We start from the raw sequence: 57,671 nt of genomic DNA, 5'->3' as shown, positions 1-57,671 counted from the left end.
AAGGATGCGGACTGCTCAACATCTCTTATCCCCACGGCTCTTTCTCTTTTGGATGATCACGAAAAGTGTCGTACACTGTCTGAAAATGTCCGTCCATTGGGCAGAGTAAATGCAGCAGAACAAATAGTAGATATTTTGGAAAAGATATTGCGAGAATGAATATAAAAGAGACTTATACTCCAATTTTCTTCATTGGAATAGGAGGAATTGGGATGAGTGCTATTGCACGATATTTTCTTCTTCACGGATTCAAAGTAGGAGGATACGACAGAACAGAGAGCCATATCACACGTGCTCTTGTCGCAGAAGGTGCGGAAGTTTTTTATGATGACAATTCAGACTTTATACCCGAAGCTTTTCGCTCGGAAGATACCTACGTTATCTACACTCCGGCTGTCCCGACTGATGCTTCCGTGATGTCTTATTACAGAAATAAAGGGATCAAATTATACAAACGTTCTCAGGCTTTGGGAGAGATTACGTCTCGTTCTAAGGCTCTTTGCGTTGCCGGAACACATGGCAAGACCACCACTTCTACCATCTTGGCTTGTCTTATGGCAGAAACAGTGATACCATCTGAACATGTCGGTGTGAATGCTTTCCTTGGAGGAATTTCTCTCAACTATAACAGCAATCTTCTCTTGGACGCAGATGCTTCTTTTACAGTTGCCGAGGCAGATGAGTATGACCGATCGTTTCATACCCTTCATCCTCACTATGCCATCATTACATCTACCAGTCCGGATCACTTGGATATCTATGGCACGGAAGAGGCATATTTGGAGGCCTTCTCGCATTTTACTTCCCTTGTTTCGCCTAAGGGAGGGTTAGTCATGCACAAGCATGCAACCTGTACACCTCGCTTACGCGAAGGTGCTCAGTTCTACACCTATGCTAAGAATGAGCAGGCAGATTTTTATAGTAATAATTTACAGTTTAGATCCGGTGAGCTATACTTTGACTTCCATTTCCCCGGAGGTGTTTACCGGGAGATGCACATTGGTGTTCCTATTGAAATCAATGTGGAAAATGCAACAGCAACCCTCGCGGTAGCTCACTTATGTGGAAAAAGTGAGGCAGAACTCCGTTTGAATCTCTCTTCATTTAAGGGGGTTCATCGCCGATTTGAACGAGTGCTTTCCGGGGGAGAAGGGGGCTTTGTCCTTATTGACGATTATGCACACCATCCCGAAGAGATAGCGGCAAGCATCCGTTCCGTGAGAGTCCTTTATCCCGATAGCAGACTCACGGCAATTTTTCAACCACACCTTTACAGCCGTACGGCAGATTTTTATAAAGAATTTGCCGAAGCTCTTTCTCAAGAAGCACAAGTTGTTCTCCTTCCCATCTATCCGGCAAGAGAAGAGCCTATGCCCGGAATTACATCCGAACTTATTTTGGAGCATATCTCTCCCAATGTTATTGCGACCTCTTGCTCCAAGTCGGAGTTGACAAAGACATTGGATCGTTTTCCGGCAGATGTCTATCTCATGCTTGGAGCGGGAGATATAGAGTTATTGGTACCGGAGGTTAAAGAATATCTCATCCAAAAACAGAAAAAAGCACTATCTTAGACCTCCATGAAGCAGAGACTCAAGCATATTGTTGTCATACTTGGTGTACTTCTTATGTGCGCTGCATTTGTTGCGTCCTATTTGGTTGCATCTCCTCAAAAATATGAGGATGGCAATAAAATAATCCCAAGTAAAACATCTGTGGAAATCTCTCATGAGGCAGAACAAGCATTCGTAACCCCTGCCGATGTGCTTTCTCTTCTGAATTTGAGCATTAAAGATACCGTGCTTCGCAGTGTAGATACCCGAAAACTCGAACAGGAACTCATAGAAAAAAGCCCATATATCAAGTCTGCAACAGCCTATGTTGCACCTCAGTCTCACTCTTTGCAGATCGAGCTGGAAGAGAGACAGCCTTTGATGGCTCTCTACTACGGAGAGAAGGCATCATATATAGATGCCGAAGGTATTATTTTCCCCAATAGAAAGGGAGCTGCTTACGTTCCCGTGGTTACCGGAAATATTTCGGAGAAAACAGCGCAGACCTATCTTCTCGATCTTGCTCACTATCTTGAGGAGCATAAAAAATGGAGAAACTTCTTCGGCTCTATACACGTCGTTTCAGAGAAAGAGATCTATCTCTATCCCAGAGTAGGGGAGTTTGTATTCTGTATCAGTCCTAAGATAGACTTTGACGAACAGCTTGGCAAGGTCGATATCTTCTACGAAAAGATACTTCCGCGTACCGGAGTGAATAAGTACTCCGTTGTCAACCTTTCGTATAGAAATCAGATCGTTTGCACCAAGAGAGGAGAATAAGTTTTATTGCCTTCTATCTCTCAGCACAAATGTCAATTTTTCAGCACTAAACAGCTCTTTATGTGAGATGATATACCCTTTCCTATAAGGTTTTCCATCTAATAGAATTGCTTCAATGTATTTGGATTGAGGCGATTCTTTTTTTGCTTCTATCGTAAGTGAAGCATGAGGATAGTACTCTTGATCCAGCTCTATAACCACCTCATCGAATCTCGGAGCAGTAAGGGCATATATAGGTGTTCCTGCAGAAACAGGATAGAATCCGAGCATTGAGAAAATAGCCCAAGCGGACATTGTTCCCGTATCATCATTGCCGGGAAGACCGCCCGGTGCTGTCGTAAAATACTTATCCAGCAGAGCGGGAATCATCTCCTGTGTCCTATAAGCATACTTAGGGAAATAGCAGTAGAGATAAGCATTATCAATATCCGGCTCGTTAGCCATGTCATAGTATCCTTTTGCGAAGGTCTCATCCAGTTTTTGGGTAAACACCCTTTCTCCACCCATCATCTTTGCCAGATTTTTGATGTCAAATGGAACGTAGAAGTTATAGTTCCATGCCGACCCTTCGTGGTAGCCGGTATTTTCTTGAAAGTCCTTGCCGATTCTTGGATCGAAAGGTGTCATGAAAGAGCCATCTTGCATTCTTGGTCTGAAGCAGTTGTACTCTTTGGAGAAGAGCTTGGTATAGCTTTTTGCTCTTGCGATAAGGGTTTTGTAAGTCTCTTTATCTCCCATGGAAAGAGCAAACTGAGCGGCATTAAAGTCTGAGAGATAATACTCCAAAGACTGTGAGACACAGTTGTCGTGCTTCTTTTGGTTCGGAACATATCCATGTTTGACATACAGCTCTATATTCGGACGCACTTTGTTCTCTTTAGAAACATCCAAGGCGGAGCGTTTTATCGCCTCCAATGCCAGATTTGTATCAAAGTTTCTCAGTCCGCGTTGCCATGTGTCGTTGATTACAATGGCTGCAGGGTCCCCATCCATTGTGAAAGTCTCACGGCTGTATAGCTCCCATTTCGGAAGATAACCATTCTCTTTGTACATATCCAGCATCACATCAATCATCTCCAACTGCTTCTTAGGATCCAAAATACAGTAGAGAGGATGCACTGTTCGGAAAGTATCCCATAGGGAGAATACCGTATATCTCTTCTTTCCTTGTGGTAGTGTAATCTTTTCAAGAGTTTCCATCTTGTTGTAAGACCCGGAAACATCCTGCGCAATATTAGGATGGATTAGCGTATGGTAAAGAGCGGAGTAGAATACTATCTTGTCTTTTTCACTGTCTCCTTTTACTCTTATCTTCGATAGCTCTTTATTCCATTTCTTTTGAGCATCGCTCACGATGGTTTCAAAAGAGAGCCCGGCAGGTTGTTCTGCTTCAAGATTTTTCATTGCTTCCTCTTCGCTTACCATAGATACCCCGGTTCGGACAGTGATTGTGGTAGGCTCTTCTACATCGTAAGAGAAGAACACACCTATATTATCTCCCGACATTTCTTGGGTAAAGCCCTCATAAGGTTTGTACTGCCCTGTATATTTATCCCAAGCCAGGTCTATCGGCAGGAAGCGTTGAAGCTTCCAGAAGCCATGTTTTACAGGAGTTCTCTCTATTCTCATCGCAAAATAGAGACGGAATACAGCATCATGGTGATAGCAGAAAGAGCCGACCAGCTTACTGCCTGTTATGGTCTGTTGATCCTTAAATCTCGCTATGGCTCCACTCTCATTCGTTAGTCCCTCTCCGAGGTTTAGCAAAATATTTGCTTTCCCGACAGGGAAATGAAAGCGCGCCATAGAGGTGCGTTCTGTCGCTGTAACCTCTGCACGGATACTATATTTGGCAAGTGTTACGGCATAATACCCCGGTTGATTCACCTGCTCTTCCATTACCGATCCATACTTTACGGGATCGAATACCAGTTCACCGGTTGTCGGCATCAAAAGAAGAGAGCCTAAGTCCGGGCATCCTACACCGCTAAGATTTACTTGGGCGAAGCCGGTAAGAAAACTATTGTTTGAGCTGAACGGAGTGCTCCACCACATACTATCCTTTTCAAACTTATTGATTCCCTCTCCGCCCATCACATTGAAAGGAGTGATGTTCATAAGCCCGTGCGGATGCTGTGCTCCCGGATTGGTTGTTCCGTAGTTGGATGTTCCTATAAGGGTATTAACCCATTTAATAGGTTCTTGTGCTACGACGCCGGATACAAAAAAGCAGAACAGTAGCAGCTGTACAAAATATCTACGACTCTCTTTCATAACTTTTGGTGTCTCTATTCTAATGAACGCAGGTAAGCAATCTCTTCTGCCCAGATGGTATCATCGGGTGTTTCGAGGATAATAGGGATGTTATCCAGTCTCGAATCTTTCATTACATAGGAGTATAAATCCAATCCCATTACTCCTTTGCCCAAGCTGTGGTGTCTGTCCACACGAGTGCCGAGATCCTTCATAGAGTCATTCAGGTGAATGCCTCGAAGATATTGCAAACCGATAGTCTCCTCAAACTCTTTCCACATAGCCTCGTAGGCTTCCTTGTTCCGGATTTCATACCCCGAAGCCAACAGGTGAGCTGTATCCAGACACACTCCTATCCTCTCTTTATTCTCGACATGTTCTATAATGTATGCCAGATGAGAAAATCTGTATCCCATGTTAGAGCCTTGCCCTGCGGTATTTTCCAGAACAGCTATACAGGAAGAGGTCTCAGCCAGAACATCGTTGATGCTATGAGCAATATTCAGCAGGCATTCCTCTTCTGATATTTTGTTCAGATGGCTTCCGGGGTGGAAGTTAAGCAGGTTCAGACCCAGCTGCTCACACCGTTGCATCTCATCCAGAAACGCATTTTTGCTTTTCAGTCGCATATCTTCTTCCGGACTGCCCATATTGGTGAGGTAGCTGTTGTGAGGCAATATCTTACTCAGATCAAAGCCATACTCACTGCATCTCTCCTTAAACAGGCGGATGCTTTTATCCGTAAGAGGGTTTGCCACCCATTGTCTCTGATTTTTGGTGAACAGGGCAAAAGTGTTTGCTCCTATCTGATGTGCATTCACCGGAGCATTTTCCACTCCTCCGCTGGCACTTACATGTGCTCCTATATATTTCATTGTTTATTGTCTGTGTTTGAGAATAAGTGCGATTGTTACAAGATCCCCTTGAAAAAACAGAAAAGAGAGACAATACTTTACAGCACGATCTCCCTTTCTTGTGAATTTTATATGTCGATCTTCTTCCCTTATTTGGGAAACTGTTATTTCTTTACTTCAGGCTGGACAAAGTCTATAAAGCAAAGTCCGGCAAGGGCAGTACCATATCTCTTTTCTATGGTGATACCTTCTGTGATAAAGTTTAGTTCGCCAAGATAGTATTGGGAGTAAGTCTTTTCGTGCAGGTCATTTATTACACGGATAAGACGAGCTTCAAGCTCTTCTATACGATACCTTCCGCTCACTTCGCACACAAGACCGCCGATCTTTTCGTCAAAGTTTTCATCCTTATACATCCATGCGTACACCACTCCGGCAGAAACAAACTCATCTTGCATACCGTGAGACACGGACATGATGGTTTTCAGCTCCGAGCCGAAAGGAGGAAGGTCTATCTCATCCATTGTTACCAACCTTGCCGTAGCAGGAAGCACGGAAGAGTAAACCATAATGTTAAAGTCTGAAATACCTGCATCGTAAAGCGCCATATGGTATGACCCTGCGTGTAGTTCCAGATCCGATTCTCCACTACCCTTAGTGATGAAGAATGTGTTGGGGATTAAGTTTCCTACAATCTTACTCATCTGTTCTAATCGTGTTATTTCCTTTTCTCTGTTTATCTATCCTAAATACTTTGTGTTCGTGAACATACGCCTGTTCACTCCGCCTTGCAAAGGTACACAATAATATTTATATCTCGAATAGTTGGTTTCGGGAAGAAAGGAAACATCATTCATCCGCTTACCTTTTCACGAAGAAGATCAGATCCGAAACATTTTCATCCTTGGCAGTATCCGGGGCTATAAAAATAGTCGGTTTCGTGATTATCTTTTTGTTTTCCAGCTCCGCAAGCAGATCCCAAAGTATTTCGTGATACAGGATGACGATTGCTTGCGACTTGTCTGCGAATCCAAACTCTTTCCGCAACAGCTCTATATCCAAAGATTGCTCCAGAAAATCCGCAATGCTGTCGGCTATTTTCTTTGACTCAAGATAGAGTGAGTTCTTATCGTTTTCCTCAAGGATTGGTACGGTTATATGCCCGGATTCATTGAATAAATTAAACTTGGAAAATACGGCAATGGTGTTCTCTTCCGTGATTTTCCCATTTTTCTCAAAGTCTTTCAAGAGAAGATCCAGTTGTCGGGTATTTGAGATAAAAGGTCTTATCCTTGAAAAAGCACCCTCACTCCAGTTGATTTTGAGCGAGTAACCCTTGCTTGACAGAGTATTAGTACCGCAGTAAAAATCTCTTTTAGGATAAAGTGTCCAAAACTCACCGCTCCACAAGGGCTCTTTCATGGAGAGTTCTTTTTTTCTGATAGCTCCTCTCTCCTCCAAACACTTCCATACCAGTCCATCAATAACATAAGAGAAAAGGATGCTGTACGAGTTCCGCTCTCTTCCTTCACTCTTCAACAGCTTCACAAAATCGGCAACATCTTTCCCGATTTTACCTGCCAAAGCCTCCGATAGCTCCTTAGAATGGTTGCGCAGTTTGAGGGTTTGCAGGCTGTCCAATATTATTATATTGGTTTGGAATTTGTTTTTGTTGTTTCGGATCAACTTCCAATCTGCAAGCAGTTGCAGCTGACTGTACGTGAACTTAACATTGAGCGAATCCAATGCTTTAATGGTGTGCGGCTCTCTTAAAGCGAGAAGTATTTCCCAATTGTTGTCGAGGCGGACAATGTTATTAGGTGTGCCTTTGGAGGTGATGCAGTAGGCGATGCTTTCGTTATGAGCAAACGAGTTGAATCTGCTATTTTGAGCTTTCATCGTACCAACCGATAATACCAGTAGTATTACACTTATCCAAAAAGATTTCATCATACCTGTCAAATCCGTTATTTCATAATTTGTACTATTAAGGAAAGGTGAGTAACTCCTTTCATCCGGTTTGCTAAGGTACTTAATATTCCTTTCTATTATACTTTTATGCTCAAATTGTTGTATTCGATGTCTATGATTGGGAGCGGGGAGTGCTTATCCGTACAAAATATGTAATATCCGGAACCTTTACGGGAAAAGTTTGTCGGGAGTTGTTATCTTTGCCATCAGAGGTTGGAATATAATATATATCAAGCAGATCTATGTCTCAGTTAATCTCTATACAAGATTTTCCGCCGAATATCCCGGAAAGTAGTTTTACTTCCTCTCTTTACACCATTGTTTTTCTGGAGCAGGGTTCTACATTCATGGTGGATGGTACGGATTACGATGCGGAAGCCAACACGGTGTTATTCCTCTCACCTTACCAGAGTTTGGTATGGTCAAAGCCCCCTGATAGCTATCGACAACTCTCTTTTCATAGCGACTTTTACTGTATCGAGTACCATAAATATGAGGTGGCTTGCAATGGATTGTTGTTCAACAACGCCTATCTGAAACCCTACGTGAGCGTCTCGCCCTCTCTGCTGCACTATCTTTACGAGCTGACAGACCGGATTGCAGAAGAGCAGCACCGGGACAAAGAGGAGCTTCCTTTTACTTCCTCTATCATCAAAACCTATCTCCAGCTTCTGCTTGCCTTGTGCAGCAGACAGAAAGATGCTTTGGAGGGGCAGCTGAACAGTGTTACGGACAGACTGGCACTCCTGTTCGAGCAGCTCTTGGAGAAGCATCATCTGGAGGAGAGGAGAGTGCTTTTTTATGCCCGTGAAGTGGGTATCTCTTCCGAAGTATTGAGTAGAAAGAGCAAGCAGGCATTTGGAAAAACTCCCTCGCAATTGATACAGGACCGGGTTATCATCGCCGCCAAAAGGCTTCTTCACCTTACGGACAAGAGCATAAAAGAGATTGCACTGATGCTGAACTTCCAAGACGAGTTTTACTTCAGCCGTTACTTCAAAAAGGCAACAGGGCTTTCGCCGAAGCACTTCAGGGATGAAGTCGGTATCACCATCATTACTCCTCCTCAACCTCCTCACTGAATACCGGAAAATCTTTTTCGTATGGCTTTTTACCGGATGGGTGTCAAATCTATCCATGTTAATATCATGTTTATCCATTCCCTGCGTTGTTGAAAAGCCGGAACTTTGCAGTGTAAATAGTAAAATGAATAAGTTGATATGAAAAAGTTGATGGAACAGATCTTTCAGACATCCGGGAAAATTATTCTGAACCTGGAGCGCCCATTCTTTAACTTCATGCGTATATCCATCTTTGTGGTTATGGCGTGGATCGGAGGGCTTAAAGCTTGCCAATACGAAGCCGATGGTATCGTGCACTTTGTAAGCAACAGCCCTTTCATGAGTTTCTTCTACACGAAGTCCAATACTTATGTAGAGAATGATAAAGGAGAGATGGTCAAGGAATACACACTGCATAAAAATCCGGAAGGAAAGATGGTGCAGAAGAATATAGACTGGCACAAGGTTAACGGTACCTATCCTTTCTCTTATGGTCTTGGTACGATGATTGTTCTCATAGGGCTTTTTGTCCTCTTGGGTATTTGGTTTCCCAAGGTCGGACTGATAGGAGGATTACTCACCTTTGGTATGTCCATCGTTACGCTTTCTTTCCTTATAACAACTCCGGAGTCTTGGGTTCCTAATCTGGGTGGAGACTTACCGACGCCCCATTATGGCTTTCCATACTTGTCGGGTGTAGGAAGGCTTGTTATCAAGGATATTATCATGAGTGCCGGCGGACTGCTCGTGGCTTGGGATGCAGCTCGCAGAATCGTGAAACGATAACTTTCGATCTCCGGTTTCTATACCGAAACAGGGTGTGTCATACCGGTATGGCACACCCTGCTTTGTATATCATGGAATACCCGGATATACTCTCTTTTTAGATTAAACGTATTCGCAAGATTTTTTGAACAGGTATAAAAGATGCTTTTATCCTGTATCTTTTATGGCATCAAGGCACGATCTGCAGAGATCATGCCTTGATGGGTACTTTTCAAAGCTTGATTTTTGCCATTCAAGTCTTGATGCTTGGTTTTGAATCTGTTTAAGCAGAGTTTTATAGCCGTTAAGATGCTTTTTTATTCCCTTATAGACGAATTATGAAAGCCTTGATGGAGACAGAGCCAAACTACTTGCCCTTTTGTTCGTTTGCAAAAGCTTCTATCCGCCGGCAAGCCAAATCTGCGCTGATAACAGCCATCGGCAGTCCGGCACCCGGTATCGTGGAAGCTCCTACGTAGAACAGATTGAACAACTTTTCATCAAAATTCGCCGGGCGGAATCCACCTATCTGCATCATCTTGTGGGATAGTCCGAGACCGCTACCCTGATAGAGGTTGAACCTCTCCTCCCACTCTTTGGGCGTATAGATGGTACGCGACACCACCATAGAGGGTATATCTTCTCCTATTCTCTTGGAGAAGTCCTCAAGGATGCTGTCCACGATCTCATCTCTATCGCTCCAATCTTTTTTGTATTGCAGGTTGGGTACGGGACATACAAAGAACAGGCTCTCGCATCCTTCAGGGGCACAGCTGTCGTTGTGCTTGGATATGACATTGACGTAGTAGTATGGCTTTTGCAGCGTATCGGGATCTTTGAGGATATTGTGTGCATACTCCTCATAGTTTGTGCCGAGATAGTAGTTGTGCTGATCGAGCCGGGGCAGCTTTCCTTTAATACCGATGTAGAACGTCAGATAGCCCATGGTCCACTCTTTTTGAGCCAACTTTTGCTCGCTGTACGCTTTTCGGTGCAACACTCTTCCTCTGAACAGTGCGGCGTCTGCGTTGCAAAGAAAAATGTCGGACTCATATCTGTTGCCCTCTCTATCTATCACGGCTGTGAGTTTGTCTCCACTGAAAGAGACATCTTTAATCTCTGTGTCGAACCGGAATGTGGCTCCCGACTTTTCCAGCTCCGATACCAGCCCCTGCACGATGTTGTACATCCCTCCTTTTACATTGTAATAGCCATCATGGCAAAACTCTGTGTGGGAGAGAAGGCTGTATATCGCCATGGTGTCGAAAGGCGTGCGACCGAGAAAGAATGCTACCAGCGAGATGATCTGACGTGCCTCTTTTGAAGAGAAATGCTCCGTAACGTGTTGCCAGAATGTCTTGAGAAGAACCGGTATATGGCGTGGATTGACCTGCATCAACGTGGTGATGTAGTCGAACATATTGTCGAAGTTGTTGCGGATGACAATGTCAAATGTGTCTTCAAACAGCGCTCTCGATTTTTTGAGATACCGCCTCATTTTGTTCTCAAAGTCCGGCTCCACTCCCTCGAACTGCTCGGCAAGTCGTTTTATATCCTTGTATAGGTGATAGGTCTTATCATCCCCTCGGAAGTTTACCGAGTAGAGCGGATCGAGTTCTACAAATTCAAAAGGCATCTCAACACCGCACTTGTCCAGAAACTCCTTGAATACATAAGACATACTAAAGAAGCTGGGACCGGTGTCGAAGGTAAAACCATCTTTCCGAATCCGGTTGAGACGTCCTCCCGGCTCGCTATTTTTTTCGATGAAAGATACTTGGAAGCCTCTTTTGGAGAGCAGGAGGCCGCTTGCCAAGCCACCAAGACCTGTGCCTATAATTGTTACTTTTTTATTCATGATATATTGTGCTTTTGTTTGAATTTGGAGTAGAGCTCATCCTTCACCCATTTGAAGTTTGGTTCTGCCATCAATATTTTTTTGTAATACTCGTCTGCGCGTTTGACGTCATCCAGTGCGTCATAGGTTTGGGCTATCTGTATCCAGAGTGCAAGCAGATTCCAGTCTTTGGCTTCTGCATTGCTCTCTTTCTGCGAGAGGTATAGCCGCTCTGCCGTAAGGTAGTGCTTGAGAGCATTGGGCTTGGAACCACCGAAGAGTGCAGGGCGATAGAAGTCTATATTGCCGAGCTGCACGTATCCGAAAGCATTGTCGGGGTCTTGTTTTACAGACTTTTCGGCAGCCGATATACTCTTTTGTCCCAAGAACGGAGCCTTGAACTTGTTCAGTCCTACCTGGTATCCGAGATAGGCGGACTCGTATGCAAGCATCAGAGCAGGGCGTACCTGCCGGCTCTTGAGCCTGTTCATCCTCTCTTCCATCCTCTTCATGTAGGTTTTGGCAAGGCTGTTTTTCTTATTGCCTATACACCATCCGATGTAGCCGTATTCAAAGTTGAGAAGCTCCAGTTCCTGCTCTGTGTTTTTCTCTTTAATGGTGTGCATCCGGTCTATGACACGCTTCCACGACTCCATATTATTATATATGTATGCGTTGTAGATGCTCTCCTTTTCCGATGCGGATAGCGAAAGAGGAAGAGAGAAGAGCAGCAGGAGGAATAGTAGAGTGAAGTGTTTCATCTGTTTTAGCTGTTTATAGAGTACGACCTTTCCATCTGAACTCCCGGCGTTGCTTATTGATCCACGATTTCAGAATGAATGCCCCAAGCATGATCTGCTGAGGAATGATGAGCAGTATATTGTAGAAGGGAGACTGTCCGGCAGTCAGAGAGACCATCACTCGTGTAAGGATGACGATGCCGATATAGTACAGCGCAAAGATAGGTGAGGATGAGAGCAGAAGAGGAACGATGCCGAAGGTGGTTACAGACCAGAACAGCAGAGCAGGGAGATAGGCATTGGCTCCGCCGAAGAAGTAGGTAACGTTCTTGGAAAATCCGTCCAGTGCTCCTTGAAGATCGCTGTACATCTTGCAGTGGATGCTTTTTATTCCGGTAAGACACGCCACTTTGCGCCGTTTTCTCTTGAAATATCGGGCGATCTCAATATCTTCCGCTTTGCTGTGGCGATAGGTATAGTGGGGGAGGAGAGCTTTGTAGGCGTTTCGTCTGAATAGCATGCACTGTCCGTTTGCCGCCGATAGCGATGAAAAGCATGATAGTCTCACAAGCGGCAGAAACAGCAACGTGAGTAGAATGATGTGCATATTGGGAACGGAAACTTTCTCTGCCCATGTCTCCATATCCTGTGTAGGAAAGACGGTGAAGAGGTCTGTCTTTTTCTTCTGACAGTATGCCACGGCTCTGTCTACGAATCCAGGCTCTAAGCGAACATCGGCATCGAGGAAGAGGAAGAAGTCTCCTTCGGCTTCTTTGGCGAGAGAGTGGCAGGCGTGATTCTTTCCAAGCCATCTTTCGGGTAGCGATGAGGAGGAGATCAGACGCAGACGGGCATCGTCCCGGCAGTAATGAGAAACGATCTCGGCAGTGTTGTCTTCGGACTGATCGTCCAGTACGATGATCTCTCGGATGCTTTCATCGTTTACTCTTTTAAGGTCGGAGAGAAGGTGTGAGATGTTGTCGGCTTCGTTGCGAGCAGGTATAAGGATGGAGACTTTCCCTCTCTCTGCCTCTCCGATGCGCGGATGCTTGGGCAGAGTTTCGAGGAAGAGCATGTTGAGGAATGCTATCAGGAATCTCAGCAGAGCGAATCCGAAAACGGCGTATGCGATATACTCGATCATTCTTCCGTGTGGAGCTGTCGGGAGAGACAGTCGGCATAAAATCTGTTATACTCTCTTTCCAAAGTGTCGAGGCTCATCTCTCCGGTAAACTCTTCTATATACATCGTTACCGTAGGCTTAGGATGGGCGAGATAATCTATAAGGTTGGCGGAGAAGATCACCTGTACGCTTTCTCTTTTATCTTTTAGGATGCGTTCGATGCCCTTTTGAAAAGAGAACTCGGATAGGTAAAGGGACTGCAGTTTCCCTTGCGGATAGATCAGCAGCATATTCTCTTTCTCTTCGAGCAACCGTGTGGCGTATTCCAGAGAACGGATTATCTCTCTGCTGCCTTTATTGACGGAGAATGCTCCGGTGCGGTTGAAGAAGCGGTAGCGTAGCAGCTGATCTTCCTGCATCATGAAGTAGAATTTTCGCTTGAACACTTTCCGTTTCAGGTACATTGCCCAAAAGCCGTCCCACCATCCGATATGATTGGCTATGAGCAATACAGGCAACTCTCTGTCCGTGAATGTCCCGATGATCTTGGCAGCATGGAATCTTCTCCGGATGAGATACTCCGTGTAGTACTGAAAGAAGGGATAGACGATGGGATGATGTCGGGCTTCGAGCATATTATGCGATAAGAATGATGAGGAAGAACAGGACTTGGATGGTGAAGAGAAACAGTGCCATTCTGTTGCGGACAGTGATATTCATCACGTATCTCAGGGTATGAAACAGCAGAGCAAGCACTCCCCATACGAGATAGTTCTGAACAGGGATTACATCACCGCCCCACGACCACATGTCCATACGTGGTGCCACTTGCTCCATAACCATATCGTAGCCGACCATGAGTATAGATGGCAGGATGATCCAAGAGAGGATGTTACGTGGCAGGAAGCTTGATATGGCTGCGCTCAGGTAGAGTAGCAGCACCCAGTTGAGACCGATGAGCAGCGGCGTTCCGGCTATCTTCACTCCAAGTTCACTGCCGTAAGAGTAGCTTCCGAACACATCTCCCGTTGCCACTCCCCATACTTCGACGCCGAAGCTGAGTACTGCTACGATGAGGGAGAAGAGCAGCAGCCCGGATCTTTTAGGGGTTTTGTCGTACAGCCCCAGGAATAGTACGGAGAAGAGCAGAACCCAAGGTGTCATCCCGGTATATAGGGTTCGGGTTTCGGGGTTAGCCAATTGGAGCGCACCGAAGATGTAGAAGATGGCGATGAGAGCCATGATTAGCCAATCTGCTTTTTTATGTTTTTGCATCGGTTGTTATGGTTGCTAAAGTGATTGTAAATATCTTGTTTTTTCTGTTTCGCTTATCGTTTTCGGAAATGGTAATTATCATCCTTCAATTTAGTAATTACCATTTTTCAGTTTAGTAATTACCGTTTTTCAGTTTAGTAATTATCGTTTTTTTGATTGGTAATTATCCTCTCTCGAAACAGCCCTCTATCTTGTCCGAATGCTCCATGGCTTTTTGGTAAATGATCCTGAACCAAGGGGTGTAAAGATCGGGATGGTTGCGGATGTCCGAGTCTAATGTTTCGTGGGGCAAGTAGTTCCAATCCATGACCTCGTCAGGATTCGGAACCGGCTCTGTATCGGTTATGTAGGCAAAGACTCGGTCGTATTCGTGTTCGGTGAGCCCGTTGTCGAAAGATGCGGTGTAGGTAAAGTCGAACAGCCGGACAAGTCTCTTCGCTTCCACTTCTATCCCCATCTCTTCCATCATACGCCTGCAAGCGGCATCTTCGTAGCTCTCTTCCAGGAACGGATGCGTACAACAGGCATTGGTCCAAAGCCCTCCGGCGTGATATTTTTCCCGGGCTCTCCGATGCAGAAGCCACTCTTTCCGGTTGTTAAAGACCAGTATGGATACCGCTCTGTGCAGCACTCCCTTGCGGTGTGCTTCCATCTTTTCCATAGTGCCGAGCGTGTTGTCGCCTGCATCCACAAGGACCACCATATCTGCTGTATTGTTTGAAGTCATAGAATGTTTATTCGGTTTTTGATGATTGCAGAGAGTAAAAGCAGCCCTTTCTGATAGTCCGGGACACGGATCCTTGTCTGAAGAAGTTTGTCCGCAGGGGTTTTCTTTATCTTGTTGAGCAGACCTTTGTAATATTTATATGCGGTGAGGACGGCGAGCCGGGCATCTTCCGGGAGCTTCTGTATGCCTTTGTAGGCTTCGGCAAACTCTTGTTCGATCTCTTTTACAAGCTCCATCTTCGTGGCTTCATCGAAACTCTCTATGCGGAGATTTGGGAAATAAGTGCGCCCCAATCCGAAACAGTCGTCTTTCAGATCCCTGAGAAAGTTGACCTTCTGAAATGCCGAACCCAACTTCATGGCCGGTTGCTCCAACTCCTTGAACAGCTTCTCGTCCCCCTTGCAAAAGACTTTCAGACACATCAGACCCACGACATCCGCCGAACCGTAGATGTACTTTGCCGTCTCTTCTGCTGTCTTGTACTCCTTCTTTTCGAGATCTGCACGCATACTCGCCAAGAATGCCTGTATGTGTTCTTCCGGAATACCGAACTGCTTTACCGTCAGCTGAAAAGCATAAAGGATAGGATTCGTGCTGATGCCATACTTGTGTGCCAGATGATAAGACTCTTCGAAGAGATCCAACAACTCCTTTTGGTTGTGCTCGTGAAAGGTGTCCACGATCTCATCGGCTATACGAACAAAACCGTAGATGCTGTGTATGGCAGGACGTATATCTTTGGAGAAAAGACTGGAAGCCGAATAGAATGATGTGCTATACATTTTCGTCAGACCACGACTCATTTCAAACGAGCAGATGCGGTACTTACGATAGTTGGAGGCATTGGTTGTCTTCATAGTGTCGGACGTGTTTATACTACAATTGAAAAGGATACCCGAAGACCATATTAAGCCTCTTCTGCAATTCCTTTTTCTCAAAGATATAAAAAAATCATTCCATGTTCATTATACCTTGACCATATCCTGAAAAAGAGTTTTCAAAAGCAAATCTCAGACTAAAAATGTGTTGCCTACAACAGGGTAGTGTCCGGAGATTTTGGAGACCGATTTCGCACTCTTTACGATCGCCTTTTGAGGGTGATTTTTATATATTCCATACACCGCCTTTGGGCTCTCTCTATTTTGATCGGAGAGGTCATTTTCAGAGCACGACCGAACTGTTAAATTTGCCCCGTTTTATTAACACAAATTGCAATACTTGTTAAGCCAAAACAGTAAACGAGCATATTCTTCCGGCTTAACGTGTTTAATTTTTCAGTAAACACGTTTAGTGATTTCAATGAACACGTTTACCGGATTCGGTTAACGTGTTTAGAATTTTTTGCTTCTGTGCTGATTTTGAGGTGTTTATCTGTTTTCTTCGTAAAAAGGTCGTTTTTGTGGCAATTTCTCTATTAGTATATATTTACAGTCAGGTGTGTTAGATTTTACATTGTTTAACCTGAGAGAGGGCGATGAAGCGCACAGAGAAAAAATTTTTTCGGAATTCGAGAAAATCTATATCCGTTTGATACTCTTGCTGTTCCGATTTTTCTACTCTTTCCTGCCTCGCTTCGGGACTCGTCCGAAAGGCTGATTCGGAGATTTTTTGCGAGACCATTTTTATATAAAAACTCCCTCCGAAAATCTCTTCTTCAAGGACACATTTTAGGTATCACATACCAAAGGTGTCAATAGTTTTCTCTATTTTTGTACTCTTAAAATATCGGAGTCTATGAATACACCCGGAGACAAGAGAAAAACACCCACTTTGAAAGGAAATCCTATTCAGGAGACTTATCATGTGCGAGAGGCAATGGAGCTGTTGCCATACCTTGTACACGTTTCTTCTCGTTCTCGTAGCTCTGCCAAACAGCTGCTTTCGGCCAAGCGTGTGTTGGTGAATAGTGAGTACATTTCGCAGGCAACGCATCTGCTTTCTCCGAGAGATGTGGTGCAGATTTCAAGAGTTTCCCGACCGGAGGAGTTCAATCATCCCAAAATCAAAATCCTTTGGGAAGACTCGGACTACGTGGTCATAGAGAAGCTCTACGGGCAGTATACGGTGGACACCACCGGTAAGTATGGAGATCGCACGGCTATCCGCCTGCTTAGCAACCACTACAAGAAGTACGATCCGGATGCAAAGCTCTTTATGGTGAACAGGCTAGACAGAGAGACTTCCGGCATTGTGGTCTTTGCCAAAGGGTTGCAAGCGAAAGAGCTTATCATCTCATCTTGGAACAAGATTGTGCAGGAACAGATCTTTGTTGCCGCAGTGGGAGGCGTGCCTGCCGAGAATAAGATGCAGATCTCTACACTTGCAAGAAACAAAGAGGATAGCTCCAAGAAACAGAAGAGTAAGAGTGAAACCAGAGAGCGAAACGCATCCGTGGTGGAGCTTTCTCTGCTTCGGACCGATGGCGAAAGCAGTGTCGTCCAGCTGAATGCCTCTCTTGGACGGATCTTCTCTCTGCGTCAGGTCTTGGCAAACAAAGGATTGGTGATCATGGGAGACAAGAGAAACTCTTCTCCGTTCACGCTTAAAGACAGAATAGCGTTGGAGCAGATCTCATTGGTTTTCACGCATCCCAAAACCGGCAAACGGATCTCTTTGAAACGCTCTTTCCCCACGCATCTGTTCGGTTATCTGAAAAACAGACAGTCCGACAACCAAATATAGACCTATAAATACCGTTCTAAATTATCTTTATGAAAAAAGTATTCCTATTCTTTTCCCTTGCCCTGCTCTTGGTAAATACAGCATTGGGGCAGATGATTACTGATGCCGTAAAGTGGGATATCTCTATCTCGGACATTGCAGACGGCAAGGCGCGTATCTCCTTCACTGCAAAGATGAAGAGTGGATGGCACGTGTACGACATGAATCTACCTGAAGGCGGTCCTTCGTCAACAGAATTTCTGTTTGATACACTCGCCGGAATGACCCTCTCAGGAGAGGTAGCACCGGACAGAAAGCCGTTGGATGTTTTTGATAAAAACTTCGAGATGAACCTTCGTTGGTATGCCGATGAGGTTATATTCACGCAAGAGCTTAATGTCGAAGACCCTGAAAACTACAAGGTAAGCGGGGAAGTGTTCTTCATGGCTTGTAATGATGAGAGCTGTTTGCCGCCCGAAAGAGTGGAATTTAACTTTGAAAAAGGTAGTCCGGTAATATCCGGAGCGGAAGGTGAATCTGCCAACATGGAGGCGGCTTCTGCTGAAAAAAGAGAAGATACCGTTATCGGCGACCTGTGGAAGCCGGTTGTGGAGGAGTTGAAATCGTTTGGAGATACCACTCTGTCCAGAACAACGGATACATCTCTTTGGAGAATATTTATATTTGGATTCCTTGGCGGTTTGGTGGCACTCCTTACACCATGTGTCTGGCCTATGATACCGATGACCGTGAGCTTCTTCCTCAAAAGAACCAAAGACCGCAAGAAAGCCATCAAAGACGCTATCACTTATGGCCTTTCCATCATCGTTATCTATCTTCTTCTCGGATTGACCATCACTTCAATCTTTGGAGCAAGCGCGCTTAACGACCTTTCGACAAGTGCCGTATTCAATATTATCTTCTTCTTGCTGTTGGTGGTGTTTGCGGTTTCGTTCTTCGGAATGTTCGAGCTGACACTTCCACAATCCTGGACCAATAAGTTGGATGCAAAGGCGGATGCCACAACAGGTTTGTTGAGTATCTTCTTCATGTCTTTCACGCTTGTGTTGGTCTCTTTCTCTTGTACCGGTCCTATCATCGGGACACTGCTTGTACAGGCTGCCACCATCGGTAATGCCGTAGGACCTGCAGTGGGTATGTTTGGTTTTGCATTGGCGTTGTCCATTCCGTTCGGACTCTTTGCCGTGTTCCCAAATATGCTTCAAAGCATGCCGAAGAGCGGTGGTTGGCTCAACAGCGTAAAGGTTGTTCTCGGTTTCCTTGAACTTGCATTGGCATTGAAGTTCCTTTCCGTCGCAGACCTTGCATACGGTTGGGGCATCCTCGATAGAGAAGTGTTCGTTTCTCTATGGATTATCATCTTCGCCCTTCTTGGTATGTACTTGTTGGGTAAGATCACTCTACCGCACGATTCCGAAGTGAAGCGCATATCCGTTCCTCGCCTTCTCATGGCCACCATATCCTTTGCTTTTGCCATGTATATGGTGCCCGGCTTGTGGGGTGCACCCCTAAAAGCGGTTAGTGCATTCGCGCCTCCGCTCTACACTCAAGACTTTAACCTTTACGAAGCAGAGGTACATGCAGAGTTTGACGACTACGAAACAGGTATGGCCTATGCGGCTAAACACAATAAGCCGGTAATGATAGACTTTTCCGGTTTCGGTTGTGTGAACTGTCGTAAGATGGAAGCAGCCGTTTGGACAGACCCCAAAGTGAAGAGCGTTATAGATAACGACTATGTTCTCATTACACTTATCGTGGATGACAAAACCAATCTGCCTGAACCGATGATCGTTACCGAAAATGGTAAAGAACGTAAACTCAAGAGCATCGGAGAGAAGTGGAGCTATCTGCAACGCGTTAAGTTCGGAACCAACTCACAGCCTTACTACGTCTTGTTGGATGCTCAAGGCAAACCTCTTGCACCATCTTACGCATACGATGAAGACGTTGCGAAGTATTTGGATTTCTTGGAATCCGGTAAGCGAGAGTTCAAAGAACGAAACAAGTAATCTTAATGACATATGACTAAACATACTCCCGAAGAGAAGCAGCAAGCTCTCGGACGGGTGCTGAATATTCTCGACATCCTGCGGGCAAAGTGCCCGTGGGATCGGGAACAAACTTACGAGTCTCTCAGGACAAATACGATAGAGGAGGTATTCGAGCTTTCGGATGCGCTCCTTTCTCGTAATATGGCAGAGCTTAAAAAGGAACTCGGAGACGTCTTACTGCATGTCGCTTTCTATGCGAAGATAGGTGAAGAAGACGGTGAGTTCGATATTGTCGAAGTGTGCGACGCTTTGGTGGATAAGTTGATCTTCAGACATCCTCACATCTTTGGGGATAAGAGCGTGGACAACGCTGCTGAAGTGGAGAGCAATTGGGAGAAACTCAAACAGAAAGAAAAGGGTGGAAACAAGACTGTACTCTCCGGCGTGCCTCGAAGTCTGCCTTCCATGATCAAGGCATACAGAATACAGGACAAGGCTCGCAATGTCGGGTTCGACTGGAGTAACCGTACAGATGTTTTTGCTAAAGTGAAAGAGGAGCTGGCAGAAGTGGAAGAGGCATTCCGTTCATCGGAAGGAAAGCCCTCTGCGGAGCTGGAAGCCGAGGTCGGCGATCTCCTTTTCAGCATCATCAATATGTCTCGTCTGTGGGGACTCAATCCGGACAATGCTCTCGAAGCCACCAACAGAAAGTTTATCCATCGCTTTACGCACATAGAGAAGCAAGCCAAAGCGCATGGCGTGGAGCTTAAAGACCTCTCTTTGGAAGAGATGGATGTCTGGTGGGAAGAGGCAAAGCAGATTCCCGAAACAGAGTCGTAAACACCTCTTTTAACCTCTTTCCGTCATGTCGAATACCCCACTTTTCTCGCTTAAAGATGTTACCTGTGGCTACAGCACCGGTTTTGAAACCGCAGGAGTATCTCTCTCTTTGGAAGAGGGTGCTTTTGCCGGGATAGTGGGAGCCAATGGTTCGGGCAAGACAACGCTTTTCAAAGGAATTTCCGGCACGCTCCCTCTGAAAAGAGGCACGGTGGAGATCAACGGCAGAGACCTCTCTTCCTTTTCCTTGAAGGATAAAGCCAGAGAGATGGCGATAGTAACGCAGTTCAGAGATCCCGTGGATCTCACGGCGCAGGAGTATGTGCTGATGGGGCGACTTCCGTACAGAGACCGCTATCAGTTCTTCGATAAAAAGGAGGATATTGCTTTGGCGGAACACTATATGGAGCTGACCCAAACCACTCATCTCCGTAACAAGAACATGAAAGAGCTTAGCGGAGGAGAACAACAGATGCTTAGCATTGCCTCTGCACTCGCACAGCAGCCCACCGTACTGCTTTTGGACGAACCCACAGCCCATCTCGACATCAGGCATCAGATGGCATTCATGAATCTGTTGCAGGAGTTGAACGAGAGGGAGAAGCTCACCGTCCTTATGATCCTGCACGATCTCTCCATGGCTGCGGAGTATTGCGACTATATCCTGATGATGAAGCGTGGCAGACCTTATGCCCAAGGTCGTCCTCACGATGTGCTTACGTATGAAAATATCGAAGCGGTTTTCGATACCGTTGTAGTGGTCAGCAGCAATCCCGTATCGGGCAAACCTATTATTCTTCCCATATCCGCACGCTATCTCAAAAGTGCGGAGCGATCATAACTGCCAGTACTGAAGATGGAACTCTATATTATCAGACATGGAGAGACCCTCGAAAATGCCCGGAATATATGCCAGGGGCAGCTGGACGGAACGCTCTCACCCAAAGGAATAGAAGAAGCAAAAGCGGTGGGGAAGCGAGTGGCGGAGATACCTTTCTCTGCTATCTATACCAGCGATCTGGGTCGGGCGCACCACACGGCAGAGCTTATCCACTCCTTTCATCGGGGTAAGGCTTCTCTCTATTCGGATAAGAGGTTGCGAGAACGCTACTTCGGGTCGTTTCAGGGACAAGCTTTTCCCAAAGACTTTTCCACCTTCGCCCCACCTCCGGAGACGGAAACACCGGAAGCCATAACGGAAAGACTCTCCGACTTTATCTCCGAAATCAGCCGGCGATACCGGGGAGCGGAGGAGAAAGTCCTGCTTATCTCCCACGGCTTCACCATCAAGGTGCTTTGGTGTCTGCTCAACGGCTCTTCTCTTACCATGTTGGAGAGTACTACGGAGATAGCCAATACATCGTTGGGAATAGTCGAAGTAAAAGACAATGGGTTTATAATAAAAATGTGGAACAATACAGACCATATAAAACAAGAGGAGAGTTGATCTCCTCTTGTCGTTTATGGGGCTCTGCTGTCCTGCTTTTTTTGCCGGACGATGCCTACTTATTGGCTTTCGGATCGTTGTTGTTGTACCACTTGAGATACTCCTCTGTGTAGGTGATGCCCGACTGCAACAGCTCTTTCTTCTTATCCTCTTTGATCGAAAAATCCGTAGCTTTTACGCCCAAAGTGTCTATGTAGATGGTTCTTTGCCAGTCGTCGCAGTGGAGGTGAACATTATCCTGCGCATCTATCAGCGTACCCAGCAGGGCAAGAGTATAATCCCAGAAGTTTTTTATCTCTCTTTTCGGAGGCTCTGCCTGGTCTCTAAACATCGCAACTTTCTCCTTGCCGTCGAGACGGAATCCCAATGTCTGTTTGTTATAAACGTACTCTGAGATCTTCCTGCTCCGCTCTTTCAGATTCTCATTTATCTTTTCGTAGTAGTCCGTTCTGTTCCAATTCGATTGGACATACTTGCGTCTGTCGAAGATTTTTACCGGATAGTTGTCCAGCAGACCACCATCCACATAGAGGTCTCCCCGCATACTCCGCTTGCCGGCAAAGAAGAGAGGGATAGACATGGATATGCGTGCCGCATCCGCTATACAGAATCTCGGGGTGTGTTCATGCGAAAAGATTTCCGAAAAACCTGTGGATAGATTGGCTCCGATAAGATAGATCTCTTTTGTGTTCAACTCTTTAAGCGAGTGTTTCAGATCATCAAAAGTCGCTTCGCTATTGCCCAACTTTTTAGCGATGAGATTGCCAATCCATGAACGGAAAAAGTCTCCTTTGTACCAGCCGAACTCGTTGATCAGTCTGTGGCTATCTTGAATAATGCCCCAAGAATCGTCCATGAAGCTGTTGAAATTAAGGTCCCACAGGATCTTTTTAAGCTCCTTGGGAGTATATCCCACGCCGAGCAGAACCGCCACGATAGCCCCTGCGGAAGTCCCGGCAATGCGTTCGATGTTTTGATAAATGCCTTCTCGCTCCAATACTTCAAGAGCGCCCACGTAAGATATTCCTTTTACGCCTCCTCCTTCAAACACTAAATTCTTAAAAAAGTACTCTTTTGACTTCATAGTTACTTGTTGTTCTAAAATTAGATATTACAGTTCCTCACTTGACGGTTGGTCAGTTTTTCACTTCTTAAATGTACACACTTTTTATGAATACACCACTCTTTTTCTCTCTTACCCTGTCTAAAAGATCCGTTTGATGCGTTTACTTCTTTCTCTTATCGTGTTAAGAAGTATCATTTGAGCTTCGATTGGTGGAAATCAAGGCTTGAGTCCCACATTTCACGGCTTGAAAACCACACTTCAAGCCTTGATCTCTGCAAACCAAGTCCTGCTTTCCAACATTTTAAGGCTTTAGCCATACTTTTATATAGGATCAATTTGTTTTGTGAGCAGGTTCATTCTTTTTAGGAAGAGCTATTCTGTAATTAAGGAGAGGAATTTTCAGGAAAGCATATTCGGATTATCTGCCGGTATTCTACTATTTGTTCCTCATAAATGTAAGTTGGAGAAAAACATTTGTCAAGGTGTTTGTGGCTTTTATTAGGAATTTTTACGTAACTTGGGGCTGCATGGATTGAATAAATTATTACTCGGAATTAAGAGAAAAGAGATTAACTATGAGAATTTTAACCATATCATTTGCACTACTATTCCTTTTTGGAGGAGTTACTGCTCAGAATCGTCGTCTTTCGAGAGCCGTTTGGCCCGATACGTTGGATCTCGCAAAGTTGGAAGTGTTATACGAGTTTTCTCGACCGGAAGCAGCGGATCACTCTGTTATAGAAAAGAGTGAAGATATTCTGATTATCGGGGATAAGGTCTCGGCTTATATGCGTTACGGCTATTACCGTTCCGATTCCGTTTTTATTAAAATGAAGATGGTTGAAGGTCCTCAAGATTTTGTATGGAAGACGACATTCGATTATAACAGGCCATCTCTTAAGACTGCAAAAGTGTATAAATACTACCATAAGAATGAAATGGAAGTAGTGCAGGCTGTAAGTTACAGCCCTTTCTCTTTTGAAGAACCGCTGGGAAAGATCAGCTGGAAGATGCTGGATGGAGAGAAAAACATACTCGGTTACAACTGCAAAAAGGCAGAAGGCACTTTCCGAGGGCGGATCTGGGATGTTTGGTACACAGAAGAGCTGGATGTTGCAGATGGTCCCTGGAAGCTGAACGGGCTGCCGGGATTGATACTGGAAGCTGTGGACCGGACAGGACAACTGGCTTTTCAGGCATTTGGTGTACGGAAGTCCGATGGCGGTATCGTCTACAAGGATAAGTTTTCCAAGCCTGCCAAGACCACTTATCCCAGATTTCAAAAGCAACTCAAAGCATACCACAGCAATCCTGTCGCTTATTATCAGTCTTTACCAAACTCATCTAAAGGTGGCACTTTTGCCAAACAGCCGAAAAAAGATCACGTCTATTTGGAGCTGGAAGATGAGTAAAAGCTCTGAAATATAAGAGTACCAAAATCTTACTTTATGAGATCCCTTTTTCTATTTTCTCTGCTTCTTTTCTCTTGTGGAGCTTTATCTGCGCAGGTCAGAATATCTGGAACGGTTACGGACAATGCGACCGGCAAACCCATTCTTCGGGCTGCGGTAAGGCTTAAAAGGGGCGATGGCACCGGGAAATATAGGACGATAGCCTATACATTCACAAATGAGAAAGGGGAGTATATGCTCTCTCATAAACCGGAATCTGAAGACTATATCTTGGAGTGCGGTTTGTTGGGGTACAACAAAGAGAGCATAAAACCGGACTGGAGGGATAAAAGCTCCATTGAAGTAGACTTCCGGCTTCGCGAAGAGCGTCTTGTGCTGCCGAATGTTACCGTAAAGAGCAACCCGATAAGGCAGAGCGGAGACACCATAACGTACAGCGTCGGACAGATTGCACGCAAAGTGGATCGAACCTTAGAGAGTGTCCTTAAACGTCTGCCCGGTATCAGTGTCGAGCCTTCAGGGGAGATAAAGTACAATGGAAAAGAGATCAGCAAATTCTACATAGAGGATCTGGATCTTCTGGGAGGGCGATATGCTCTTGCAACTAAAAATATCAGACCGGAAGATGTTGCCTCTATTCAAGTGTACGAGAACCACCAACCCATCAGGGTAAAAAAGGATACGGATCCGTCCGACAAGGCTGCTCTCAATATCCGTCTAAAGCAAAAAGCATTCGGTCATTGGTTAGGGATTGCCGAAGCAATAGGAGGATTGAGTGGAAAGAAGGCAGAATACGGAGGCGCTGTTACGGCAATGTCTTTTCATCGGAAGAGTCAAACGCTTTTGGTAGGTAAGGGTAACACTTTCGGGCGAGAGTATGTGGCAGAGCAGACGGACTTCTTAAGCCCCGATGTCGGAAATGTTGCAGCTACTGCCTTTAAGCTACCATACTCAAGACCGCCTGTGGATAAGGAGAGATATGAACGAGGACGCTCCGGTTTTGCATCCGGTAATACGCTCTTCAAAACAGGGACATACACGACCCTAAAGCTGAATGCCCAATACAATGGATCCGATTATGGGTATAAGTCGCAGGAGAAAGTCGAGTATATAAGTAAGAAAGGGAAAGATGCCAACGCTACTCTCACAGAGGATATAGCAGTCTCTTTGCCGGAGCATTCGTCTATGATGGGAGTGGAGTATGATCACAACTCTCCGTCTCTTTACCTCTCATCGGGCACCAAGCTGTTTTGGGGCAGACGAAAAAGCGGGGCAGAAATCAACTCTTCCAAGGGTCTCTATTTCCTCGAAAACAGCAAAGCCAATATCTATAATGTGTACAACACCACGAAGGTAGATAAGAAGTTGGGCGATGGAGTCTTTTCCATCTACTCGACAATCGGCTACAAATCCATGCCCGACTATCTGCTGGAAATCTTTTCAGAGAAAGAAAAGTATGCCGATCAGAAGATAAACGACCGGGATTTGAACTTTAAGATCAGCTCCGGGTGGGCTTGGATCTTCAGGCAGAAGTTTGTTCTGGATCTCTCCGGAGGTATTGCGGCTCACTCTTCTCGTATTCACACCCTCGGAGAATACACCAATGGAGATAAAATGGAGAACGATTTTGAAGGGTTTGAAACAGATGCAAGGCTTACTCCGAAAATATCTTTTAATGGTATCAAGAGCAGATTTTCATTCACTTTGCCTTTCCGGTATCGTTTGAGCAATCCGAAGAACCGGTTGGGCAAATCGCTTCCCATGGCTCCCGATTGGGCTGTGGGAGGGAATATGAATGTGCATCTTACCCCCTCTTCTTCTAATACGTGGAGGATAAATGCCGGCTTAAACAAGTCTCTGACAGGGATAAACAGGTATCTCTCCGCTCCAATAATCCGCACTCACAGGTATCTGCATACTTCGGGAACAGGCTTGGATATGTCCGAATGGCGAGGTAACACTTCGCTGACATGGAATTATAAGAATCCGGGCAACGCCTTTTTCCTCAATGCTTCTGCCGGATACTCCATTGTTTTGAAGAACACACTCTCATCTCTTTCTGTGGATGAGAATATGAATGAAGTAGTATCCGTACACTCCCGAAAAGGCTCTACCGACCAGATGTATACGCTTTCGGGAGATATAGGGAAAACATTCTTTGATGCCGGACTGACCTTAAAATTGAACGGAGGAGTTCTACTTAGCCACAACGATGTACTATTCAACAACGAAGTTTTGAACGTAATGTCCGGACGGGTGAATCTCAGCCCTGAAATCTACTATTTCCCATTAAAAAATCTCTCTTTCCGGTTGGATGCGGATCTCTCTGTTTCCGATATGAAAATCTACCAACAGTCGGAGGGTCGGAGAAGGCGTTTTGATATGGGAGCAGAGTTTTTCGTGGATTATTCTGTAACCGACCCTTTGCAGCTCTATGGCATTGTCAAGTATCTCGCTCTTACCTCTGAGACAGACCAATTAGAGAACAATTTTGATATTTCCATTGGATTAAGGTATAAGAAAGAGTTCTGGGAAATGTGGTTTGAAGGGCGAAATCTGGGAAGAGAAAAAGAGCTTGTCCGGCAGTTTTACTCGGATCTCATGATTCGCTCCATGAGATATTCTCTCAGACCATTTACCTTGGAAGCCGGTGTCCGGTTCAGTTGGTGATCCCGATTACAGCCATTCGTGGATGTGGTAAACACGTTCACAAGTTTCTCCGAATAGCTTTACTTCTTTCTCTCATCGTATTAAGAAGTGCCTTTCAAACTTCGATTTGTGGAAATCAAGGCTTGAATGCCATATTTCAAGCCTTGATGTCTGCAAACCAAGCCCTGCTTCCCAATATTTTAAGGCTTTAGCCATGTTTTTATATAGGATCAATCTGTTTTGTGAACAGGTTAAATAGAAAAATGAGAGCAGAAAAGAGGGGCAGATAGGGGAGAATTTAGAAGATTTTAAGACGCTGTCGTGAGTAGAAAAAAGCGCGTTCTCTGTTGGATTTTTTGTATCTTTACACGATAAACAAAGAGTGGGCTCTCTTCGCTGCTCAATATCAAGGAGCGAGACGGTCTGCAAGAATAAAAACAAACACAAGATACAATCAGTGGAGCATATAGACAAAATCATCAAGGTGAATGTCGAAGAGCAGATGAAGTCTGCTTATATAGACTACGCCATGTCCGTGATCGTGAGCCGAGCTTTACCGGATGTGAGAGACGGCTTTAAGCCCGTACATAGAAGAATACTCTATGGGATGAACGAACTCGGAAATACACCCGATAAACCTTATAAGAAGTGTGCCCGTATCGTGGGAGATGTTATGGGTAAGTATCACCCGCATGGAGACTCTTCCATATATATGGCTTTGGTGAGACTTGCTCAAGACTTTTCGGTGCGTTATCAGCTGGTGGATCCTCATGGCAACTTTGGTTCTGTGGATGGTGATTCGCCTGCAGCGATGAGGTATACGGAAGCACGTCTTCACTCTTTGGCGATGCAGATGCTCGCGGATATCAATAAGGATACGGTAGATTTCCAGAACAACTATGACGATAGCAGCAAAGAGCCTTCTGTTTTGCCTACTCGTTTCCCGAATCTTTTGGTGAATGGAGGTCAGGGTATCGCCGTCGGTATGGCTACCAATATGGCTCCTCACAACCTTACAGAGTCTATCAACGGAGCACTTGCCTATATAGAGAAGCGTGGAGACATAACCATAAAGGAGCTGATGGAGCATATCAAAGCTCCCGATTTTCCGACCGGAGGTGTCATCTACGGCTATGACGGAGTGGTGGAAGCCTATGAGACCGGTCGTGGCAGGATAGTGATACGAGGAAAAGCAGAGATAGAGACGGAAGCACAACATGAACAGATCGTGATAAACGAGCTTCCGTACCTTGTGAATAAAGCCGAGCTTGTACGACACATATCCGAACTCGCAGCTCAGAAAAAGATAGACGGTATATCGGATATAGCAGATGAGACCAGCAATAAGAACGGTACACGCATCGTGATCTCCATAAAGAGGGATGCGAATGCGAATGTTATTCTGAATCAACTGTACAAATATACTCCGCTTCAAAGCTCGTTCAGCATCAACAGCATTGCGCTTGTGAATGGTCGTCCGAAGCTATTGACGTTGAAGGATATTATTGGTGAGTTTGTGAAGCATCGCCATGAGGTGGTGATTCGTAGGACTCGTTTCGACCTTAAACGTGCAGAGGACAGACTGCATATCCTTGAAGGTCGTATCATCGCTACCGATAATATAGACGAAGTGGTGGCTATCATCAAGGCTTCTTCCCGTCAGACAGAGGCGATGGAAAGGCTTATGGCTCGCTTCGGTCTGTCTCAAATACAGGCGCGTAATATTGTCGAGATGCGTTTGGGACAGCTTACCGGAATGGAGTTGGAGAAGCTGCATGAGGAGTATGAGGAGATCAAGAAACAGATCGAGTGGTTCAATAAGATATTGACAGACGATGACACTTGTTACGGAGTGATTTCGGATGAGCTGATTGAAGTGCGTGAGAAGTTTGGGGACAACAGACGCTCCATCATAGACTACTCTTCAGGCACTAACTTCAATCCGGAAGATTTCTATGCGGACGAAGAGATGGTGATCACTTTATCCCATCTCGGATATATCAAGCGTACTCCGCTGGCGGCATTTCGCCAGCAAGGCAGAGGCGGTGTCGGGGCTAAAGGTTCTGAGACAAGGGACGAGGATTTTGTGGAGTATATCTACTCTGCCTCCATGCACGCCACAATGCTTTTCTTTACAGAGAAAGGAAAGTGCTTCTGGCTGCCTGTGTATGAGATTCCGGAAGGTTCTCGACAAGCAAAAGGAAGAGCCGTGCAGAACCTTCTCAATATTGATCCGGATGACAAGATCAGTGCCTGCATAAGAGTAAAGCACCTTACAACGGATGTGGACTTCGTTCGTTCTCACTACATTACTTTTGTGACGAAGAACGGAACGGTGCGTAAGACTTCCCTTGAGGCGTTTTCAAGACCAAGAGCAAACGGTATCATTGCCATTAAGCTCGTGGAAGACGATAAGGTGGTATCCGTACTGCTTTCAAACGGAGATTGTCAGTTCCTTCTTGCAAGCCGTAACGGTAAAGCGGTTCGCTTCCATGAGGAGCACGTAAGACCGTCTCTCGGTCGTAACAGTATCGGGGTGAGAGGTATTCGTTTGGACGATGACGGAGAAGACCATGTGGTTGGAGCTATATGCGTGAAGCATCCTGAGAGCGAGTCTATACTCGTTGTCTCGGAGAACGGATTCGGAAAACGCTCCGTGATAGAAGATTATCGCCAAACCAACAGAGGCACCAAGGGGGTACTCACACTAAAGGTTACACCTAAGACCGGAAAGCTTGTGAGCATGAAGAATGTAACGGATGATAATGATTTGATGATAATCAATAAGTCCGGTATCGTTATTCGGATCTCCGTGGACAGCATTTCAATGCTCAGCCGGAACACTCAAGGCGTCAAGCTGATCAATCTTCAAAGCAATGGCGATGAGATAGCATCCGTTACCGTTGTAGAGGCAGAGAGAGAAGAAGAGTACGAAGAGGCAGACTCCGAAGAGCAGATCGAAACAGAAGAATAAATGTTAAAAAGATAGGGATACAAGATAAATCGCTATATTTGGGCGAAAGAATGTATTCGTTAACCCAGTATCAAAAATTCAATTGATAATGAAAAAGACATTAGTAATAGCCATTTTGAGTGCAGCTTTTGCGATTCCCGCGTTGGGACAAGAGAAGGTGGTAAAGCAAGTGCAACGACTTATTAAGTCGGACAAACCTAATATCAAGGAAGCTCGCCAGCTTATCAAGCCGACACTCGAAAATGAAGAAACAAAGAACAGTGCCTATGCATGGTTTGTTGCCGGAGAGGTAGAGAAAACAGTGGTAGAGAGCGAGAAAGTGAAGATGGCTCTTCAACAACCATACGATGAGCTTGCATTCTATAATGGATTGAGAGATATGTATGCTCTTTATACGAAAGCCGGCGAACTGGATGCGATGCCAAACGAAAAGGGCAAAGTGAAGAAACGCTACGAAAAAGGCATCAAGTCCGCTCTTCAAGACAATCACGGTTTCTATATCAATGCCGGTTCGTACTATCTCAACCAGCAAAAGAACGCAGAGGCATATCCATTCTTCAAGATCTATATGGATATTAAGAGCCTTCCTATGTTCGAGGATACACCTATTGCCAAGCAGGATAGTGTGAGTATGCAGGTGGCTTTTTTCAAGGCTTTTGCTGCACAGAGCGTAGACCCTAAGTTGGCTATCGAAGAGTACGAAGCTATCAAGGGAGAAGATTATAGAAGAAGCGATGTTTACCAACTCTTGGCTGAAGCATACAAAAAAGCTCAAGACAGCGTAGGTTATCAACGTACCATCCTTGAGGGTGCAAAGATATTCCCAAAGGAAAAGTTCTTTACATTCAACTTGATCAACAGCTATATCCAAAGCGGTAAGAACGATGAGGCGATAGAATATTTGACCAAGGCGATCCAAAACGACCCTCAAAATGTTGAGTTGATCAACGTTCTTGGAAAGGTTTATGACCAAGGTAAGCAAGACTCCGACAAGGCATTGGAGTGCTTCCAAAAGGCATTGTCGATAGATCCTAATCACTCCGAAAGTATCATAGATACAGGTAGAGTATATTACAATAGAGCCGTGGCTCTTAAGGCAAAAACAACAGAATCCGGTGTTTCTCCTGCAGATGCAAAGAAGTATGACGCTGAGGCGATAGAGCTATTCAAGAAAGCACTTCCATACTTTGAGAAAGCGGTAGAACTCGAACCGGATAGCACACAATACCTGATGGCTTTGAGAGGTATCTACTACAACTTGGGTAATGACGCTAAGGTTGCAGAAATCTCTAAGAAATTAGGCGAATAATTTGAATAAAATACTGCTATAAAACAGAAAGCAGCTCTGAATGATATTCCTATTGTTTGGAGCTGCTTTTTTATATCTGTGAAGTTGTAATAGATAAGTAGATGAGTTATCTTACCTCCCTGTTTTCTGCCAGATTTATACGAAAGACAGATGGTCGTGGTATCTCTCCCATAGCTGTGTTATCGGCTATGGGTATAGCTTTGGGGTTAGGAGTGATACTGCTGTCCGGGTTTATCATATCCGGCTTCAAGCATGAATTGGAGAGTAAACTCACGGGAGTAACAGGCTCTGTGCAGATACTTAGCTCGCAGAATGCCTACTCTCAAAATACGATACCTTTTCAGGCTTCTCCTGTCGCACTCTCGTCTCTCTCCGTAAAAGCATCGGAGCTGGACGGCTATGCCACAGGTTTTTGTACTCATACGGGTATCATAAAGGCGGACTCATCTTATGTCGGCATCGCATTTACAGGTGTGGACAGCCTTTTTGTTGCGGAGTCGTTTTATCGTTATGCTCATCCGAAAGAGGTAGAGACAGCTCTGCGGAGTGGAGGATATCCTACTCTTTCTCTCTCGTCAAAGACTCTTGCCCAACTGAATAAGCAACCGGGAGATACGGTTCGTGCATTCTTCCATACCGATATGGGCTTTAAGGTTCGGCCGTTTCGCCTTTTAGAAAGTTTCGATACCGGGCTTCCCGACTTTGACAACTCATTCGGACTGACGCAGATAGATGTCATAAGAGGCATTCTTGAATGGGACCGGTACAGCTACGGAGGGCTTAAGATTGTGGCATCTTCCGCTTATACCGGAACGGACGTAGAGGCTCATGTTTACAACACAGTACTGGAACAGATCGCACAGAAAGGAGAACTCATCTCTCTTTTAAGGGCAGAAGACCTCAATCCGGTAATGTTCGGCTGGTTGCAGATTCTGGATACAAACATTCTCATAATCTTCTCTCTTCTGATTTTTGTTGCCGCTACCACGATGGTTTCAGGCATTATAGTCCTTATACTGGATAAGGTTCAGGCTATCTCCACACTCAAAGCAATAGGAATGAGAAACCGGACTCTTCGGAAGATTTTCCACACCGTAGGTCTTCGTATTATACTGTTGGGTGTTTTAGCCGGTAATATCTTTGCTCTTCTTTTAGCTTTTTTGCAGCTTCGCTTTTCTATTCTGAAGCTGGACTCCACACAGTATTATATGTCATACGTTCCGGTAGAGGTCAACTGGTACAATCTTATATTGCCAAACATTATTTCTCTTCTGGTGCTGTACTTGATCGTATATCTCCCTACAACAATCATCATCAACATCAAACCCTCAAAGGGCATACGTTTCGACTAAATGAAAACCTCTTGTTTCATATCCCTGCTTCTGCTCTCTGTCTTCTCTTTATCTGTTTTCTCTTGTAATACAGGAGATAGCGTGGAAGAGGTGCAACACGATCCCGTAGACTACGTCAATCCATATATGGGGAATATCAGCCATCTGCTTATTCCTACTTATCCTATGGTGCATCTGCCCAACAGCATGATGCGGATGACGCCCAACCGGTCGGACTATACCGATCTTACCTTTGAAGGACTGCCACTCATGCTCACCTCTCACCGTGGAGCGGTGGCATACTCACTCTCTCCGACACTGGACGAACCGCATCTTTCCGTTCGCCCTGTCCTTTATACCTACGATAGAGAGGAGTGCAAGCCGTATAGCTATCAGGTTGCTTTGGAGTTGGGACAAGAGAACATAGAGGTTGGGTTCGTTCCATCTCATCAGTCTGCGCTATACACTTTCTCACTTCCAAAGGAAAGGGAAGATATCTATCTCTCTTTAATGTCTCACAGTGGAAGATTCGAGCAGACTTGTGAGCACGCCATACAGGGAACGCAAGTGCTTCAGGACAGCATCACGACACTCTACATCTATGCTGAGTTCAACACCAATATCGCAAACTATCAGGGGATAGAAGAGGGGAGACGCTCTGCCGTAGCTCTTACTTTCCACAGACCGGTCGGCAACAAGCTGTGTATGCGTTACGGGGTTTCCTATATCTCTCACGAACAGGCACGGAAAAACTTACAGCGTGAGATCGTCTCCTTTGAGAGTCGTCCGCTTGAAAAGAGAGGACGAGCCATTTGGAACGAAGCATTGGGAAAGATTAAGATCACAGCAGAAAGCGAGAACGAAGCTCGTCTTTTCTATACTTCTCTCTATCGCACATACGAGAGAATGATCAATATTTCAGAGGATGGCTACTACTATTCCGGTGTCGATAAACAAGTGCATCCCGATCACGGCAGTCCGTATTATACGGACGATTGGATCTGGGACACTTACAGAGCCACACACCCTCTGCGTCTGTTGATCGATCCGGTAAAGGAGCTGCAGATGATACGCAGTTTTCTCAGAATGTCCGATGAGGACTCCAACGGTTGGCTTGCGACATTCCCGGAAATAACGGGAGATAGCAGACGGATGAACAGTAACCATGGTGTGGCGGTTTTGGCGGATGCTTATGCCAAAGGACTTAATGATTTCGATCTTGGCAAAGGGTATGAGGCTGCACGCAAAGCGATACAAGAGAAGACTCTTGCTCCTTGGAGCGATAAGCCTGCAGGCGAACTGGATGCGTTTTATAGGCAGCATGGATACTTCCCGGCACTACCCGAAGGAGTGAAAGAAAGTGCTCCGGAGGTGCATTCATGGGAAAACAGGCAGGCGATTGCCGTAACCTTGGGTACGGCTTATGACTATTGGTGCCTTGGACGGATAGCGGAAATGCTCGGCAAGACAGAGGAAGCGGAAGAGCACTATCGCCTTTCTCTCGGATACAGAAATGTCTTCAATCCTGCCACCAACTTCTTTCACCCCAAAGATCAGAACGGCGACTTTATCATGCCGTTCGACTATACATTTTCCGGAGGACAGGGTGCGCGTGCCTATTATGGCGAGAATAACGGATGGGTGTACCGCTGGGATCTTCCTTTTAATGTGGCAGACCTTATAGACCTGATGGGAGGAAAAGATCGGATGATTGCTGCTCTCGACAGCACATTACAGACTCCGATGACGGGATGGAAGTTCAACTTTTTCCATCGTCTCCCCGATCACACCGCCAACATAGGGCAGTTCTCCATGTCCAACGAGCCGTCTCTCCATGTTCCTTACCTCTACAACTATGCAGGTCAGCCGTGGAGAACACAAAAACTTATCCGCACCATCATACACGAATGGTTCAGAAACGATCTCATGGGAATGCCGGGAGATGAAGACGGGGGCGGTATGTCTGCTTTCATTGTCTTCTCCATGTTGGGCTTTTATCCTATGCCGGTCGGTCTTCCGGTCTATGCCATAGGTACGCCCATGGTCAAGTATGCCGAAGTCTCTTTGAGTATCGGGAAAAAGCTGGTCATTCATGCCAGAAGTGCCTCCTTGAAGAACAAATACATCAAGAGTGTGCGCCTGAATGGTCGTCCTCTTTTGCAGCCATGGTTTACACATGAAGATATAGCCGATGGCGGTACACTTGAGTTTACAATGGGACCTGAACCCAACTATACATGGGGTACAGAGACTCCTCCGCCATCATTCAAAATGCCTAAATAAGAGATGGGAAAAACCATACTTCACAGACCTTTCTTTGCCCAGCTACTCAAGTATAGTGTTGTAGGGGCGTCTAATACTATCCTTACAGCGGGAGTCATCTGGATTGTTCAGGAAATTCTGATCTGGTCACCCTCCATAGCCAATGCATTGGGCTATTTGGCAGGGCTTATCAATGGGTTTATATGGAACAGCCGATGGACTTTCTCCAGCCGGATGAGTGTAAAGAGGCTGGTCTCTTTTGTTTCTATTTTCGGCTTCTGTTACGTCATACAGTTTTTTGCATTCCACTCTTTCAATGCGTGGGAGGCTTGGTGTGATCTTATCAGACTCGTTACGCCGAAATATGTTTTCGTGAATCAGCTGGCATCTATGGGCGTCTTCACGACTTTCAATTTCTTATTGAACAAGTTCATTACTTACTCGCATTATATGAAGTAAGATTCTGTTTGAACCTCTTATAGGAATGGAAAAGACTACCACCATATCCTCCAATTGATAGATGGTATTAAAGGCATTATGCTAAGTTGCTTCCATTGGTTCCTATCCTTGAAGATTATATATGGATTATGGCGGTTGAGTACGTTGAATATATTGATCCCTAATTCATGAGAATAGCTTTTTCTCTGCCATTCTATGTTATATCCTAAGTCTATTCTAAAGTATGGAGGCATAGTAAAACTGTTTTTAGGAGTCATTTCTGTTCGTACCGTAGCGTGATACTCTTCAAGGTTAGGTATGGATCGGACACCCTTTTCCCAAAAAGGAAGGGTTTCTCCCACATAAGAAGCTATAGGTATGGATGCTCTGTTTCCAGATGTCAGATACATGGCTCCATTGATTTTGTGTTTGGATCTTGTCCTTTTCCATAGCAAGTATTGTGCTTGTATATTCAAGTTGTGAGTTCGGTCAAACTTAAAGGGAAATTCCTTGTCTTGATTGATTTCGTTGTATTGTCTTGTTGTGCGTGATAGCGTATAGGCTGATGATAGAGATATTTTATCATCTTTGTATTCACCCCATAGCTCTATTCCAAAAGATTCTCCGCGTCCTTGTTTTACATCTTCTTCCCATGAGGGGTTCTTTGATCCAAATTGATTGAGCATACTTTTAAAAGAAACCAAGTTGCTGAGGCTTTTATAGTATCCACCAATCGTAAAATAGAGCTTTCTTGTCCCTGCAAATCCTCCGATGTAGAGTTGTTGTGATCGTTCCGGTCCAAATCGTTTGGTTGCAGGAACAATCAAGTTCAATGCCCATCCAACAGGAAGTCCCTCCAATACATGGTGGTGTTGGGTATTGAGGTCATAGGTTGCTTCTATACCAATACTTTGGGCTAAAAACAGGGATGTGTGAAGACGAGCTTCAATATTCTGAAAGGAGACTCCATCCTTGAGTTTGTAGTGGTTGTATCTTAATCCCCCTTTTGCTTTATATGCTCCGGGTTTATCGTATTGCACTTCTGTATAGAGGGCAGTTGTATTATAGTTGAAAGTTTTACCTTTCTCTGTCTTTATAAATTTAGCATCCGTGGAAGAGTGAAGTTGAGGTGTTACCTTATGTATGGCATGGTCTATCCCGGCAAGGGCAGAAATAGATCTCTTATTATAGTAAAACTGTTGTCTGAAGGTTGTCTCTTCTTTTTCTCCTCCCATCCATATTGTAGATGCAAACCTCTCCTTTGTATTGATCTTTCTCAGTTGGCTGTTTTCAAAAAGAGTTTTATATGCTATGGTACGAGCTTGAAGATATTGGGAAATATCAAATGTCCATTGTAACCTATATGATCTGTTTTCCCATCCCATATACATATTTTCAAACTCATTGTTATCACTTTTCGCTGTTTCCAGATCAAAAGAGTCATGGCTGCCATATATACTTGTTTCTAAGCTATTTTTATTGTTGATACTCCAATGCAACTTTGCATAGTAGTCGTAAACTTGAGGGTTGTAGTCTCCTTCTAATTTAGAACTCTTTTTATACAAGAGATATTCTCCCCTTAAAAGGGAGTATCTCCCGGCAATCTGGTAAGAAAGTTTATCTTTGATCAAATAGCCTTCAAGGGCACCTCCTACGATAAATGGAGAGATAGAAAAACTTCCTTTGTATTTGTTTTTGGAGGGGATACGACTTTCTATTTGGAGAAGAGAAGAGAGTAAATCTCCGGAAGCCACGGTAATACCTCCCATTTGGAATGTTGATTTTTCAATTATGTCTGAGGGGAAAGTGGAGACGATCCCAAATAGGTGAGTTGGAGCAATAATAGGTACTCCATCCAGTTCTACTCTATTATTCCCATTTCCACCTCCTCGCACAAAGAAACCTAATCCTCCCTCTATACCCTGAGATACTCCGGGAAGTATTTGCATATATCGCATCACATCAATCTCTCCGGTGAGAGTTGCAATATTTTTAGCTTGTACAGGTTTATAAGAAAAAGAGTTATTCCCCCTTTTCAGACGTCTTCCCAAGACTGTTACATCATCAATATTGTGAGATATCAAAGATAGAAACAGGAGATTTTCTTTTTGCGTATGTAGCTCTTCTTCCGTTGTTATATAGCCCGGAAGGTGTAATGAGACTTTTATTGGTTTCCCGGATGTTGGTATGGAAAGATCAAAATAGCCCAAAGAATCTGTTAGAGCTACAAGTCTTTTCTTATGTACAATGCTTACTCTGGAGAGAGGAGTCTGCTTTTCCTTGTCTAAAACTCTTCCTTTATATGTTTGGGAGAAAACAGTAAAAGAATACAGTGTGCAGAAGAATAGGGTGCACAGAAACAGGAAGATTGTTCTCATGATTTAGGACTATGGTATTCTGCTTGGAAATAAAAGTAGGAAGATTGATAGTAAGCCCCAAATATTCCAAGTCCGTTCTCTATATTTGAAAAGATTTCTTGTTCATCAAAGATATAGGAGAAATCATATTCATTCTCATAGAAGCTCTTTTTCTCTATAATGCTTTTAAGGTAATTGTCATATTCTGCCGAAGCATATCGGAAGACAATGAAGGAGAAATCGCGTCCGGGTATCTGTACAGAGAATTGATATGGCTTTTGTGAAGAGATTTCCGGATTCGGAATCACTCTTATATACTGCTTATATGCCGGAGTTGTTCCATATTTGGTAAATTCTATACTATTCCCTGATTGATTAAAGTTATCTGCATCTTTATGAGAAGTTCCTATTGCGGGATAGATCATTTTTATATCAGGGTCTTGTTCTACCTTTGGTCTATTGGTCAAATACTTAAGATCTGTGAGGCTGGATTTAAGAGAAAATATCCAATATGGATTGGTCGCTTCCCTGCATACATATATTGCCGTACTTCTTTCCATCAAGACTGCTGTACCACTTTTAGGTTCTGTTATTTTTCCTTCTTTAGGCATAGAGGTCTTTGCCCGTATGGTATGAGGATAGCCCGGCACATCTGCTTCTATGGAATATTCTTTGCCGGGAGTGGGTCGGAAACTTAAGCTCCATGCTCCATATCCCGACTTGGAAAATCTCCCCACATCAGTACCCTCTTCATAAAGTCTTATCGTTGCCTCCTCCACTTCGTTGTGGTGCCAGCCGGACTTTCCCTTTATCGGTTTGCTCCATGTTAAAGAGAGTGTTTGCCGGTCGGAGTTATTCAATATGCAGGATAGTGCTACTTTTTCCTCTCCAATGTTTTTCCCGAGTTCTATATCTTCTATACAAGAGTTGAAAAGGGATATGATAAGGATAATAAGTACAAGAAAATATTTGATAGGTCGTTTCATAAGTCTATTTATTAGAGAAGCGGACATGAAGAGAGGACACGAACGAGCAGGCTCTCTCTCGTGTCCTTTTTATCTCTTTTACAGCAGACGTATCTGTGTCGTGGCTTTCATCTTTCTTCCTTCCACTGTTTCCATCTCAATGATAAAGGTTACATCCATCGGTACTTCCGGAGGAGTAGATTTAAGACACAGTCTCATTTCGGGGGAGGCCATCGGACCCATAGACAGCCATTGGTCTATGTTTGTTATCTTTTCTTCGTCCGAATATCCCCAAAGCAGACTTTTGCTTTTGTAGGAAACTATTTGCTTCGGATTAAGCCTGTCTATATAGAAGTATTGTTTAAGTTCGGTACCCGAAGGTTGTCCAAAGAGCGTTGTTTCAGCCTTTATGCTAAGGCTCTTTATCCCGGTAACCCTGTAGTTCCAGTCTTCCAATAGTGTAGTCAGTGTTCTCCCATCTATACGTTTTCGGGGGGAACTGTTTACATAATCATCCCTAAGTTGCCTTTCCAAGGGGATAATGTGGGAGGCAAGATCGCTTTCGAAATGAACCGACGCATTGTTTAACATCAAGTTATACCCCTCGTGATATTGTAGCGATGTTGCCTTCATCATTTTTATAAATTCTGGAAGCAGAGGTAGATTATCCGATCCGGTCATTATACTAAGAATGAACTTCTTTGCCTCTACCTGTCCATCTTGTATGGTATCTATAAAAGTCCACGTATCATTGCCCTTAATCTTTTCGGTCTTGTACTGGAGCGAGCTTGCCAATATATGCTTGCACTCTCTTGGATAGAAGATTAAATGGACATCAGGGGCGGTGGTAGGTTCCTTGAAGCAAGAGGTCGCAATCAGTGTCAACAGTACAAACGTCAATAAGGGTGATATCTGTTTTATTGGTTTTTTCATATCAATTGAATCTAAAATTGTGTATGATTTTCTTGTCAAACTTATATATTTACTCATCAGATGCCTGCCAGTAGTCATCTTACTTTTGGTATATTATTTCCTTTACAGCAAACGTATCTGTGTCGTGGCTTTCATCTTTCTTCCTTCCACTGTTTCCATCTCAATGATAAAGGTTACATCCGTCGGTACTTCCGGAGGAGTAGATCTAAGACAGAGTCTCATTTCGGGGGAGGCCATTGGATTCATAGAGAGCCATTGGTCTATGTTCGTTATCTTTTCTTCGTCCGAATATCCCCAGAGCAGATTTTTGCTTTTGTAGGAAACTATTTGCTTAGGATCAAGTCTGTCTATATGGAAGTATTGTTTAAGTTCTTCACCTGCAGGCTGCCCAAAGAGCGTTGTTTCTGCCTTTATGCTAAGGCTCTTTATTCCGGTAACTCTGTAGTTCCAGTCCCTTAATAGCGTTGCCATCTTCCCATCTATACGTTTTCGGGGGAGACTGTTTATGTAGTCATCTCTGAGTTGTCTTTCCAAGGGGATAATATGGGAGGCAAGATCGCTTTCTGCGTTAACTGATGGTTTTTTTAACATGAAGTTGTACCACTCGTAGTATCGTAGGGGAGTCGATTCTTTTTCTTTTGTGTACTTTGGAAGCAGAGGTAGATTATCCGATCCGGTCATTATACTAAGAATGAATTTCTTTGCCTCTGTCTGTCCATCTTGTATGGTATCTATAAAGGTCCACGTATCATTGCCCTTAATCTTTTCTGTCTTGTACTGGAGCGAGCTTGCCAATATATGCTTGCACTCTCTTGGATAGAAGATTAAATGGACATCAGGGGCAGTGGTAGGCTCCTTGAAGCAAGAGGTCGCAATCAGTGTCAACAGCACAAACGTCAATAAGGGTGATATCTGTTTTATTGTTTTTTTTATATCAATTGAATCTGAAGTTGTGAATGATTTTCTTATCAAACTTATATATAATCTCTTCAGACGTTTGCCAGTAGTCATCTTCACTTGTTTTATATTCACTGTTATTAGCTCTTCGGATCTTTTACAATAGACAAATCAAAGTCTTTGCCCGTCTTTAGGTTACTACAACCAACTGAGAGAACTGTGCAAATCAGTAATGAAAATAACTTCTTTGTGATCATAATAGTAGTGATATATGTGATAATAAGAAATTTATTGTCAATTTCTGTTTGGCTTATCGTGGATAAAGGTACTAATAAAACTTTAATATCAAAGATGTTTGTTTTTCCGTTGATCTGTTTTGATGTATAGGTTCTGTCGTGTAATAAAAAGAGAGCTTTTATAGGATTGTGTTTTTTATATATTCCATCCCGAAAAACACCTCCAAAACCCCGATTGATTTTTTCGCTCTTTCTTCTCGTTTTGAGAGGGTGAGCGAAATGTTAATTTGGGGTCTTTTTGTTTACATTTATTGGCTGTATTATTGAGAAAAAAGAGTGAACGTACTAAACGTTTCGGCTTAACGTGTTTAATTTTTCAGTAAACACGTTTATTGATTTCATTAAACACGTTTACCGGATTCACTTAACACGTTTAGAAATTTTATTTATAGTGTTGATAGTGAGATTTTTACCTGTTTTTGAGCGCAAGATGATGTTTTTTAGGAGCTTTTCTTTATTAGGAAATGTTTACACGAGGTCGGGATAAAATTCACCTCTATTAACGCGAAAAAGGGCGATGAAACGGACGAAGGAAAAATTTTTTCCGAATTTGAGATTTTTAGTATCTGATTGTTATTCATCTGTTTATGATTTTATCTCCTCTTTTCTGACGAGCAGGCAAAAATTTTTTCGCCCTGTCCGGAAAGTTTTTCGAGCCTTCATTTTTATATAAAAGTTCCTCTGAGGTTCCTTTTTATTCAGGATCTGGATGAGTAGTTTTTTGTACTTTACATTCCGCTTTAATATCTTTGTTGCAGGACTGCCAAACCATTTTTCGGAGAGTCTTACCGATGAAGAGTATCGGTAAAACAGGTGCTCCGAACAAGATATAAACAGAGAAAGCTATGAGGCATCTTACACAGAGTGAGATAGAAGTGCTGTTGCGGAATGGATGTACTTCGGAGGATTGGGATAAGATTACGGTATCGGAGAACTTTTTGCCGGATCGCTGTCGGAATGTAACCTTTATCGGGGAGTGTCGGATAGGGGATCTGTCCGGGTTTAGATCTTCCGAACATGGTTTCCATATCCCGAATGGTATCCGCAATGCCCTTATTCACGACTGCACCATAGGAGACAGAGTCTGTATAGAAAACGTGCATGAGTGTATCTCCAAGTACGATATAGGTAATGATGTAACGATAAAGAATGTCAATATCATAGCCATGAAAGGGGAGAGCTCTTTCGGGAACGGCTTGCCTGTGAGTGTGCTCAGGGAAACGGGAGGAACGGAGGTGATTTTGTGTGATCTGCTCACCTCCCACACGGCTTACCTGATGGCGGTGACGGCAACGAGAGACAGTCTGCTTCGCAGCCGGCTTCACGAGCTGTTCGCAACCTATGCAGCACAACGGCGGAGCGGTAGAGGGAAGATAGAAGATGGTGTCCGGATCAAGCATACGGGGAGTATCCTGAATGCCCGCATCGGAGCCGGATCAGTGATAGAAGGTGCCACGTATGTGGAGGAGTGCAGTGTGAACAGCAGACCGGATGCACCCGTCTATATCGGACACAATGTTATGGCAAAAGAGTTCATAGCCTCTTCGGGTTCGAGTATGAGCGGAGGAGCCACGATACAACGCTGTTTCATAGGGCAGAGTACCCGGATAGATCACCTTTATTCCGCACATGACTCTCTTTTCTTTGCCAATTGTCAGCTCGAAAATGGGGAGTCGTGTGCTGTGTTTGCAGGACCTTACACGGTCTCTATGCACAAGAGCAGCCTGCTTATTGCCGGGCATGTCTCTTTCCTTAATGCCGGTTCGGGCTCCAACCAGAGCAATCACTTGTATAAGCTTGGTCCTATTCATCAGGGCGTGATAGAGCGTGGATCCAAAACGACGAGCGACTCTTACATCCTTTGGCCATCGCGTATAGGTCCTTTCAGTCTCATTATGGGACGGCACGTGCACCACGTCGATACGTCGGACTTCCCCTTTTCTTATGTGATAGAGAACAACGATGAGACCTATCTTGTTCCCGGTGCCAACCTTAGAAGTGTGGGTACAATCCGCGATGCAAAGAAGTGGCCTGCACGAGACAGACGGGAACAGGAGGGGAGGTTGGACTGTATCAACTTTAATCTTCTCAGTCCGTACACCATTTCTAAAATGGTGAATGGTCATCGGAAACTGAGCGAACTGAGAAGCTACATCGGTGAGCATGGCAAGACCTATATATATAGGAATATAAATATTCGCTCGGCTGCTCTGGAAAAAGGGCTCGAAGCTTATCGCATGGGTATTGTAAAGTTTATCGGAAACTCCCTTATACAACGGTTGCAGGAGCGTATCCCGAAAAATGGAGCGGAGGTAGATGAGGTGCTGAAGCCGGATCATGATACCGGGCTGGGCGAATGGGTGGATCTTTGCGGACTGATAGCTCCTCAAAGATTGGTGCAGGAGATATTGGAGAATATTCGCAATGGTCTCTATAAAACGCCTGCGGATCTCAATAGGGCTTTTGAGCATCTGCACGCTTCCTATTATGATCTGGAGTGGGACTGGTCTTACAATCTGCTCAGAGAGTGGTACGGACTCTCGGAAAGGGAGGTGCTTACCGTACCGTTCCTGATAAAAGTGGTAGAGGAGTGGATGCAGGCGGTTCTCTCTTTGGATAGAATGCTCTATGCGGATGCCTGTAAAGAGTACAATATCGCTTCACGCATATATTTCTCTTCTGTCCCGGATGCCGAAAGAGGGGAGAGCAGCGTAGAGGATAACCCTTTTGTGCAGGAAGTATTAGACCATATCCGGCGAAAAGAAGCTTTGGGAAACGAGACCATCCAACGGCTTAAATCCTTGTGAATAGTAGTGTAAATGCTCTATGAACCCTCTTTATATCTTTCTTTTAGTGAGGAAAAACAGTGTGTCGGATAAAAAAGAAGGGGAGGAGTTGCAGAATTAAAATATCTATCGTATATTTGCAACGTAGATGGTTCAATTGGGAACTCTCAATTGATTAAAAGGGAATCCGGTGAGAATCCGGAACAGTACCCGCTGCTGTAATCTACTTGATGTTTTATCTTCGGATAGCATCACAGTTTGCAGAGAAACCACTGGTAGATGCCTGAAACGTAAAGACGTTCGAGACGAGGCTATCTCTGGGAAGGATGCAAATGGAGTGTAGAGAGTCAGAAGACCTGCCTTTTACGACTGATGGACACCTGCGGGAGACGGGCCTACATCAAACAAAGACATAGTTACGCATAAGAAACAGTAGTTTTTTGTTTGATAATGTTAGTGTTGGTCCCCGATAGGCTGTGGTTAGTCCGTCGGGGATAATTTTTTATATACGCACACGTAATTCATATATACACCATTGATGGACCAACACTAACGGTCATTCAATTATTTTTCTACTTCTTTAGTCGCGGGTGCCTACAACAAGTGTGATACTCCTTGTAGGCCCCCTTTTTTTAGTCGTTAATTATTTGTACGTGTAGTTGGTTCTTTTGACAGAAAGGAACAGCTCGTAAAGAAGAGGTTTATACCTCGAAAACAGAATAAGAGAAGGTCGAGGATTTGGCACCACAACGCCTAATCCCGGCTTCTCTTAGTTTGCAGGATTGCGTGTGGGTATATGGTTTGGTATGAATGACAGTATGACAAAAAGATATTTGGCTTTAGTGTTACCGGTGCTGGTCGCTATTTTTTTTGCTTTACCTCTTTTGGCGCAGGGTAAATCCATAGCTCTGCACGGTGTGGTGTATCTTGATGGTAATCCTACGAAGGGTATAGATGTCCGGCTTGAACCTGTGGGAAAACAGGTGAAGACCAATAAATCCGGCAGATATATCTTCTCTCCTGTCGTTCCCGGTACTTATACCGTTGTGGCTCAACTGCCCGGAGGAGATAGGGAAAAAGCTGTGGTAACCGTAGGGCAGACCAATAAACTGCAACACTTCTACTTCAACACCAAGACAGGAGTATTGGGAGAGGTTGCCGTTACTGCTGTTCGCAAGACGGATCGTTTGAGATTGGATCCCATAAAAACCGAGGTGATAGATGTCTCTCAATTCCACGAAAAGGCAACGAATATCCAGAATCTTCTTAATGCAAGTCCCGGAGTGCGTCTTCGTAATACGGGAGATGTCGGGGCAAGAAATGAGATCACCATCAATGGTTTCAGTGGCAGGTCTATAAAACTGATGCGGGACGGTATTCCGATAGACTACCTCGGCTCCAGTTTCGGACTCACAAAAATTCCGGTCAATGCCGTAGAGCGCATAGAGGTTTATAAGGGTGTGCTACCAACCGAAATAGGGATAGATGCCCTCGGAGGGGCTATCAATCTGGTCAGTAAGACCCCTCAAAGCTCGGAAGTCGAGTTGTCTTATAATATAGGTAGCTTTGGTTCCAATATTGCGACTCTTAATGCCATGAGAAGAATGGGCAGGCATATCTCCGTTGGAGTGTATGCTTTCGGCAATTTGGCTAAGAACGACTATCCGGTAAAAAATCTTCCCATCACGGATGAGGCCACCGGACGAAATATGCTTATAGAGGCAAGACTCTTTCATAATGGATTCAAGCAGTACCATGCGGAAGGATTTGTGAATGTGGAACAGCTAAGTTGGGCGGATCTGATACAGTTCAGGCTGACATCTTTCGGTCTACACCACGATATTCAGAATGACTTTACTACACGCAATCAGCCTTATGGACAGGCCTTTAGAAGAGAGCATGCCAAACTGATACCCTCTTTGACCTATCGTAAGAGCCTGTTTGAAGGCAAGCTCAATGCCACCCTGTTCGGAGTTTATAGCCATATCAACAACAATATGGTAGATACTCTGAGAAATACCTATTACGATTGGCGCGGAGTTCCGCATAAGGGCGTTGCCTCCAGTGGAGAGATGTCGGGAGGGCAGAAATCCATACCGGGTAAAGTGGGATTGGAGAGTAACAGCTACAATACCATACTAAGATCTCTTCTGAATCTTGCTCTTACTTCGGAACAAAACCTGACACTGAATGTGATGTACAATCATGTTCGATTTATAAGAGACGATTACGAAGCACCTTCATACTTGGGAAAATATCGTTACGATCGTTTAATCGCCGGACTGGGACACTCCGGGGCATGGTGGAATGGAAGGCTAAACACGATACTTCAAGCCAAACTCATCACGGCTCAAACGCATGATGATACCTATAATGAACCTGCTGTATTTAATAAAGGAGTGAGTCTTTCTCTTTCCGGAAAGTATGATGTTACTCCGAGATTCCTGTTGAGATCTTCTTTTGAAAAGACCTACCGAATGCCGGATAGGGCAGAGATCTTTGGAGATAATACCTTTATAGTACCTAATCTCAAGCTTGCTCCGGAACAGAGTAAGAATTTCAACATCGGTCTGAAGTGGCACAAACCGGGACAATATAACTTAGAGTTGAACTCCTATTTCAGGCACACGGAAAATCTTATCAAGATGAAGGAGATCAACCAATATCAAGGACAGTTTTTGAATTTGCAGAGTGTCAAAGGTTTTGGCTTGGAAATGGATGGATATATCAGGTTATTCAATGCAGTGAAAGTGCATGGAAACCTGACCTACAACGAGTTCCGATACAATGGCTCCATGAACAATATGCAGAATGACAATCACTATAAAGATGCGAGAATAAGCAATACACCATTTTTCTATGCCAATCTTGGGATAGAGTATGCGTTCAAAAGTCTTTTTGGAAAGCGGAACAATACCCTGAAAACATACTGGCAGTACAGCTATGTACACCAATATTATCTCGATTTTATAGAGCGACGTTTTGAACCGGATGGATTTCTGGGTCTCTTCGGAGAGTCTAAGATCAATACGAACAGAATTATTCCCAATCAACATGTACATACCATTGGAGCATCTTACGATACCGAAATCAGAAAGCATCGTATCAAACTGGGTTTGGAAATACGTAACCTCTTCGACAGAGAGGTGTATAACCATTTCAAGATGCAGAATGCCGGACGAAGTATTTGGGCTAAGATGGTCTATCTGATAAGATGAATAGATATACAACCACATTAAAATTAAACACACATTATGATGAACTTTAGGAAAATTTCTTTGGCACTTCTAACCATGTGCCTTTTTGCATTTACCGCTTGTAATACCCAAGGTCCGGACAAACCGAACAATGGAGACGAGCAAGAAGCTATTCCGTACATTTTATCGGCAGAGGATGCATCCAATGCGGACATTACCCGCTTCTATGCGTTTGATCCGACAAAAGTGTTGGGTACGACAGAGACTTATGATCTCATAGCTAAAACAGATCTGTTTACCAACTCAGATCCTTCCACCTCAGCAGGACACCACTCATTAGGAAAGTATTTTTTTGCCATGGCAAAGGATAAAAAAGGGATGTCTGCCACTCCCGGTGTATTCCGTTTGACTCTCAATGACAAGAAGGAGGTTGTGATAAATGAGAGCTTGACGATAGTGAAAGGAAGCTTTTACCCTAAGCGCCTTGGCTTTTTGGATAAAAACACTGCATTTTACAGCAGAGAAGACAAGCCAAGGGTAATAAGCATTTTCAACCCTTACACCATGCAGCTGACAGGTGAAATAGACTTTAATGAAGCGATCAAAGCATTCAAGCCGGATGCCAAGTATGTGGATGCAAAAGGGAATAACCTTGTTCGTACCGGTTCATTCTCGATAGATGCAAGAGCAGGTAAGCTCTTTGTCAGCGTGGTATTTCTCAATGGTAAGTCTTTCAACGAAATTGGCGAAGAGTACGACAGTTATTATGTAGCTGTTGCCGATATTGCCACTAAAAAGGTAGAGAAGATTATTTCTTATAAAGGTGTTCGTAACGTGGGTATTGTGCAGGCAGAAAACTCACCTACAAGCATAGACGAAAAGGGTAATATCTACTACCTCTCTTGGGGATGGAATGGACGAGGAGTTCAAGGAGACTCGAAAGTTTTCCGCATAAAGGCAGGAGCTACCGAGTTTGATGACAACTGGGAGTTCGATATTCAAAAAACATTCGGCAACCATCGCATAGCACAATCTATGATTGCTTATAACGGAAAGATCTATCTTCATATTTCCAAAACCGATTACAGGTTTGGAACAAAAAATACAGATAAGATAGAGATGGAGTATTACGAACTCGATCCGGCAACAATGGTCTACAAACAACTTCCTATACCGGCATCCAATATCTCTTCACGTATGAATGTCTTTAGCGTGGTAGATGGTAAGCTGTTTGTCTGCGTCCCGAATAGAGAGGAAGGTAAGTTCAACGGACTTTACTCCGTAGATAAGGCAGGTAAGGTAGAGAAGGTAATGAGTGTGAAGAATCAATACCGCCCCGTACGCCTTTATAAGCTTACCAAGGAGTAAGATCCTTAATTTAACACATCCTCAATAGGAGATGCCATGTCATTTTTGCTTTTAGATTTCCGGCTGTGAAAACAGTCGTGGAAAGAATAAAGAGGATGACATGGTGTCTTTTTTCTTTTTGAAGGAGATAATCCATACATTTACTCCCATATAATTACTTTTGCTACGGATATGATGCGTAGCCAATACTTTTTTCTTTACAGATTACAATATGAAGTCAACAGTAAAGATCTCTCTGATAACTTCGGTGGTTTTGCTTCTTTTTGTTGCAGCCGGTTGGTTCATCTGGGCAAGGTATCTCTCTCCTACCCGTATAGCTCTTTACGCATTCAAGACATACAGGGCGACGGATATAGCTTTGTCGAATAAAAACCCGATGATACACTTCGATGCTTACGAGCAGGAGGATGTGGACAAGCTTAAAGGGTACGACTTTATCATCTGCAATGGTATGGGGCTTCGGCTTTCTGCGGAGGAGCGTGATGCTTTGCAACGTTTGGCAAGTAAGGGTGTCCCTATCATTATGCACGCTTCCACCGATAGCAGGAACGAAATGTGCAGCATGGATAGTATTCACTGTGCTACCATTTCGGCTTATCTCTCTGCGGGAAACATGGTCAATTACCAAAACATGGCAAACTATGTCCGAAAGTATATAGACCGAAAGAGCTTCCGAGTCACGGATCCTGAACCGCCCACCGAGAGTATAGAGGAGGTTTTCTTTGACCTTGAAGAGGGTGTGCACTTCTTTACGATAGACGAGTACGATGCCTACACCAGGAAAAAAGGCTTGTACAAAGAGGGTGCAAAGCGAGTAGCTCTCGTCATCGGCTTGCACAATCCTTTCAGAGGTAACAAACAACACCTCGACAGCATCATCGTCTCCATGAGAAACGCAGGGCATAATGTCTATCCTATTTTTGCCAAAGACAAAAGGCTGGAGATGCTAAAGTCTGCCAATCCTGATGCTGTCATTTACACGGCAATGGGTCGTCTTTCCATGGGAGAAGGGGACGAAGTGGTAGAGTGGCTCAAAGAGACCAATATCCCACTGTTTACACCTCTTACCAGCTTGGAGTTGGAAGAAGATTGGATGGCTAATCCGATGGGACTCGTTGGCGGCATATTGGGACAGGGAGTAGTGATGCCGGAGATAGACGGAGCTGTTTACCCTTATGCTCTGATTGCACAGGAGAAAAACAGAGAAGGCTTTTATCTCTTCAAAACCATACCGGACAGACTTCGCACTTTTACCGATATTGTCTCCCGGACAATAGCTCTCAAGGGTAAGAAAAACTCAGAAAAGAAGCTCGCCATCTACTTCTTCAAAGGAGCCGGACAGCAGACACTTTTAGCGCAGTCCCTCGAAACCATTCCATCTCTTCACAATCTCCTTTTGCGTTTGAGAGCAGAGGGGTATAAGGTAGAGAATCTTCCCGAAACACCGGAAGAGCTTGGACGAATGCTCATGTCTCAAGGCGTTATCCTTGATCCTTATGCAGAGGGAGTACAGCAGGAGTTTCTCCAAAAGGGCAATCCGGCTCTCATCAAAAAGTCTCTCTATGAAGAGTGGGTGAAAAGCTCCATATTCCCGGAGAAGTACAAAGAAGTAACAGACCTTTACGGCGAAGCTCCGGGAAGCTATATGAGTACTGAAGCAGATGGAGAGCCTGCCATTGCAGTGGCTAGACTCGACTTTGGAAACGTTGCGCTGCTTCCACAACCAATGGCAGCCGTGGGCGACGATGCGTTTGCCATCGTTCACGGAGCAAAGTCTCCACCTCCACACCCTTATATTGCCTCATACCTCTGGATGCAGCATGGCTTCAAGGCAGATGCTGTTTTGCATTTCGGTACACACGGCAGCCTTGAATTTACACCGGAGAAGCAGGTTGCTCTCAGCAGTGCAGACTGGAGTGATCGTCTTATCGGCTCAGTTCCCCACTTCTATTACTACACCATAGCAAACATCGGAGAGTGCATCATAGCCAAACGCCGCACCTACGCAGCCATAACCTCATACCTTATGCCGCCGTTCATGGAGAGCAATACGAGAGGGCAGCTGGCGGATCTTCAAGGCAAGATACGCGCTTACTTCAAGTCCCCCGACCCTAAAGACAAAGCTTCGATAGCGGTAAAAGAGAGTGCCATGGCACTTGGAATACACCGCTACCTCCGTTTAGACAGCATTCCTGCCAAGCCTTATACTCAGGAAGAGATAGAGCAGATAGACAACTTTGCCGAGGAGATTGCCAATGAGAAAGTAAATGGCGAGCTGTACATCACCGGCGTACCTTATTCCAAAGAGAAGATTCTCACCACCGTCATGGCGATGAGTGCGGATCCCATTGCTTACAGTATTGCACGCATAGACCGCCTCTCCGGCAAGGTGGATACGGAAAAGCTCCGCAGCAACGTCTATTTTACGGAGCATTATCTCGCTCCTGCAAAGTCGGTCGTTCGGCAGATCCTTTCCGGCAGAGCTGTCGATTCTCTTTTCGTTAGCAGTGTTATCGGAGTCTCTCCGGCTGAAATCCGTGAGGCACATACACTATTGGCACCGCCCAAGAGGGCAATGGGGGGAGGACGTATGCCGAAAGAGGTGCGCCAACATACTAAGGAGGAGAGAGAGAAAGCTTTTGCCATTGTTGAGGCGGAGCGTACTCTTTACGATGTGAAAAAGTATAAGAACGCATTGGAAGAGAGTCCGGAAGCCGAGCTAAAAGGAGTATTGAATGCTCTTGCCGGCGGATACAATGCTCCCTCTTCCGGAGGTGATGCCATTGCCAATCCGTCTGCCGTCCCGACGGGCAGGAATCTCTACTCCGTGAATGCCGAAGCCACTCCCACCGAGAAGGCTTGGGAAGATGGTATCTCTCTGGTCAATGCCACTCTTGCCCGATACAAGAAACAGCACGGAGACTATCCGAGGAAGGTGAGCTTCACGTTCTGGAGCGGAGAGTTTATCGAAAGCGAAGGTACTACCATTGCCCAGGCTCTTTATATGTTGGGCGTGGAGCCTGTGAGGGACTCTCACGGACGGGTAACGGATCTCAGGCTCATTCCTGCTTCCGAGCTTGGACGTCCCCGTATAGACATAGTGGTACAGACATCCGGACAGTTCCGCGACCTTGCCGCATCTCGTCTGATGTATATCACTCGTGCGGTGGAGATGGCAGCCGAAGCCAAGGATGAAGGCTATGAAAACAAGGTGAAGTCTTCTTCCGTCGAGGTCGAGCGTCTGTTGGTAGAGCAGGGCGTCTCTCCGCAAGAGGCACGGGAGCTTTCCACCAAGCGCGTCTTCGGAGGACTCAATGGCATGTACGGCACCAAGATCAAGGAGGTCATTGCAAGTAGCGATCGCTGGTCTTCCGATGAGGAGATCGCCAATGCCTATATCAACAATATGGGAGCAATGTATGGAACAGAGGAGGAGTGGGGAGCATTCAACGAACACCTCTTCAGGGCTGTGCTGCATGATGCCGATCTGGTGGTTCAGCCTCGTCAGAACAATACCTGGGGAGCGTTGAGCCTCGATCATGTCTATGAGTTCATGGGAGGGATCAACGCAGCCATCCGCAGCGTGACGGGGAAAGATCCGGACGCTGTCTTTGCCGACTATCGCAACCGCAACAACATCCGCATACAGGAGTTGAAAGAAGCCATCGGAGTGGAAGCACGTGCCACCATACTCAATCCGAACTTCGTGAAAGAGACCCTCAAAGGCGGTGCGAGCAGTGCTCAAGGCGTGCTCGATGTCGTCTCCAACACATTCGGCTGGAGTGCCACCAAGCCCGATGTGATAGACAACGAACTATGGGACGAGATGTACGAGATGTACGTGAAAGATGTTCACAATCTCGGCACGAACGAGTTTTTCAAAGAGATAAATCCGGCATCCTTCCAAGAGATCACAGCCATCATGCTCGAAAGCAGCCGCAAGGGTATGTGGAAAGCCTCGCCGGACAAGGTGGCGCATCTTGCAGAGCTTCATGCCGGGTTGGTCAAAGAGTTCGGATCCGCCGGCAGCGGATTCTCCGCCACCAACCCCAAGCTGCAGGAGTATATTGCACAACAGCTCCGCCCGGACGACGCAAAGAGCTACAACAACGCGCTCTCCAAGATGAAAAATGCCGCCGCCGTTCCCGAAGCAGACAAAGAGAGTGTCCGGCTGCAACGAGAAAACCTCACCCACTCTCACCTCTCGGACACAAAGACCATCCTCACCAACAGCATCGTCATCGCCATCGGAGCCATCCTGCTCTTCTTCTTTATTCTTGTCGTGATAAAGAAAAGACGCCGATAAGCAACATCCGAGAGCGGCACCGAGCCGATCCGAACCCCAAAGAGACCTCGAACAGACCCCTTCGAGGTCTCTTTTTTTCTCCCGAAAGATCCCATGAAAAGCCCAACCGTCATACCCTGAAAACGGACAAAACTTACACCTCGGCGCAAGTCAAAAAAAACTGCCTGCCGAGAGAGAAAAACTTTCATACCCGTGAAAAAAAATCTCCATACGCACAAAAATCTCCTCCCATTCGCACAAAAATCTCCTCCCTTTCGTACAAAAAAAACCTTCTTTCCGCACAAAAATCCTCTCCTTTCCGCACAAAAATCTCCTCCTTTTCGCACAAAAATCTCCTCCCTTTCGCACAAAAATCTTCTCCTTTTCGCACAAAAACCTCCTCCTTTCCGCACAAAAATCTCCTCCTATTCGCACAAAAACCTCCTCCTTTCCGTACAAAAATCACCTCCTTTCCGCACAAAAATCTTCTCCTTTCCGCACAAAAATCCCCTCCCATTCGCACAAAAACCTCCTCCTTTTCGCACAAAAATCCCCTCCCATTCGCACAAAAACCTCCTCCTTTCCGCACAAAAATCTCCTCCTATTCGCACAAAAATCTCCTCCCTTTCGCACAAAAATCTCCTCCTTTCCGCACAAAAATCTCCTCCTTTCCGCACAAAAACCTCCTCCTTTCCGCACAAAAATCTTCTTCTTTTCGCACAAAAACCTCCTCCTTTCCGCACAAAAATCTCCTCCCATTCGCACAAAAATCTTCTCCTTTCCGCACAAAAATCCCCTCCCTTTCGCACAAAAATCTCCTCCTTTCCGCACAAAAATCCCCTCCTTTCCGTAAAAAATCTCCTCCCTTTCGCACAAAAATCTTCTCCTTTCCGTACAAAAACCTCCTCCATTTCGCACAAAAACCTCCTCCTTTCCGTAAAAAATCTCCTCCCATTCGCACGAAAATATATTTTTGTGCGCAGACAAAAATATGTCCGCAAGTATAAAAAATATTTCCAATTCGTATAAAAATATATTTTCCTGCCTATGAAAATATATTTTTATACCCGGATCGCCACAACTCTTATGCTAAAGAAAATACTTTTTCTGCGCACGCAGATATTTTTTCGTCCGCATGAAAATTTTTTTCTATGCCCATGAAAATTTTTTTTCTTGGCCACGGAAATTTTTTTTCTTGGCCACGAAAATTTATTTTCTTGGCCACAAAAATTTTTTTTCTTGGCCACGGAAATTTTTTTTCTTGGCCACGGAAATTTTTTTTCTTGGCCACGGAAATTTTTTTTCTTGGCCACAAAATTTATTTTCTTACCTACGGAAATATTTTTTCTTACCTACGAAAATATTTTTTCTTACCTACGAAAATATTTTTTCTTACCTACGGAAATTTATTTTCTTACCTACGAAAATATTTTTTCTTACCTACAAAAATATTTTTTCGTGCGCACGTAATTTTTTTTTCGTGCGCACATAAATTTTTTTTCGTGCGAAAAAAAGCAGTGCCGGCACTTATCGCACCGGCACTGCCCGAATTTGTCTACAATATTTTACGCCCCGCCACTTCGGGGTGAGGGAAATTCCCCTCAATCTTAATCAGTTTTTAACCGTCCACCCTTTGTCTGTGGCTATCTTCTTGTTGCACGCTGCCGTACCCGGATTACCTTTGATCCAGATCTTCTTCTCGCCGGAGGTCTGCCCTTTTACATCGGGAAGTGTGCGGAATATCTCGTTCAGCGTCTCCGCGCTCAGCTTACAGTGGTTGACCAACAACTCATCATTTATGCTGCGCGAGATCTTCAAGGAGCTAAGATTCGGGTTATTCCCGCAGGAGAATCGTGTCAAAGCCGTGTTCTTGCTCACATCCAGCGAGGTGAGGGAGTTAGAGTAGCAGAACAACCATACCAAAGCGGTGTTCTTGCTCACATCCAGCGAGGTGAGGGAGTTATAGGAGCAGTCCAAATAAGTCAAAGCGGTGTTCTTGCTCACATCCAGCGAGGTGAGGAAGTTAGAGGAGCAGTCCAACACTTTCAACACGGTGTTCTTGCTCACATCCAGCGAGGTGAGGGAGTTAGAGTGGCAGTACAACCTCGTTACCTTTCCATACACCGTAACGGTCTGCGAGCCGAGTGTGTACCATTTATTGATGTCAAATTCGGTTACGCTCTCGCCTGCATCTTTGACCTTGTTGTTGTTCAGGTCTATCCAGACATTCGGACGGTCTGCCGGCTCGGCGCCGATTGGAAGCTTTATCTTCTCGCCGACGGCTCTCGTTGTCCTCATCGTCACGCTGTAGCCGGCAAGCGGAGTATCTTCGACATCCAATTTCCAGCCTTTGTCTGTGGCTATCTTCTTGTTGCACGCATCCGTGCCCGGATTACCTTTGATCCAGATCTTCTTCTCGCCGGAGGTCTGCCCTTTTACATCGGGAAGTGTGCGGAATATCTCGTTCAGCGTCTCCGTGCTCAGCTTACAGCGGTAGACCCACAACGCATCATTTATGCTGCTTGAGATCTTCAAGGAGCTCAGATTCGGGTTATTATCGCAGGAGAATCGTGTCAAAGCGGTGTTCTTGCTCACATCCAGCGAGGTGAGGGAGTTAGAGCCGCAGTTCAACGTTCTCAAAGCGGTGTTCTTGCTCACATCCAGCGAGGTGAGAGAGTTAGAGTAGCAGACCAAGAATTTCAACTTCGTGTTCTTGCTCACATCCAGCGAGGTGAGGGAGTTATAGGAGCAGTACAACACTGTCAAAGCCGTGTTCTTGCTCACATCCAGCGAGGTGAGGGAGTTAGAGGAGCACACCAACTCTGTCAAAGCCGTGTTCTTGCTCACATCCAGCGAGGTGAACTTGTTAGAGCCGCAGTGCAACCCGGTTACCTTTCCATGCACCGTAACGGTCCGGGAGCCGAGTGTGTACTCTTTATTGGTGCCAAATACGGTTACGCTCTCGCCTGCATCTTTGACCTTGTTGTTGTTCAGGTCTATCCAGATATTCGGATGGTCTGCCGGTTCGGCATAGATCTTAAGCTTTATCTTCTCGCCGACGGTTAGCGTTGTCGTCATCGTCATGCTGTTGCCGGCAGGCGGAGGAGGAGTATCTTCGACATCCAATTTCCAGCCTTTGTCCTTGGCTATCTTCTTGTTGCACGTATACGTGCCCGGATTGTCTCTGATATATAGCTCTTTCACCCCTTCTGTCTGCCCTTTTACATCGGGAAGTGTGCGGAATATCTCGTTCAGCGTCTCCGCACTCAGCTTACAGCCGTTGACCCACAAATCATCATTTATGCTGCTCGAGATCTTCAAGGAGCTAAGATTCGGGTTATTCCCGCAGGAGAATCGTCTCAAAGCCGTGTTCTTGCTCACATCCAGCGAGGTGAGGGAGTTATAGCCGCAGTACAACACTGTCAAAGCCGTGTTCTTGCTCACATCCAGGGAGGTGAGGGAGTTATAGGGGCAGCCCAACTCTGTCAAAGCCGTGTTCTTGCTCACATCCAGCGAGGTGAGGGAGTTAGCGATGCAGAGCAACTCGGTTACCTTTCCATACACCGTAACGGTCTGCGAGCCGAGCTTGTACTCTTGATAGGAGCCAAATACGGTTACGCTCTCGCCTGCATCTTTGACCTTGTTGTTGTTCAGGTCTATCCAGACATTCGGACGGTCTGCCGGCTCGGCGTCGATCCGAAGCTCTATCTTCTCGCCCACGGCTCTCGTTGTCGTCATCGTCATGCTGTTGCCGGCAGGAGGAGGAGGAGGAGGAGGAGGAGTATCTCCGACATCCAATTTCCAGCCTTTGTCCTTGGCTATCTTCTTGTTGCACGCCGCCGTACCCGGATTACCTTTGATATATAGCTCTTTCTTCCCTTCTGTCTGCCCTTTTACATCGGGAAGTGTGCGGAATATCTCGTTCAGTGTCTCCGCGCTCAGCTTACACTTTCTGATCCATAACTCGTCCTTTATGCTGCTCGAGATCTTCAAGGAGCTTAGATTCGGGTTATTCTCGCAGGAGAATATTGTCAAAGCGGTGTTCTTGCTCACATCCAGCGAGGTGAGGGAGTTAGAGGAGCAGTACAACGTTGTCAAAGCGGTGTTCTTGCTCACATCCAGAGAGGTGAGGGAGTTAGAGGAGCAGTTCAACACTGTCAAAGCCGTGTTCTTGCTCACATCCAGAGAGGTAAACTTGTTAGAGCCACAGTACAACACTGTCAAAGCGGTGTTCTTGCTCACATCCAGCGAGGTGAGGGAGTTAGAGGTGCAGTTCAACTCTGTCAAAGCGGTGTTCTTGCTCACATCCAGAGAGGTGAACTTGTTAGAGCCGCAGTACAACTCTGTCAAAGCGGTGTTCTTGCTCACATCCAGCGAGGTGAGGGAGTTAGAGTAGCAGTGCAACACTGTCAAAGCGGTGTTCTTGCTCACATCCAGAGAGGTGAGGGAGTTATCGGTGCAGTACAACGTTGTCAAAGCCGTGTTCTTGCTCACATCCAGCGAGGTGAGGGAGTTATAGTTATAGGAGCAGTTCAACACTTTCAAAGCTATATTCTTGCTCACATCCAGAGAGGTTATCTTCTGACCATAGCAGTTCAAGTAGCTTACCATTCCATACACCGTAACGGTCTGTGCAGCGAGTGTGTACTCTTGGTCGGAGTTAAATCCGGTTACGCTCTCGCCTGCATCTTTGACCTTGTTGTTGTTCAGGTCTATCCAGACATTCGGACGGTCTGCCGGCTCGGCGTTGATCCAAAGCTCTATCTTCTCGCCGACGGCTTTCTTTGTCGTCATCGTCATGCTGTTGCCGGCAGGCGGAGGAGGAGTATCTCCGACATCCAATTTCCAGCCTTTGTCTTCGGGTATCTTCTTGTTGCACGCTGCCGTACCCGGATTACCTTTGATATATAGCTCTTTCTTCCCTTCTGTCTGCTCTTTCACATCGGGAAGCGTGGTGAATATCTCGTTCAGTGTCTCCGCGCTCAGCTTGCAGTCGTTGCAGTCCAAATAGTTGTTTATACTGCTACTGATCTTTACGGAGCTTAGGTTTTTATTCTTCTCACAGTCCAGAGATGTCAGAGCCTTGTTCTTGCTCACATCCAGCGAGGTGAGACTGTTAGAGTAGCAGACCAATCCTGTCAAAGCGGTGTTCTTGCTCACATCCAGGGAGGTTATCTTCTGACCATAGCAGTTCAAGTAGCTTACCTTTCCATACACCGTAACGGTCTGTGCAGCGAGTGTGTA

At 45.1% G+C, this 57,671-nt stretch carries 40 protein-coding genes and 1 riboswitch (1 of these 41 running past the window's edge); of the genes, 21 read left to right on the top strand and 19 right to left on the bottom strand.

Annotated elements, in window-relative coordinates:
* The 3 genes in view from murG to HQ43_RS02520 are tightly spaced (at most 6 nt apart) and all read left to right on the top strand, a layout consistent with a single transcriptional unit that may run on beyond the window.
* Positions 1 to 159: the end of an undecaprenyldiphospho-muramoylpentapeptide beta-N-acetylglucosaminyltransferase gene (gene murG / locus HQ43_RS02530; protein WP_036789262.1), read on the top strand. The gene continues 957 nt to the left of window position 1, outside the view; only the last 159 of its 1,116 coding nucleotides appear in the window; its start codon lies beyond the left edge, outside the window; its stop codon occupies positions 157 to 159.
* Positions 156 to 1,574, top strand: coding sequence for a UDP-N-acetylmuramate--L-alanine ligase (gene murC / locus HQ43_RS02525; protein WP_036789260.1), 1,419 nt, complete (start codon positions 156 to 158; stop codon positions 1,572 to 1,574). The genes murG and murC overlap by 4 nt, the downstream gene beginning before the upstream one ends.
* Positions 1,575 to 1,580: 6 nt before the next feature.
* A complete protein-coding gene (locus HQ43_RS02520; protein WP_036789258.1) occupies positions 1,581 to 2,333 on the top strand; it encodes a cell division protein FtsQ/DivIB in 753 nt (250 codons plus the stop codon).
* 3 nt (positions 2,334 to 2,336) lie between these two features.
* Here the strand turns inward: HQ43_RS02520 and HQ43_RS02515 are convergent, their stop codons facing one another.
* The 4 genes from HQ43_RS02515 to HQ43_RS02500 form a co-directional block, all read right to left on the bottom strand.
* On the bottom strand, positions 2,337 to 4,607 hold the full coding sequence (locus HQ43_RS02515) for a GH92 family glycosyl hydrolase (protein WP_081964521.1): 2,271 nt from the start codon (positions 4,605 to 4,607) through the stop codon (positions 2,337 to 2,339).
* A 14-nt stretch (positions 4,608 to 4,621) separates the two neighbouring features.
* Positions 4,622 to 5,461, bottom strand: coding sequence for a deoxyribonuclease IV (nfo, locus tag HQ43_RS02510; protein WP_036789256.1), 840 nt, complete (start codon positions 5,459 to 5,461; stop codon positions 4,622 to 4,624).
* 143 nt (positions 5,462 to 5,604) lie between these two features.
* Positions 5,605 to 6,144: a pyruvoyl-dependent arginine decarboxylase gene (locus HQ43_RS02505; protein WP_036789254.1), complete on the bottom strand. Its 540-nt coding sequence runs from the start codon at positions 6,142 to 6,144 to the stop codon at positions 5,605 to 5,607.
* Between the two features lie 157 nt (positions 6,145 to 6,301).
* Entirely contained in the window at positions 6,302 to 7,393 is a 1,092-nt protein-coding gene (locus HQ43_RS02500) for a hypothetical protein (protein ID WP_152567468.1), read from the bottom strand.
* A 260-nt stretch (positions 7,394 to 7,653) separates the two neighbouring features.
* Between HQ43_RS02500 and HQ43_RS02495 the strand changes: the two genes are divergently transcribed.
* On the top strand, positions 7,654 to 8,493 hold the full coding sequence (locus HQ43_RS02495; RefSeq protein ID WP_052103029.1) for a helix-turn-helix domain-containing protein: 840 nt from the start codon (positions 7,654 to 7,656) through the stop codon (positions 8,491 to 8,493).
* 150 nt (positions 8,494 to 8,643) lie between these two features.
* Positions 8,644 to 9,258 carry a DUF417 family protein gene (locus HQ43_RS02490; protein WP_152567472.1) on the top strand — a complete coding sequence of 205 codons (615 nt, stop codon included), beginning with the start codon at positions 8,644 to 8,646 and terminating at the stop codon, positions 9,256 to 9,258.
* Between the two features lie 346 nt (positions 9,259 to 9,604).
* On the opposite strand, the gene HQ43_RS02485 is transcribed toward HQ43_RS02490, so the two are convergent.
* The 7 genes from HQ43_RS02485 to HQ43_RS02455 form a co-directional block, all read right to left on the bottom strand.
* Positions 9,605 to 11,095, bottom strand: a complete 1,491-nt coding sequence (locus HQ43_RS02485) for a phytoene desaturase family protein (RefSeq protein ID WP_036789248.1) — start codon at positions 11,093 to 11,095, stop codon at positions 9,605 to 9,607.
* Positions 11,092 to 11,835 carry a tetratricopeptide repeat protein gene (locus HQ43_RS02480; RefSeq protein WP_036789246.1) on the bottom strand — a complete coding sequence of 248 codons (744 nt, stop codon included), beginning with the start codon at positions 11,833 to 11,835 and terminating at the stop codon, positions 11,092 to 11,094. Before HQ43_RS02480 ends, HQ43_RS02485 begins: the two co-directional genes overlap by 4 nt.
* A 13-nt stretch (positions 11,836 to 11,848) precedes the next feature.
* A complete protein-coding gene (locus tag HQ43_RS02475; protein WP_036789243.1) occupies positions 11,849 to 12,958 on the bottom strand; it encodes a glycosyltransferase family 2 protein in 1,110 nt (369 codons plus the stop codon).
* Positions 12,955 to 13,572 carry a lysophospholipid acyltransferase family protein gene (locus HQ43_RS02470; RefSeq protein ID WP_036789241.1) on the bottom strand — a complete coding sequence of 206 codons (618 nt, stop codon included), beginning with the start codon at positions 13,570 to 13,572 and terminating at the stop codon, positions 12,955 to 12,957. Before HQ43_RS02470 ends, HQ43_RS02475 begins: the two co-directional genes overlap by 4 nt.
* A gap of 1 nt (position 13,573) precedes the next feature.
* A complete protein-coding gene (locus tag HQ43_RS02465; RefSeq protein WP_052103028.1) occupies positions 13,574 to 14,212 on the bottom strand; it encodes a carotenoid biosynthesis protein in 639 nt (212 codons plus the stop codon).
* Positions 14,213 to 14,375: 163 nt separating this feature from the next.
* On the bottom strand, positions 14,376 to 14,939 hold the full coding sequence (idi, locus tag HQ43_RS02460) for an isopentenyl-diphosphate Delta-isomerase (RefSeq protein WP_036789239.1): 564 nt from the start codon (positions 14,937 to 14,939) through the stop codon (positions 14,376 to 14,378).
* Positions 14,936 to 15,796, bottom strand: coding sequence for a phytoene/squalene synthase family protein (locus HQ43_RS02455; protein WP_081964520.1), 861 nt, complete (start codon positions 15,794 to 15,796; stop codon positions 14,936 to 14,938). Before HQ43_RS02455 ends, idi begins: the two co-directional genes overlap by 4 nt.
* A gap of 877 nt (positions 15,797 to 16,673) precedes the next feature.
* On the opposite strand from HQ43_RS02455, the gene HQ43_RS02445 reads away from it, so the two are divergent.
* From HQ43_RS02445 to HQ43_RS02425, 5 genes are all read left to right on the top strand, one after another.
* Complete coding sequence (locus tag HQ43_RS02445; RefSeq protein ID WP_052103027.1) at positions 16,674 to 17,621, top strand: pseudouridine synthase; 948 nt, start codon at positions 16,674 to 16,676, stop codon at positions 17,619 to 17,621.
* Positions 17,622 to 17,713: 92 nt separating this feature from the next.
* Positions 17,714 to 19,633: a protein-disulfide reductase DsbD family protein gene (locus tag HQ43_RS02440; protein WP_394358410.1), complete on the top strand. Its 1,920-nt coding sequence runs from the start codon at positions 17,714 to 17,716 to the stop codon at positions 19,631 to 19,633.
* Between the two features lie 12 nt (positions 19,634 to 19,645).
* Positions 19,646 to 20,455: a nucleoside triphosphate pyrophosphohydrolase gene (gene mazG, locus HQ43_RS02435; protein ID WP_036789233.1), complete on the top strand. Its 810-nt coding sequence runs from the start codon at positions 19,646 to 19,648 to the stop codon at positions 20,453 to 20,455.
* Positions 20,456 to 20,480: 25 nt separating this feature from the next.
* Positions 20,481 to 21,296, top strand: coding sequence for an ABC transporter ATP-binding protein (locus HQ43_RS02430; RefSeq protein WP_036789231.1), 816 nt, complete (start codon positions 20,481 to 20,483; stop codon positions 21,294 to 21,296).
* Positions 21,297 to 21,311: 15 nt separating this feature from the next.
* On the top strand, positions 21,312 to 21,902 hold the full coding sequence (locus HQ43_RS02425; protein WP_052079536.1) for a histidine phosphatase family protein: 591 nt from the start codon (positions 21,312 to 21,314) through the stop codon (positions 21,900 to 21,902).
* Between the two features lie 55 nt (positions 21,903 to 21,957).
* Here HQ43_RS02425 and HQ43_RS02420 read toward each other — a convergent pair whose 3' ends face one another.
* Positions 21,958 to 22,986, bottom strand: a complete 1,029-nt coding sequence (locus tag HQ43_RS02420; protein ID WP_036789229.1) for a patatin-like phospholipase family protein — start codon at positions 22,984 to 22,986, stop codon at positions 21,958 to 21,960.
* Between the two features lie 557 nt (positions 22,987 to 23,543).
* Here HQ43_RS02420 and HQ43_RS09420 point away from each other — a divergent pair.
* The 7 genes from HQ43_RS09420 (at position 23,544) to HQ43_RS09415 (ending at position 35,364) form a co-directional block, all read left to right on the top strand.
* Positions 23,544 to 24,380 (top strand): GLPGLI family protein, encoded by an 837-nt coding sequence (locus tag HQ43_RS09420; protein ID WP_052089998.1) that lies wholly within the window; start codon positions 23,544 to 23,546, stop codon positions 24,378 to 24,380.
* A 36-nt stretch (positions 24,381 to 24,416) separates the two neighbouring features.
* The gene (locus tag HQ43_RS02410; protein WP_036789226.1) at positions 24,417 to 27,050 is read left to right on the top strand and encodes a carboxypeptidase-like regulatory domain-containing protein; all 2,634 of its coding nucleotides are present in this window, start codon (positions 24,417 to 24,419) and stop codon (positions 27,048 to 27,050) included.
* Positions 27,051 to 27,486: 436 nt separating this feature from the next.
* Positions 27,487 to 30,003 (top strand): DNA gyrase subunit A, encoded by a 2,517-nt coding sequence (gyrA, locus tag HQ43_RS02405; RefSeq protein WP_036789307.1) that lies wholly within the window; start codon positions 27,487 to 27,489, stop codon positions 30,001 to 30,003.
* A gap of 88 nt (positions 30,004 to 30,091) precedes the next feature.
* Positions 30,092 to 31,312: a tetratricopeptide repeat protein gene (locus HQ43_RS02400; RefSeq protein WP_036789224.1), complete on the top strand. Its 1,221-nt coding sequence runs from the start codon at positions 30,092 to 30,094 to the stop codon at positions 31,310 to 31,312.
* A gap of 101 nt (positions 31,313 to 31,413) precedes the next feature.
* Positions 31,414 to 32,664 (top strand): ABC transporter permease, encoded by a 1,251-nt coding sequence (locus HQ43_RS02395; RefSeq protein ID WP_036789222.1) that lies wholly within the window; start codon positions 31,414 to 31,416, stop codon positions 32,662 to 32,664.
* Entirely contained in the window at positions 32,665 to 34,926 is a 2,262-nt protein-coding gene (locus HQ43_RS02390) for a GH92 family glycosyl hydrolase (RefSeq protein WP_036789221.1), read from the top strand.
* Between the two features lie 3 nt (positions 34,927 to 34,929).
* A complete protein-coding gene (locus tag HQ43_RS09415) occupies positions 34,930 to 35,364 on the top strand; it encodes a GtrA family protein (RefSeq protein ID WP_052103026.1) in 435 nt (144 codons plus the stop codon).
* Positions 35,365 to 35,399: 35 nt separating this feature from the next.
* Here HQ43_RS09415 and HQ43_RS02380 read toward each other — a convergent pair whose 3' ends face one another.
* The 4 genes from HQ43_RS02380 to HQ43_RS02365 all read right to left on the bottom strand — a co-directional run bounded on the left by HQ43_RS02380 (position 35,400) and on the right by HQ43_RS02365 (position 40,483).
* Positions 35,400 to 37,553, bottom strand: coding sequence for a TonB-dependent receptor plug domain-containing protein (locus HQ43_RS02380; protein ID WP_161785874.1), 2,154 nt, complete (start codon positions 37,551 to 37,553; stop codon positions 35,400 to 35,402).
* Positions 37,554 to 37,717: 164 nt separating this feature from the next.
* Positions 37,718 to 38,686 (bottom strand): DUF4249 family protein, encoded by a 969-nt coding sequence (locus HQ43_RS02375; RefSeq protein WP_036789217.1) that lies wholly within the window; start codon positions 38,684 to 38,686, stop codon positions 37,718 to 37,720.
* Between the two features lie 78 nt (positions 38,687 to 38,764).
* Positions 38,765 to 39,598 (bottom strand): hypothetical protein, encoded by an 834-nt coding sequence (locus HQ43_RS02370; RefSeq protein WP_036789215.1) that lies wholly within the window; start codon positions 39,596 to 39,598, stop codon positions 38,765 to 38,767.
* Between the two features lie 102 nt (positions 39,599 to 39,700).
* Positions 39,701 to 40,483: a hypothetical protein gene (locus tag HQ43_RS02365; protein WP_036789213.1), complete on the bottom strand. Its 783-nt coding sequence runs from the start codon at positions 40,481 to 40,483 to the stop codon at positions 39,701 to 39,703.
* 1,153 nt (positions 40,484 to 41,636) lie between these two features.
* On the opposite strand from HQ43_RS02365, the gene HQ43_RS02360 reads away from it, so the two are divergent.
* The 4 genes from HQ43_RS02360 (at position 41,637) to HQ43_RS02345 (ending at position 52,448) form a co-directional block, all read left to right on the top strand.
* Positions 41,637 to 43,598: a DUF4954 family protein gene (locus tag HQ43_RS02360; RefSeq protein ID WP_036789211.1), complete on the top strand. Its 1,962-nt coding sequence runs from the start codon at positions 41,637 to 41,639 to the stop codon at positions 43,596 to 43,598.
* 111 nt (positions 43,599 to 43,709) lie between these two features.
* A riboswitch (cobalamin riboswitch) is annotated at positions 43,710 to 43,955 on the top strand.
* A gap of 440 nt (positions 43,956 to 44,395) precedes the next feature.
* Complete coding sequence (locus tag HQ43_RS02355; RefSeq protein WP_161785873.1) at positions 44,396 to 46,795, top strand: TonB-dependent receptor; 2,400 nt, start codon at positions 44,396 to 44,398, stop codon at positions 46,793 to 46,795.
* A 39-nt stretch (positions 46,796 to 46,834) separates the two neighbouring features.
* Complete coding sequence (locus HQ43_RS02350) at positions 46,835 to 48,142, top strand: hypothetical protein (protein WP_152567465.1); 1,308 nt, start codon at positions 46,835 to 46,837, stop codon at positions 48,140 to 48,142.
* Positions 48,143 to 48,353: 211 nt separating this feature from the next.
* Positions 48,354 to 52,448, top strand: a complete 4,095-nt coding sequence (locus HQ43_RS02345) for a cobaltochelatase subunit CobN (RefSeq protein ID WP_036789205.1) — start codon at positions 48,354 to 48,356, stop codon at positions 52,446 to 52,448.
* A gap of 441 nt (positions 52,449 to 52,889) precedes the next feature.
* Here HQ43_RS02345 and HQ43_RS09775 read toward each other — a convergent pair whose 3' ends face one another.
* The 3 genes from HQ43_RS09775 to HQ43_RS10200 form a co-directional block, all read right to left on the bottom strand.
* Complete coding sequence (locus HQ43_RS09775; protein WP_152567464.1) at positions 52,890 to 53,447, bottom strand: hypothetical protein; 558 nt, start codon at positions 53,445 to 53,447, stop codon at positions 52,890 to 52,892.
* A 64-nt stretch (positions 53,448 to 53,511) separates the two neighbouring features.
* A complete protein-coding gene (locus HQ43_RS02335) occupies positions 53,512 to 53,718 on the bottom strand; it encodes a hypothetical protein (RefSeq protein ID WP_152567462.1) in 207 nt (68 codons plus the stop codon).
* A gap of 320 nt (positions 53,719 to 54,038) precedes the next feature.
* The coding region (locus HQ43_RS10200; protein ID WP_455430391.1) for a hypothetical protein at positions 54,039 to 57,671 on the bottom strand (3,633 nt) is incomplete at its 5' end.

The organism is Porphyromonas canoris (genome assembly GCF_000769115.1).
Lineage (GTDB): Bacteria > Bacteroidota > Bacteroidia > Bacteroidales > Porphyromonadaceae > Porphyromonas_A > Porphyromonas_A canoris.
Note: the sequence above shows the minus strand (reverse complement) of the source record. Positions and strands in the feature narration are given on the sequence as shown.

What these genes read in the sequence shown, in the direction of transcription:
- murC (WP_036789260.1), top strand. Translation starts at nt 156, where the DNA reads ATGAATATAAAAGAGACTTATACTCCAATTTTCTTCATTGGAATAGGA.
- HQ43_RS02520 (WP_036789258.1), top strand. Translation starts at nt 1,581, where the DNA reads ATGAAGCAGAGACTCAAGCATATTGTTGTCATACTTGGTGTACTTCTT.
- HQ43_RS02515 (WP_081964521.1), bottom strand. Translation starts at nt 4,607, where the DNA reads ATGAAAGAGAGTCGTAGATATTTTGTACAGCTGCTACTGTTCTGCTTT.
- nfo (WP_036789256.1), bottom strand. Translation starts at nt 5,461, where the DNA reads ATGAAATATATAGGAGCACATGTAAGTGCCAGCGGAGGAGTGGAAAAT.
- HQ43_RS02505 (WP_036789254.1), bottom strand. Translation starts at nt 6,144, where the DNA reads ATGAGTAAGATTGTAGGAAACTTAATCCCCAACACATTCTTCATCACT.
- HQ43_RS02500 (WP_152567468.1), bottom strand. Translation starts at nt 7,393, where the DNA reads ATGATGAAATCTTTTTGGATAAGTGTAATACTACTGGTATTATCGGTT.
- HQ43_RS02495 (WP_052103029.1), top strand. Translation starts at nt 7,654, where the DNA reads ATGTCTCAGTTAATCTCTATACAAGATTTTCCGCCGAATATCCCGGAA.
- HQ43_RS02490 (WP_152567472.1), top strand. Translation starts at nt 8,644, where the DNA reads ATGGAACAGATCTTTCAGACATCCGGGAAAATTATTCTGAACCTGGAG.
- HQ43_RS02485 (WP_036789248.1), bottom strand. Translation starts at nt 11,095, where the DNA reads ATGAATAAAAAAGTAACAATTATAGGCACAGGTCTTGGTGGCTTGGCA.
- HQ43_RS02480 (WP_036789246.1), bottom strand. Translation starts at nt 11,835, where the DNA reads ATGAAACACTTCACTCTACTATTCCTCCTGCTGCTCTTCTCTCTTCCT.
- HQ43_RS02475 (WP_036789243.1), bottom strand. Translation starts at nt 12,958, where the DNA reads ATGATCGAGTATATCGCATACGCCGTTTTCGGATTCGCTCTGCTGAGA.
- HQ43_RS02470 (WP_036789241.1), bottom strand. Translation starts at nt 13,572, where the DNA reads ATGCTCGAAGCCCGACATCATCCCATCGTCTATCCCTTCTTTCAGTAC.
- HQ43_RS02465 (WP_052103028.1), bottom strand. Translation starts at nt 14,212, where the DNA reads ATGCAAAAACATAAAAAAGCAGATTGGCTAATCATGGCTCTCATCGCC.
- idi (WP_036789239.1), bottom strand. Translation starts at nt 14,939, where the DNA reads ATGACTTCAAACAATACAGCAGATATGGTGGTCCTTGTGGATGCAGGC.
- HQ43_RS02455 (WP_081964520.1), bottom strand. Translation starts at nt 15,796, where the DNA reads ATGAAGACAACCAATGCCTCCAACTATCGTAAGTACCGCATCTGCTCG.
- HQ43_RS02445 (WP_052103027.1), top strand. Translation starts at nt 16,674, where the DNA reads ATGAATACACCCGGAGACAAGAGAAAAACACCCACTTTGAAAGGAAAT.
- HQ43_RS02440 (WP_394358410.1), top strand. Translation starts at nt 17,714, where the DNA reads ATGATTACTGATGCCGTAAAGTGGGATATCTCTATCTCGGACATTGCA.
- mazG (WP_036789233.1), top strand. Translation starts at nt 19,646, where the DNA reads ATGACTAAACATACTCCCGAAGAGAAGCAGCAAGCTCTCGGACGGGTG.
- HQ43_RS02430 (WP_036789231.1), top strand. Translation starts at nt 20,481, where the DNA reads ATGTCGAATACCCCACTTTTCTCGCTTAAAGATGTTACCTGTGGCTAC.
- HQ43_RS02425 (WP_052079536.1), top strand. Translation starts at nt 21,312, where the DNA reads ATGGAACTCTATATTATCAGACATGGAGAGACCCTCGAAAATGCCCGG.
- HQ43_RS02420 (WP_036789229.1), bottom strand. Translation starts at nt 22,986, where the DNA reads ATGAAGTCAAAAGAGTACTTTTTTAAGAATTTAGTGTTTGAAGGAGGA.
- HQ43_RS09420 (WP_052089998.1), top strand. Translation starts at nt 23,544, where the DNA reads ATGAGAATTTTAACCATATCATTTGCACTACTATTCCTTTTTGGAGGA.
- HQ43_RS02410 (WP_036789226.1), top strand. Translation starts at nt 24,417, where the DNA reads ATGAGATCCCTTTTTCTATTTTCTCTGCTTCTTTTCTCTTGTGGAGCT.
- HQ43_RS02400 (WP_036789224.1), top strand. Translation starts at nt 30,092, where the DNA reads ATGAAAAAGACATTAGTAATAGCCATTTTGAGTGCAGCTTTTGCGATT.
- HQ43_RS02395 (WP_036789222.1), top strand. Translation starts at nt 31,414, where the DNA reads ATGAGTTATCTTACCTCCCTGTTTTCTGCCAGATTTATACGAAAGACA.
- HQ43_RS02390 (WP_036789221.1), top strand. Translation starts at nt 32,665, where the DNA reads ATGAAAACCTCTTGTTTCATATCCCTGCTTCTGCTCTCTGTCTTCTCT.
- HQ43_RS09415 (WP_052103026.1), top strand. Translation starts at nt 34,930, where the DNA reads ATGGGAAAAACCATACTTCACAGACCTTTCTTTGCCCAGCTACTCAAG.
- HQ43_RS02375 (WP_036789217.1), bottom strand. Translation starts at nt 38,686, where the DNA reads ATGAAACGACCTATCAAATATTTTCTTGTACTTATTATCCTTATCATA.
- HQ43_RS02370 (WP_036789215.1), bottom strand. Translation starts at nt 39,598, where the DNA reads ATGAAAAAACCAATAAAACAGATATCACCCTTATTGACGTTTGTACTG.
- HQ43_RS02360 (WP_036789211.1), top strand. Translation starts at nt 41,637, where the DNA reads ATGAGGCATCTTACACAGAGTGAGATAGAAGTGCTGTTGCGGAATGGA.
- HQ43_RS02355 (WP_161785873.1), top strand. Translation starts at nt 44,396, where the DNA reads ATGACAAAAAGATATTTGGCTTTAGTGTTACCGGTGCTGGTCGCTATT.
- HQ43_RS02350 (WP_152567465.1), top strand. Translation starts at nt 46,835, where the DNA reads ATGAACTTTAGGAAAATTTCTTTGGCACTTCTAACCATGTGCCTTTTT.
- HQ43_RS02345 (WP_036789205.1), top strand. Translation starts at nt 48,354, where the DNA reads ATGAAGTCAACAGTAAAGATCTCTCTGATAACTTCGGTGGTTTTGCTT.